Below are 55460 nucleotides of genomic sequence, written 5' to 3'. Positions count from 1 at the left end.
GAGAGCATGGCGCTGTACGACGTGCGCCACATCACCGACGAGATCCGGCGCCTGACCGAGATCAGCGTGCGGTGCTGTGAACACCTGCAATCGGCCATGGCGCTACTGGGCAAGGTGTCCCACGCCCCCACCGCCGAGGCCGTGCTCAAGATCTGCGCCGAGGTGGCCCAGCTCGAAGCCGACGCCAACCGCGTGCTGCGCGTGGCCATGGGCAACCTGTTCCGCGATGAACCCGATATGCGTGAGGTCATCAAGCTCAAGACCGTGTACCAGTTGCTCGAGACCATCAGCGACGAGTGCGAGGAGGTCGCCAACCTGATCGAGGGCGTGGTCCTCGAGAACGCCTGACACCGGAGCCCCCCCATGACAACGGTTCAAACGGCCCTGTGGGTCGTCATGCTGCTGGTGGCGCCGGCCCTGGTGTTCGACTTCATGAACGGCTTCCACGACGCGGCCAACTCGATTGCCACGGTCGTGTCCACCGGCGTGCTCAAGCCCGCCCAGGCGGTGGTGTTTGCGGCCTTCTTCAACTTCGTGGCCATCTTCATCTTCCACCTCAGCGTGGCGGCCACGGTGGGCAAGGGCATCGCCAGCCCGGGCGTGGTGGATGTGCACGTGGTGTTTGGCGCGCTCAGCGGCGCCATCACCTGGAACGTCATCACCTGGTACTACGGCATTCCCAGCAGCTCCTCGCACGCGCTGATTGGCGGCATTGTGGGCGCGGTGATTGCCAAGGCGGGCACCGGTGCGCTGGTGGCCACCGGCATCGTGCGCACGGTAGCGTTCATCTTTGTGTCGCCGCTGCTGGGCTTCATCTTCGGCTCGCTGATGATGGTGCTGGTGGCCTGGATCTGCCGCCGCACCACACCGGCGCGGGTGGACCGCTGGTTCCGCCGCCTGCAACTGGTGTCGGCCGGCGCCTACAGCCTGGGCCACGGCGGCAACGACGCGCAAAAGACCATCGGCATCATCTGGATGCTGCTGATCTCCACCGGCTACGCCTCCAGCACCGACGCCGCCCCCGCCACCTGGGTCATCGTGTCGTGCTACGTGGCCATAGGCGTGGGCACCATGTTCGGTGGCTGGCGCATTGTCAAGACCATGGGCCAGAAGATCACCAAGCTCAAGCCCGTGGGCGGCTTCTGTGCCGAGACCGGCGGCGCGCTGACGCTGTTCATCGCCACCGGGCTGGGCGTGCCGGTGTCCACCACCCACACCATCACCGGCGCGATTGTGGGCGTGGGTTCGGTGCAGCGCGCCAGCGCCGTGCGCTGGGGCGTAGCGGGCAACATCGTGTGGGCCTGGATCCTGACCATCCCGGCCTCGGCCTGCGTGGCCGCACTGGGCTACTGGCTCAGCCTGTCGCTGTTTTAGGCGGTTGGAGCGGGGCTGGCACTGCGCAGCCAGTGCTGGCGGTAGTGCGCGAGTTCGTCGATGGACTCGTGCACGTCGGCCAGCGCGGTGTGCAGCTGGTGCTTCTTGAAGGCGCTGTAGACCTCGGGCTGCCAGCGCCGCGCCAGCTCCTTCAAAGTGCTCACATCCAGGTTGCGGTAGTGGAAATATGCCGCCAGCTTGGGCATGTACTTGACCAGAAAGCGCCGGTCCTGCCCGATGCTGTTGCCGCACATCAGCGCCTTGCCCTTGGGCACGTATTGCCGGATGAAGTGCAGCAGCTGCTCCTGCGCCTGCTCCTCGGTCAGCGTGCTGGCCTTGACCTTGTCGATCAGGCCGCTGCGCTTGTGCGCGCCCCGGTTCCAGGCGTCCATCTGACCCAGCAGTTCGTCGCTCTGGTGGATGACGAGCACCGGGCCTTCAATGCGTGGCTCCAGGTGCGGGCCAGTCACCACCACTGCAATCTCCAGCAGGCGCTCCTTGTCGGGGTCAAGCCCGCTCATCTCACAGTCCAGCCACACCAGGTTGAGGTCGCTCTTGGGCAACACCGGCAGCGCGCTGGCGGCTGCCGCAGTGGGTCGGGTGTCAGGTGTGGCCACAGGGGCGATGGTAGTGGGGTCGGGCAGGGTCATACCCTGAGATTTTCCTTGATTTGCGCGCGGCCACCACGCCCAGGCCTCGGCTTTCGCTAGACTCACCCCCCATGATCCTTGCTTCGTCGTCGTGGGCTCCGGTGTGGAGCCTGGTGTTTTGTGGCGTGCTGCTGCTGTACACGCTGGGCCGCCACACCCTCAACCGTCGGCAGCTGCGCCACGTGGCACAACACCGCCACCAGGTGCCCGCCGCCTTTGCCGAACACATTCCCTTGGCCGCACACCAGAAGGCCGCCGACTACACCATCGCCAAGCTGCGGCTGGACGGGCTGGAGCTGCCCTGGCATGCGGCGCTGCTGGTGGTGTGGGCCTTGCTGGGCGGGCTGCACGCACTCAACCAGACGCTGCTGGTCTGGCTGGGCCCTGGCCTGGTGCAGCAAGTGGCGCTGCTGGGCGGCTTCTTTCTTGTCAGCACCGTGCTGGAACTGCCGTGGGCCTGGTACCGCACCTTCCGGCTGGAGGCACGCTTTGGCTTCAACCGCAGCAGCGTGGGCCTGTGGCTGGGCGACCAGGCCAAGGGCCTGCTGCTGGGCGCGGTGCTGGGCCTGCCGCTGGCGGCGGCACTGCTGTGGCTCATGGGCAGCGCCGGTACCACCTGGTGGCTGTGGGCCTGGGCGCTGTGGGCCGGGTTCAACCTGCTGTTGCTGGTGCTCTACCCCACCGTGATCGCGCCGCTGTTCAACCAATTCCAGCCCTTGCAGGACGACGCCCTGCGCACCCGCATCGAGGCCCTGCTGCAGCGCAGCGGCCTGCGCGCCCAAGGCATCTACGTCATGGACGGCAGCAAGCGCAGCAGCCACGCCAACGCCTACTTCACCGGGCTGGGCCCGGCCAAGCGGGTGGTGTTCTTCGATACCCTGCTGGCGCAGCTCACGCCCGCGCAAATCGACGCCGTGCTGGCCCACGAACTGGGCCACCTCAAACACCATCACATCGTGCAACGGGTGGGGATGATGCTGGTGGCCAGCGGGCTGGGCTTTGCCCTGCTGGGCTGGCTCATCGACCAGCCCTGGTTCTACCTCGGTCTGGGCGTGATCCCTAACCTCGACAGCGCCAACAGCGCGCTGGCCCTGTTGCTGCTGCTCCTGAGTGCGCCGCTGTTCACCTTCTTTGCCACGCCGCTGTTGAGCCAGCAGTCGCGCCAGCACGAATTTGAAGCCGATGCCTACGCCGCGCAGCACAGCAGTGCCGCCGACCTACGCGCCGCCCTGCTCCGGCTCTACCAAGACAATGCCAGCACCCTCACGCCCGACCCCTGGTACGCGCGCTTCTACTACTCCCACCCGCCCGCCCACGAACGGCTGGCCCGCCTGAACACCCTTGCATGACTTCTGCCTTGTTACAACCCGGCCTGGTGGTTGCCACCCACGGCCGCCACTGCCTGATCGAAACCCCCGACGGCGAACGCGTGCTGTGCCACCCGCGCGGCAAGAAAAGCCAGGCCGTGGTCGGCGACCAGGTGCTGTGGCTGCCCAGCACCGACGAAGGCACCATCGAGCGGCTGCAACCCCGGCGCAACCTGCTGTACCGGCAGGACGAAATCCGCACCAAGTCCTTCGCCGCCAACCTGGACCAAGTGCTGATCCTGCTGGCCGCCGAGCCCGAATTCTCCGAACACCAGCTCACGCGCGCCCTGGTGGCCGCCGCCGCCGAGCACATCCCCGCGCTGGTGGTGCTCAACAAAAGCGACCTGGGCCCGCTGTTTGAACGCGCCTGGCAGCGGCTGGTGCCCTACCGCGACATGGGCATCACCGTGCTGCCGCTGTGCCTGAGCCTGGACGACCACGACAGCATAGCCACGCTGCAGCAGCACCTGCACCAGCGCAGCACGCTGGTGCTCGGGCCGTCGGGTGTGGGCAAAAGCACGCTGGTCAACCGGCTGGTGCCGCACGCGCAGGCGCAGACCAACGGCATCTCGCGCGCTCTCAATTCCGGCAAGCACACCACCACCAGCACCACCTGGTACTGGACGGACGACGCACGCCACACCGCGCTGATCGATTCACCGGGCTTCCAGGAATTTGGCCTGCACCACATCGCCCCGACCGAGCTGGCGCGCCTGATGCCCGACTTTGCCCAGCACCTGGGCCAGTGCCGCTTCTACAACTGCACCCATTTGCACGAGCCCGGCTGCGCGGCACGCACGGCGGTGGGCCAAGACGGCCCAGCGGGCATCCACGAAACGCGCTACCGCATCTACGGCGAACTGTTCAGCGAGCTGTCGGCGCCCAAGTACTGATGTGGCGAGAGCTGCTCCGGCAACGGTTCAATGCACCACGCGGGCCAGCCACATCAGCGCCATTACCATCAGCCACAGCACCACGCTGCGCCACACCAGCCCCATCACGCTGGCCAGGTGCAGCAGCTGGGGCTCACGCCCGTCGTCGAACACCACGCCCGACTCGCCCAGACGCACATGGAGCGCGCCCGAGGTGGCGGCCAGCACCACGCCGTCATTGGCGTCGGTAAAGCGGTGCGCCTCCTGGCGCCAGCTGGCAATCGCTTCCTCGAAATTGCCCACCACCGCAAACGCCAGTGCGGTCGCGCGCGCGGGCAGGTAGTCGAGCCAGTGCCACGCCTGCGCCGCCACGCGCTGCAGCACATCGCTGGAGGTGCTGCCGGTGGCCGAAAAGTGCCATGCCCGGCGCACGTGCACCGCCATGTGGTAGGCCACCGCCCCCGCTGGCCCCAGGCCCAGCGCAGCAAACACCACAAAACACGCCAGCACGCCAAACACGTGCCGGTGCACGGCCAGCACCGCGTACTCCACCGTCTGGCGCAGCAGTTGCGGGCGCTGCACCTCGCTGATGTCAAGCTGCTGCCAGGCGGCCAGCGCGGCGTGGGCGCGCACCTCGTCGCCCGCCTCCAGCGCCTCGCGCACCACCATGAAACGCGCGCTGAACTGGCGCAGCCCGACCGTGAGGTACAGCACCACCACCAGCCACGCAAACGCCAGCAACAGGCTGAAGTACGACAGCACCCCGTACACCAGCGCCGGCGCGCCCACCGCCAGCGCCCAGGCCACCCAGGCGTGGGGCAATTGCCCGGCGTCCAGCCAGTGCTGCACACGGCGGATCCAAAGCCGCGTGTTGGCCTGCACCAGGCTGCCATCGCCCAGCGGACGGGCGTGCTCCAGCAGCAGGGCCGTGAAAATTGCAAAGAAGTTCATGGCCGCATGATAGCGGCGTACCGGCCATTTTTCAGGCCGACAGGCAACGGTACAGGTTGCGCAACATGCCGGCGGTGGCGCCCCAGATGTAGCGTTCGGCCTTGCCGTCGTGGTACGGCATGGCAAACCAGTGGCGCAGCCGGCCGTCCCACGCCAGCGTCTGCGACACGTGGTTGGCCGGATCCATCAGGAACGGCAGCGGCACCTCGAACACCTCGGCCACCTCGCCCGGATGCGGCCACCACGTGGCACCCACATCCACCAGCGCCACCACGGGCGTGACCACGTAGGCGGTGGCGGTGGTGTACGGCGGCAACAGCCCCAGCACCTCCACGTACGCGGCAGCCAGGGCAATCTCCTCCTGCGCCTCGCGCAAGGCCGTGGCCACCACATCGGCGTCGGTCGCATCAACCCGACCACCAGGAAAGGCAATCTGCCCGGCGTGGGCGTTCAGGTGAGCCGCGCGCTGGGTCAGCAATACGGTGGTGCCTTGGGAGTGCGCCAAGATGGGCACCAGCACCGCAGCAGCGGCCGGCACGCGTGCCGACAGCGCGGGCTCGGCACGGACTTCAGGCGTCCACACCGGCGGCTGGGCAAAGTGACGCCGCAACCCCGCTGGCGTCAACCGGTGCGGTGCCACGGGGGGCAGATGGGCACTGGCGCGCACTGCAGGCGCCTGACGCGGATCAAACATGGGAAGCAGGCTGTGCCGGAACCGCGTGCAGCGGGTGGTGCTCAGCAGGCGGTTGCCGCTGCCAGCACCTCAACGCCGGTGCGACGACAGGTAGCGGTACACAAAGCCGGGAAACGCCAGCGTCAAAAACAGCGACGCGGTGATGGCGTAGAACTCCCAGCCCTGCGGTGCGATCTGCCCGGCCGACTGCTCCAGCGCCAGGCCCAGGGCGCCCGTCAGCACATAGCACAGCACCAGCTCCAGCAAGCGCTGGAACAGGTTCTTGGCCCCTGCGCGGGCGCGGGGGCCACACGCCAGCCAACGTTCATTCAGGAACGGGAGGTTGGCCAGCAGCAAGGCCGCCGCAATCAGGACACCGATCGACAGATCGAGGTTCATGGTGTAACAACTCCGACTGCAGGCCTGTGGGCGGTAGCCGCGCTCAGGCGCGGGCCAGCATGGTCTGGATGGCCTGGCTGCACAGCGTCATCAGGCCGCCGGGCACGATGCCCAGCACCAGCACCAGGGCGCCGTTGACCGACAGCACCGCACGCACATCCAGCGGCGCGCGCACGGCAGCAGTCTGGGTCGGCACGTCAAAGTACATGACCTTGACCACGCGCAGGTAGTAGAACGCACCAATCAGCGACATCAGCACCGCAAACACCGACAGGCCAACGTAAATGCCACCACCGGCTTCCAGCAGCGCCTGCAGCACCGACAGCTTGGCGTAGAACCCCACCAACGGCGGCACGCCGGCCAGCGAGAACATGCAGGCCGCCATCACGCCGGCGTACAGCGGGCTGCGCTGGTTCAGGCCCGCCAAGTCGGCCAGCTCTTCGGATTCGAAGCCATCGCGCGCCAGCAGCAGGATCACGCCAAACGTGGCCAGCGTGGTCAGCACATAGGTGATGACGTAGAACATGCCCGCACTGTAGGCGTTGGCCATGTTGCCTTGGTCGGCACCCACCACCCCGGCCACAAAGGCCAGCAGCATGAAACCCATCTGCGCCACGGTCGAGAACGCCAGCATGCGCTTGAGGTTGGTCTGTGCCACCGCCGCCAGGTTGCCCACCAGCAGCGACACCACGGCCAGCACCATCAGCATCTGCTGCCAGTCGATCGCCAGCGGCAACATGCCTTCCACCAGCAGGCGCATCACGATCGCGAACGCGGCCAGCTTCGGGGCACCACCCACCATCAGCGTGATGGCCGTGGGCGCGCCGTGGTACACGTCCGGCACCCACATGTGGAACGGCACCACGCCCAGCTTGAACGCCAGACCCGCCACCACGAACACCAGGCCCAGCACCAGCACCTGCGACAGCGGCTGACCCTGGCCCACCTGATCGGCAATGGCTTGGGCCACCACCGGCACGTTGAGCGAACCGGTGGCACCGTACACCAGCGACAGGCCGTACAGCAGGAAGCCACTGGCCAGCGCGCCCAGCACAAAGTACTTCATCGCGGCTTCGCTGGCGCGCAGGTCGTCGCGGCGCAACGCCACCAGCGCGTAGCTCGACAGCGTCAGCAGTTCCAGGCCCATGTAAATCATCAGGAAGCTGTGGCCCGAGATCATCACGAACATGCCCAGCAACGCAAACATCGACAGCGTGAAGAACTCGCCACCGCGCAACATGTCGCGCGCCCCGGCGTAGGGCCGGCCATAGACCAGCGTGACCATCATCGCCAGCGAGGCAAAGCACTTGAGCCAGGCGCCCATCGGATCGCTGACCACCATGCCACCGAAGCCGTGCAGGATCTCGCCGCTGGTGGCCAGCATGGCCTCCAGCACCGCCACCACCCCCAGCGTCAGCAAGGTCAAACGGTAGGTGGAGCCGCGCAGCGGGGTCTTTACCACCAGGTCGAACAGGGCAATCACGCAGGCCATCCCGAGCAAAAGCAGCTCTGGGTACACCGTGGCCCAGTTGGGACTGTCAGTCATCGTTGTATTCTTTCGATTGGTTGGGGACAGCGTTTACTTCAGCTTGGAGACCGCCACGTGCTGGAGCAACTCCGTCACCGAGGGCGTCAACACATCCGTAAAGGGTTTGGGGTGAATACCCATGTACAGCACCATCACCGCCAGCACCGTCATCACCAGGAATTCGCGCGCGTTGATGTCGGTCAGTTCCTTGACGTGGTCGTTGCCAACCGGGCCCAGGTACACACGCTTGAACATCCACAACGAGTAGGAAGCCCCGAAAATCAGCGCCGACGCTGCGGCCACACCGACCCAGAAGTTGGCCTGCACCGCACCCAGAATCACCATCCATTCACCCACAAAGCCCGCAGTGCCCGGCAGGCCAGCGTTGGCCATGGTGAACAGCAACGCAAAGGCCGCAAACTTGGGCATGGTGTTGATGACACCGCCGTAGTCGGCGATCTCACGCGAGTGCATGCGGTCGTACAGCACGCCAATGCCCAGGAACATCGCCGCCGAGACAAAACCGTGCGCAATCATCTGCACGATCGCACCCGACACCGACAAGTCGTTGAACAGGAAGAAACCCAGCGAGACAAAGCCCATGTGCGCCACGGAAGAGTACGCCACCAGCTTCTTCATGTCCTGCTGCACCATCGCCACCAGGCCGACGTAGATCACGGCCACCAGCGACAGGCCGATCATCAGGCCCGCCCACTCGTGCGACGCATCGGGCGCGATCGGCAGCGAGAAGCGCAGGAAGCCGTAGGCACCCAGCTTGAGCATGATGGCCGCCAGCACGGCGGAGCCACCGGTGGGGGCTTCCACGTGCACGTCCGGCAGCCAGGTGTGCACCGGCCACATCGGCACCTTCACGGCAAAGGCGGCAAAGAAGGCAAAGAACAGCAGCGTCTGCGGGGTCGCACCCAGCGGCAGCTTGTGCCACGCGGCCAGGTCGAAACTGCCGCCCGAGACGTTGTACAGGTAGATCAGCGCCACCAGCATCAGCAGCGAGCCGAGCAAGGTGTAGAGGAAAAACTTAAACGCGGCGTAGATCTTGTTCGGGCCACCCCAGATGCCGATGATCAGGTACATCGGGATCAGCGTGGCTTCGAAGAAGACGTAGAACAGCATCGCATCGGCGGCGGTGAAGACACCGATCATCAGGCCCGACAGGATCAGGAACGCGCCCATGTACTGGTTCACGCGCTCGGTGATGACTTCCCAGCCCGCCACCACCACCACCACGGTGATGAAGGCGGTCAGCAGCACCAGCCACAGCGAGATGCCGTCCACCGCCAAGTGGTAATGGATGTTGAAGCGGTCGATCCAGACCGACTTTTCCACCATCTGCATGGCGGCGCTGCCAATTTCAAAGCCGGTGTAGATCGGCACCGTCACGGCCAGACCCAGCAGCGCGCCCAACAGGGCCAGCCAGCGCACCAGCCCGGCTTGCTTTTCACATCCCAACGTCAGCAGCAGCACACCGAAGACGATCGGCGTCCAGATTGCAAGGCTCAGCAAACCCATGTTGTTTTTCTCCTTATTTGGCGAGCCATACAAAGTAGGTCATGAAAGCCAGCACGCCGGCAATCATCACGAACGCGTAGTGGTACAGGTAACCGGTCTGGGCACGGCGCGCCAAGGCGGACACCAGACCCACGATCTTCCAGCTCATGTTGACCACGCCACCTTCGATGATGGCGCGGTCGCCACCCTTCCACAGCGCCACGCCCAGGCCACGGGCCGACTTGGCGATGATGTTCTCGTTGATCCAGTCCATGAAGTACTTGTTCTCCAGCACCACGATCAGCGGGCGCAGGACACGCGCGCAGAAGGCTGGCACGGCGGGATTGATCAGGTACATGTACCACGCGGTCACCGCACCGCCCAGCGCCAGGTACAGCGGCGGCGTGGACAAGGCGTGCGACGCCATCGCCAGCGGACCGTGGAAGACCTCAGCAAACCGGCTCATGGCCGGGTGCAACGCCGGGTTGACGGTGATGGCATCCTGCAGGAAGGCGCCAAACAGCATCGGCTCAATGGTGAAGTAGCCAATCAGCACCGACGGCACCGCCAGCAAGGCCAGCGGCAGCGTCACCACCCAGGGCGACTCGTGCGGCTTGCCGTCACCGTGGTGGCCATGATCGTCGTGGTGGTGGTCATCGTGGTGCGCGTCCGGGTTCTGGTCGTAACGCTCCTTGCCGTGGAACACCAGGAAGTAGACGCGGAACGAGTAGAACGAGGTCACGAACACACCAGCCAGCACCGCAAAGTGGGCAAAACCAGCGGCGGGCAGGTTGCTGAAATGCACCGCCTCGATGATGCTGTCCTTGGAGTAGAAACCCGAGAAGAACGGCGTACCGATCAGGGCCAGCGTGCCCAGCACGAAGGTGATCCAGGTGATGGGCATGTACTTGCGCACGCCGCCCATCCAGCGGATGTCCTGGTTGTGGTGCATGCCCATGATGACCGAGCCCGCGCCCAAGAACAGCAGCGCCTTGAAGAAGGCGTGCGTCATCAGGTGGAACACCGCCACCGAATAGGCCGATGCGCCCAGCGCCACCGTCATGTAGCCCAGCTGCGACAGCGTGGAGTACGCGATCACGCGCTTGATGTCGTTCTGGATGATACCCAGGAAACCCATGAACAGCGCGGTGATGGCACCGATCACCAGGATGAAATTCAGCGCAGTGTCGCTCAACTCATAGATCGGCGACATGCGCGCGACCATGAAGATACCGGCCGTCACCATGGTGGCAGCGTGGATCAGCGCCGAGATCGGGGTCGGGCCTTCCATTGAATCGGGCAGCCAGACGTGCAGCGGGAACTGGGCCGACTTGCCCATCGCACCAATGAACAGGCAGATGCCGATCACCGTCACCAACAAGGCCTCCTGGCCAAACATGTACCACGGGAAGGCAATGCCTGCCAGCTCCGGCGCCTTGGCAAAGATCTCGGTGTAGTTGAGCGAGCCGGTGTAGGCCGCCAGCAGGCCGATACCCAAGATGAAGCCGAAGTCACCGACACGGTTGACCAGGAAGGCCTTCATGTTGGCGAAGATCGCGCTGGGCTTGTTGAACCAGAAACCGATCAGCAGGTACGACACCAGACCCACCGCCTCCCAGCCGAAGAACAGCTGCAGCAGGTTGTTGCTCATCACCAGCATCAGCATCGAGAAGGTGAACAGCGAGATGTAGGAGAAGAAGCGGTTGTAGCCCGCGTCCTCTTCCATGTAGCCCATGGTGTAGATGTGCACCATCAGCGACACGAACGTCACCACGCACATCATCATCGCCGTCAGGCCATCGACCATGAAGCCGATTTCCATCTTCAGACCGCCCACCACCATCCACTGGTAGAGGGTCTCGTTGAAACGCGCACCGTCCAGCGCCACGCTCTTGAGCGTCAGCGCCGACAGCACGAAGGCGACAAACACGCCCAGGATGGTGAGGGAATGGGCCGCACGGCGCCCCAGGACGTTGCCACCAAGCTTGGTGCCCAGTATGCCGGCCAATGCCGAACCCACCAGGGGCGCCAACGGCACCGCCAGCAGTGTGCTTGCAGAAAGGCTTGTACTCATTGTTGTCACTTCAGCATAGAACCCGCGAGCGGTTAGCCCTTGAGCGTGTTGAGCTCATCCACGTTGATGGACGACTTGTTGCGGAACAGCAGCACCAGGATGGCCAGACCAATCGCCGACTCGGCCGCTGCCACGGTCAGAATAAAGAACACGAACACCTGACCTTGCATGTCGCCCAGGTAGTGCGAGAAAGCGACGAAGTTCATGTTGACCGCCAGCAGCATCAGTTCGATGGCCATCAGCAGCACGATGAGGTTCTTGCGGTTCAGAAAGATGCCCACCACCGAGAGCGCAAACAGGATCGCGCCCACTGTCAGGAAATGGCCCAGCGTCAGACTCATGATTTCACCTCTTCGGCCACGGTTTCGGTTGCTGCCGGACGGGTGGCCGGCAGTTGCACCACGCTCAGGCGGTCGGCCGCACGCACACGCACCTGGATGCCCGGGTCGATCGCCTTGCTGTCCTTGCGCGCACGCAGCGTCATAGCAATCGCGGCAAACATGGCCACCAGCAGCACGGTGGCGGCAATGTGGATGGGGAAGCGGTACTGGGTATAGAGCAGCTTGCCCAGCTCGCGGGTGTTGGAGTGGTCGGGCATGTGCATGGCCGAAGCGGCCGCCGTCTCGTTCAGGGTCAGGGTCGGGAAGCCCGTCCACAGCACCACCGCCAGCTCGGCCGTGACCAGGCCGCCCAACACCAGCGCAAGCGGGAAGTTCTTCCAGAAGCCCTCGCGCATGACATCAATGTTGATGTCCAGCATCATCACCACGAACAGGAACAGCACCATCACCGCACCCAGGTACACCAGCACCAGGGTAATGCCGAGGAACTCTGCCTTGAGCAGCAGCCACACCGCTGCCGCCTGCGAGAAAGCCAGCATCATGTACAACACCGCGTGCACGGGGTTGCGCGCCGTGACGACGCGGAAGGCCGCAAACAGCAGCACCGCTGAAAACAGGTAAAAAAAGCCAGTCTGGTAGTCCATAGGTATTCTCGGTTCTCAGCGGGCCGTCAACGGTACTTGGCATCAGCGGCCTTGGCGGCAGCGATATCTTGCTCGTAACGGTCACCCACCGCCAGCAGCATGTCCTTGGTGAAGTAGAGGTCGCCACGCTTCTCACCGTGGTACTCCAGGATCTGGGTCTCGACAATGGCATCGACCGGGCAGGCCTCCTCGCAGAAACCGCAGAAGATGCACTTGGTCAAGTCGATGTCGTAGCGGGTGGTGCGGCGGGTGCCGTCGTCGCGCTGCGCGGCTTCGATGGTGATGGCCATCGCCGGGCAGACGGCCTCGCACAGCTTGCAGGCGATGCAGCGCTCCTCGCCGTTCTCGTAGCGGCGCTGGGCGTGCAAGCCACGGAAACGGGGCGACAACGGTGTCTTTTCTTCAGGGAACTGCACCGTGACCTTGCGGCGCAGGGCGTAGCGGCCCGTCAGGGCCATGCCCTTGAACAGCTCGACCAGCAAGAAGCTCTTGAAGAAATCGCGCAGAGAAAAGGGTGCAACAGCGGTAGCGGACATGAATGTGGCTCCTCCTCTTACTTATTTCCAGATGTTCCAGGAGGTCTGCATCAGGCCAGCGACCAGCAGCAACCAGACGATCGTGACCGGGATGAAGATCTTCCAGCCCAGACGCATGATCTGGTCGTAGCGGAAGCGCGGGAACGTGGCGCGGATCCAGATGAACATAGACACCACCACAAAGGTCTTGAGACCCAGCCAGATCCAGCCCGGAATGAAGGACAGGAACTCGACCGGCGGCAGCCAGCCCCCGAGGAACATCAGCACCGCGAGGATGGACACCAGCCACATGCTGGCGTATTCGGCCAGGAAGAAGATGGCAAAGCCCATGCCCGAGTATTCGACCATATGGCCGGCCACGATTTCGGCCTCGCCTTCCACCACGTCGAACGGGTGGCGGTTGGTCTCGGCCACGCCGGAAATCAGGTACACCATGAAGATGGGCAGCAGCGGCAGCCAGTTCCAGGACAGGAAACCCAGGCCCATGTTGGCGGCCATGCCGCGCGATTGCGACGCCACGATGTCGGACAGGTTCAGGCTGCCAGCGGTCATCACCACCACCAGGAAGCAGAAGCCGATCGCGATTTCGTAGCTCACCATCTGCGCCGAGGCACGCAGCGCGCCCAGGAAAGCGTACTTGGAGTTGGAGGCCCAGCCCGCGATGATGACGCCGTAGACTTCGATCGACGTGATAGCCAAGATCACCAGCAAACCAGCGTTGACATTGGCCAGCACGGCTTCGGGGCCGAACGGAATCGCCACCCAAGCCGCCAGAGCGGGCATGATGGCCATGATGGGGCCCAGGCGGAACAAGCCGTTGCTGGCGGCGCTGGGGTTGATCAGCTCCTTGGTCAGCAACTTGACCGCGTCGGCGATGGGCTGCAGCAGACCGGCGGGGCCCACGCGGTTGGGGCCGTAGCGCACCTGCATGAAGCCCAGCAGCTTGCGTTCCCACAGCGTGAGGTAGGCCACCGCACCCATCAGGGGCGCCAGCACGGCCACGATCTTGAGCAGGATCCACAGCACCGGCCAAGCGGCGGTGGTCCACCACGTGGCAGCCACCAGGTTCAGGCCACCGTTGTACAGAGCGTCAATCATGCACACACTCCCTCAGATGCAGCGCGTGCGTCGGCGGTTGCCTGCAGCGACGGAGCCCGACGCACCAGGGCGTCCAGCTGGTAAATGGAGGCCACACAGGGCACGGTGGTGGCCGGGGCCAGCACAATGCCGACCTGGGTGCTGTTGGACAGTTGCGAACGCGCCACCAGGGTGCCGTTCTCGACGCCTGGCAACGCGCTGGCCAGCACCGCTTGCGAGGATTCCTGCTCAAAGCCGCGCAGGCCCAGCAAGTTGCCCAGCACGCGCAGCACTTTCCAGGCCGGACGGGTCTCGCCCAGCGGCTTGACCACGGCGTTGAAAGTCTGCAGCCGACCTTCGGCGTTGACGAAGGAACCGGAGGTTTCGCTGAACGGTGCGATCGGCAGCAACACGTCGCTGATGTCCAGGTTGGTCTTGAACGGGCTCAGGGTCACCACCATTTCGGCGGTTTCCAGACCTTGCGCACCGATGGCGGTGTCCAGACCCGGCTCCACGTTCAGCAGCAGCGCCGCCTTGAGGCCACCCGACAGCATCTGGGCCGCGTTCTGGCCGTCCTTGCCCGGCAGGGCGTGCACCAGCTGCGCACCCACGGTGTTGGCGGCTTCGGTCAGGTAGCCAACGCTGGCACTGGTGTGTTGTGCAATCCACTGTGCCAAGGCCAGCAGGCTGGAAGCTTGCGGATGGTGCGCAGCGGCGTTGCCCAGCAGGATGGCCTTGCGCTCACCCGAAAGCAGCGACTTGGCGATGGCACCGGCGTTGTCGCAGGCGGTGGCCTGCACAGGAGCGGCCACGCCCAGCTGGGCAGCCACAGCTGCGGCCACACCGGCCAGAGCTTGCACCCAGTCGGTGGCGGCGGCTTGCAGCGTGTACGCCACCGGCAGGGCCCAGTCTTCAGGCTGCGACACCAGCGCGCTGACCACGGCGCCCTTGCGGGCGGCCTGGCGAATGCGCTGGGCAAACAACGGGTGATCCTTGCGCAGGCTGGAGCCCACCACGAACACGCGCTGCAGCAGCGACAACTCGGCGATGGGCAAGCCGAGCCAGCGGGCCTGACCGACCGGCGCGGCGTTGCCGAAGTCGGCGGCGCGCAGGCGGCTGTCGATGTTCTCACTGCCCAGGCCGCGCACCAGTGCGCCCACCAGGGCAAGTTCTTCGACCGTGCTGTGCGGACTGACCAAGGCACCGATGGCCTTGGCACCGTGGTTAGCCTGAATCTGCTTGAGGCCGTTGGCCACGTATTCCAATGCGGTTTGCCAGTCCACGGTGTTCCAGACGCCGCCCTGCTTGAGCATGGGCTGCGTCAGGCGATCCTCGCCATTGAGGGCCTCGTAGGAGAAACGGTCGCGGTCGGCGATCCAACACTCGTTGACGGCGTCGTTCTCGAACGGCACCACGCGCATGACCTTGTGGTTCTTGACCTGGACAATCAGGTTGGCACCGGTGGAATCGTGCGGACTGACGCTCTTGCGGCGCGACAGCTCCCAAGTGCGGGCGCTGTAGCGGAAGGGCTTGCTGGTCAGGGCACCCACGGGGCAGATGTCGATCATGTTGCCCGAGAGCTCGGAATCAACCGACTGGCCGACAAAGGTCTCGATCTCGGCATGCTCGCCACGGTGCGACATGCCCAGTTCCATCACACCGGCGATTTCCTGGCCGAAGCGCACGCAGCGGGTGCAGTGGATGCAGCGGCTCATCTCTTCCATCGAGATCAGCGGGCCGACATCCTTGTGGAACACCACGCGCTTTTCTTCCTCGTAGCGGGAAGCGCCACCGCCGTAGCCCACGGCCAGATCCTGCAACTGGCATTCGCCACCCTGGTCGCAGATCGGGCAGTCCAGCGGGTGGTTGATGAGCAGGAACTCCATCACCGACTGCTGCGCCTTGATGGCCTTGTCGGATTTGGTGCGCACGATCATGCCCTGCGTCACCGGCGTGGCGCAGGCGGGCATGGGCTTGGGCGCCTTTTCCACTTCCACCAGGCACATGCGGCAGCTGGCGGCAATGGACAGCTTCTTGTGGTAACAGAAATGCGGAATGTAGGTATTGGCTTTCTCGGCCGCGTGCATGATCATGCTGCCGGGCGCCACTTCTACCTTTTTGCCGTCGAGTTCGATTTCAACCATATACCAAAGACCTCAGACGTAAGCTGGAACCATGCAGGTTTTGTGTTCGATGTGGTGCTCGAACTCGTGCCGGAAATGTTTGATCATGCCCCGCACCGGCATGGCCGCCGCGTCACCCAGCGCGCAAATGGTGCGCCCCATGATGTTCTCGGCCACATTGTCGAGCAGTTGCATGTCGCTGGGCTTACCGTGGCCCGTTTCGATGCGATCCACCATGCGCCACAGCCAGCCGGTGCCTTCGCGGCACGGCGTGCACTGGCCGCAGGACTCGTGCATGTAGAAGTAGCTCAGGCGCTGCAGCGACTTGACCATGCAACGGCTGTCGTCCAGCACGATCACGGCACCGGAGCCGAGCATGGAGCCGGCCTTAGCAATGGAGTCGTAGTCCATGGTGCAGTCCATGATGATGGACGCGGGCAGCACCGGCGAGGACGAACCGCCCGGAATCACGGCCTTGAGCTTGCGGCCCGTGCGCACGCCACCGGCGAGCTCGAGCAGCTTGCTGAACGGAGTGCCCAGCGGGATCTCGTAGTTGCCCGGACGCTCCACGTCACCGCTGACCGAGAAGATCTTGGTGCCACCGTTGTTGGGCTTGCCACATTCGAGGTAGGCCTGGCCGCCGTTGCGGATGATCCAGGGCACGGCCGCAAAGGTCTCGGTGTTGTTGATGGTGGTGGGCTTGCCGTACAGGCCAAAGCTGGCCGGAAACGGTGGCTTGAAGCGCGGCTGGCCCTTCTTGCCTTCCAGCGACTCGAGCAGCGCGGTTTCCTCGCCACAGATGTAGGCGCCAAAACCATGGTGGGCGTGCAGCTGGAAGCTGAACGCGCTGCCCATGATGTGGTTGCCCAAGTAACCAGCGGCACGCGCCTCTTCCAGCGCAGCTTCGAAGCGTTCGTAGACCTGGAAGATCTCGCCGTGGATGTAGTTGTAACCCACCGAGATGCCCATCGCGTAAGCAGCAATGATCATGCCCTCGATCACGATGTGCGGGTTGTACATCAGGATGTCGCGGTCCTTGCAGGTACCGGGCTCGCCCTCGTCCGAGTTGCAGACCAGGTGCTTCTGGCCTGGGAACTGGCGCGGCATGAAGCTCCACTTCAGGCCGGTCGGAAAGCCTGCACCGCCGCGGCCGCGCAAGGCAGATTCCTTGACCGTGGCAATCACCTGATCCTGCGTCAGGCCTTCGCCGCCATCCTGGCCCAGGATCTTGCGCAGCGCAGCGTAACCGCCGCGCGCCTCATAGTCCTTGAGCGACCAGTTGCGACCATTGAGGCCCGCGTAGATCTGCGGGTTGATGTGGCGGTCGTGGAAGCAGGTTTCAACGCCTGCGGCCTGGAACTGTTGCAACACTTGGTCGGCGTTCATGCCTTGCCCTCCGCAGCGCGCAGACCGTCAATCAGCTGGTCCAGCTTGTCGTTGCTCATGAAACTGCACATGTGGCGGTCGTTGACCAGCATCACCGGCGAATCGGCGCAAGCACCCAGGCATTCGCTTTGCTGCAAGGTGAACAGGCCGTCGGCCGTGGTCTCGCCCATCTGGATGCCCAGCTTGCGTTCCAGGTGCTGCAGCGCCTTGACGCCATCGCGCAGCACGCACGGCAGGTTGGTGCACACGTTGAGCTTGAACTTGCCCACCGCGTGCTGGTTGTACATGTTGTAGAAGGTCGTGACCTCGTGCACCGCCATCGGGGGCATGCCCAGGTAGTCGGCGATGCCTTTCTCGGCCTCGGCGCTGCAGTGGCCCTGCTCCTGCTGCACGATGGACAAACAGGCCATAACGGCCGACTGCTTCTGCTCGGGAGGGTACTTGGCCACCTCCTTGTCGAAACGTGCCAGCGTGGCAGCGGAGAACGCTTGCGCTTGCACGGTGGTTTTCTGTGCGCTCATCGGTCAATTTCTCCAAACACGATGTCCATGGTGCCGATGATCGCGACCGCATCGGCCAGCATGTGGCCCTTGGCCATCTCATCCAGCGTAGCCAGGTGGGCAAAGCCGGGGGCACGGATCTTGAGGCGGTACGGCTTGTTGGCACCATCGCTGACAAGGTAGATGCCGAATTCGCCCTTGGGGTGCTCCACCGCCGCGTAGGCCTGGCCCTCGGGCACGTGGAAGCCTTCAGTGAATAGCTTGAAGTGGTGGATCAGCTCTTCCATGCTGGACTTCATGGATTCGCGCGACGGCGGGGCCACCTTGTGGTTGTCGGTGATGACCGGGCCGGGATTGGCGCGCAGCCAGTCCACGCACTGCTTGATGATGCGGTTGGACTGCTTGAGCTCCTCCATGCGCACCAAGTAGCGGTCGTAGGTGTCGCCGGTCTTGCCGACCGGGATGTCGAAATCGACACGGTCGTACACGTCGTAGGGCTGCTTCTTGCGCAGATCCCAGGCGATGCCAGAGCCGCGCAGCATGGGGCCGGTCATGCCCAGGTTCAGGGCACGCTCGGGCGGCACCACGCCGATACCCACGGTACGCTGCTTCCAGATCCGGTTGTCGGTCAGCAGCGTGTGGTACTCGGCCAGGTAGGTCGGGAAACGCTGGGTGAAGTCGTCGATGAAATCCAGCAGCGAACCCTGGCGGTTCTGGTTCAGCTCATCGATGGCACGGCCGTTGCGGATTTTGTTGGCCTTGTACTGCGGCATCGTGTCCGGCAGGTCGCGGTACACGCCACCCGGACGGAAGTAGGCCGCGTGCATGCGCGCCCCCGACACCGCCTCGTACATGTCGAACAGGTCTTCGCGCTCGCGGAAGGCGTAAATCAGGATGGTGGAGCTGCCGCAGTCGTTGCCGTGCGAACCCAGCCACATCAGGTGGTTGAGCATGCGAGTGATTTCGCTGAACATCACGCGGATGTACTGGGCGCGGATGGGCACCTCGATGCCCAGCAGCTTCTCGATCGCCAGGCAGTAGGCGTGCTCGTTGCACATCATCGACACGTAGTCCAGCCGGTCCATGTAGGGCAGCGACTGGATGAAGGTCTTATGCTCGGCCAGCTTTTCGGTTGCGCGGTGCAGCAGCCCGATGTGCGGGTCGGCGCGCTGCACGACTTCGCCGTCGAGTTCGAGCACCAGACGCAACACACCGTGCGCAGCCGGGTGCTGCGGACCAAAGTTGAGGGTGTAGTTCTTGATTTCAGCCATAACGGGTTTGCTCTGAGGGGGTCAGTCCCTCAATGCAGGCCTCCGTAGTTGTCTTCGCGAATGATGCGCGGGGTGATCTCGCGCGGCTCGATGGTGACAGGCTCGTAGATGACGCGGCGACGTTCGGTGTCGTAACGCATTTCGACGTGGCCCGACAACGGGAAATCCTTGCGGAACGGGTGGCCGATGAAGCCGTAGTCGGTCAGGATGCGGCGCAGGTCGTTGTGGCCCTCGAACACGATGCCGTACAGGTCGAACGCCTCGCGCTCGTACCAGTTGGCCGACGACCACAAGCTGTTGACGGACGCCACCACGGGAAAGTCATCGTCGGCACAGAACACCTGCACGCGCACGCGCTGGTTCAGGCTGACGGACAGCAGGTGCACCACCACGCCAAAACGCTGGCCTTCCCACAGACCGTCGCGGTAGGTGGAGTAGTCCATGCCGCACAGGTCGATCAGCTGCTCGAAACGGCAACCGGCGGCATCACGCAACTGTTGCATGGCCGCCAGGTAATGGGCAGGAGACACGGTCAGGGTGACTTCACCCAACTTGACTTCAGCCGACAGCAAATGGTCGCCCAGGCAGGCGACCAGGTGTTGCTTGAGCGCCTCGGGCGCAATGGAGGTTTCAACCGTCATCTGAAAGACTCCCTGCCGCTCAAACGCGGGCAATGGTGTTGGTGCGGCGGATCTTCTGCTGCAGCTGCATGATGCCGTAGATCAGCGCCTCGGCCGTGGGCGGACAACCCGGCACATAGACGTCCACCGGCACGATGCGGTCGCAGCCGCGCACCACGGAATAGCTGTAGTGGTAGTAGCCGCCGCCATTGGCACATGAGCCCATCGACAGCACCCAGCGCGGCTCGGCCATCTGGTCGTACACCTTGCGCAGGGCCGGGGCCATCTTGTTGCACAGCGTGCCGGCCACGATCATCAGGTCGGACTGACGCGGGCTGGCGCGGAACACCTCGGCACCGAAGCGGCCGATGTCGTAGCGCGCGGCGGCCGCGTGCATCATCTCGACCGCGCAGCAGGCCAGACCGAAGGTCATGGGCCACAGGGAACCGGTCTTGGCCCAATTCACCACCGAGTCGTAGCTGGTGGTGACAAAGCCTTCCTTGAAAACGCCTTCAATCATGTGTGGCTCCGATGTTTTTGCACAAGGTCATTCCCAGTCCAGGGCACCGAGCTTCCAGGCACAGACGAAGCCCACGAGCAAGTCGATCAGGAAGATGGTTCCGGTCCAGAAACCGGGCAGGCCAATGTCGGTCAAGGCCACCGCCCACGGGATCAGGAACGCGATTTCCAGATCGAACAGGATGAACAAGATGGCCACGAGGTAGTAGCGCACGTCAAACTTGATGCGCGCATCTTCAAACGCCTCGAAACCACATTCGTAAGGGGAATTCTTTTCAGCATCGGGGCGATTGGGTCCGAGCACCCAGCCCAGCAGCTGGGGCAGGACACCCACTGCCACACCCACCAAGACAAACAACAGGACAGGAAGGTATTGCTGAAGGTTCATGGAGCAGGTCCTACTGACAACCCGTTGGGTTGCTGTGCTTGATTTGGTGCCGACGGCGAGACTCGAACTCGCACAGCTTTCGCCACTACCCCCTCAAGATAGCGTGTCTACCAATTTCACCACGTCGGCATTGAGTGTTGGAACTTTTGACAGCCCAGGCATCTAACGATTTTTTGGGCTGGTTTTTTTCAACTCGCGAATTCTAACCTGAAAACGCCCGCTTTTTGAGGCACAGCGGGCGTTGGTGGCAAAGTCGCGGTTTTTTTACTGCGCCGGGATCTGGGCAGCGCCGGTGGCTGCGGGTGCGGGCGTGGCCGGGGACGCCGGTGCGCTGACGGGCAGGTTTTCCAGCACGCTGCCGCTGCTGGCGGGGCGCAGGTTGCCAAAGTAGGCCAGGCCCAGCGTGGTGGCCAAGAAGATGGTGGCCAGCACCGCGGTGCTGCGCGACATCAGGTTGGCGCCACCGCTGGCGCCAAACAGGCTGGCCGAACCGGCACCGCCACCAAAGGCGGCCCCGGCGTCGGCGCCCTTGCCGTGCTGCATCAGGATCAGGCCGATCATGGCGATGGCCGACAGCATCTGCGACACCAGCAGGATGGTTTTCAGAACATTCATGTGGACTCCCAGCGCATCAGGCCACGGCGGGGCAGGATGCGATCAGTTTCAGAAATTCGGCGGCTTGCAACGACGCGCTGCCCACCAGGCCACCGTCCACGTCGGGCTGGGCCAGCAGATCGGCGGCGTTGGCGGCGTTCATGCTGCCGCCGTACAGGATGCGGTTGCGCTCACCGTGGGCGGTGGCGGCGTGCAACTGGGCACGCAGCACCGCATGGACGGCCTGCGCCTGCTCGGGCGTGGCGGTGCGGCCGGTGCCGATGGCCCACACGGGCTCGTAAGCGACCACGATTTCGCCGCTGCAGTGGCCCAAGGTGTGGATGACGGCGGCCAGCTGGCGCTTAACCACGGCCTCGGTCTGCCCGGCTTCGCGCTGGGCCAGGGTCTCGCCCACACACACGATGGGCGTGATGCCCGCACCCAGCGCGCGCTGGGCCTTGGCGGCGACCAGCTCGTCGGTTTCAGCGTGGTACTGGCGGCGCTCGGAATGGCCCACGATGGCGTAGCGGCAAGCAAAGTCGCGCAGCATGGCGGCACTGGTTTCGCCGGTGTAGGCGCCCTGCCCGTGGGCCGACACGTCCTGCGCGCCCCAGGCCAGCGGGCTGCCCTGCAACAGAGTCTGCAGCTGGGCCAGGTACGGCGCGCTGGCGCACAGGGCCACGTCCGTCGACAGCGGCTGAGGCAGGCCCACCAGCAGCTCGGTCAGCAAGGCCTGGTTGCTGGCCAGGCTGCCGTGCATTTTCCAGTTACCGACAATTAGTTTTTTCATATCCATCCCAGGAAACAACAGAAAGGGCGACCACCCTGCGCGTGCCATGGCGCGCGGACGCCAGCCGCCCGGGCCGCTGTTATTGCGGCTGCACCGGCTGCTCGTCGGCGCGGTCGATCAGCGCCTTCATCGACAGCTTGATGCGGCCCTTTTCGTCGGTTTCCATGACCTTGACCTTGACGATCTGGCCTTCCTTGAGGAAGTCGGTGACCTTCTCGACGCGCTGGTGGGCGATCTGGCTGATGTGCAGCAGACCGTCCTTGCCCGGCAGCAGGTTGATGAGAGCACCGAAGTCCAGGATCTTGGTGACCGGGCCTTCGTAGATCTTGCCGATTTCGACCTCGGCCGTGATGGCTTCGATGCGGCGCTTGGCTTCTTCGGCCTTGGCACCGTCGGTGCAAGCGATGGTGATGGTGCCGTCTTCACCGATGTCGATCTGGGTGCCGGTTTCCTCGGTCAGCGCGCGGATGGTGGCGCCACCCTTGCCGATCACGTCGCGGATCTTGTCCGGGTTGATCTTCATGGTGTACAGGCGGGGGGCGAAATCGGAAATTTCGGTCTTGGCTTCGCCCATGGCTTCTTGCATCTTGCCCAAGATGTGCAAGCGCGCTTCTTTGGCCTGGGCCAGCGCCACTTGCATGATTTCTTTGGTAATACCTTGGATTTTGATGTCCATTTGCAGGGCGGTAATACCGTCGGTGGTGCCAGCCACCTTGAAATCCATGTCGCCGAGGTGGTCTTCGTCGCCCAGAATGTCGGTCAGCACGGCAAAACGGTTGCCGTCCTTGATCAGGCCCATGGCGATGCCGGCCACGTGGGCTTTCATGGGCACGCCAGCGTCCATCAGCGCCAAACAGCCACCGCACACAGAGGCCATGGACGAGGAGCCGTTGGATTCGGTGATTTCGGACACCACGCGCATGGTGTAGGGGAATTCTTCCTTGGTCGGCAAGGCGGCCACCAGGGCGCGCTTGGCCAGACGGCCATGGCCGATTTCACGGCGCTTGGGGCTGCCGACGCGGCCCGTTTCGCCGGTGGCGAAGGGGGGCATATTGTAGTGCAGCATGAAGCGGTCTTCGAATTCGCCAGCCAGCGCGTCGATGCGCTGCGCGTCGCGGTCGGTGCCCAGCGTGGCCACCACCAGCGCCTGGGTTTCGCCACGGGTGAACAGGGCCGAGCCGTGGGTGCGCGGCAGCACGCTGTTGCGGATTTCAATGGCGCGCACGGTACGGGTGTCACGACCGTCGATGCGCGGTTCACCGGCCAGGATCTGGCCACGCACGATGCGGGCTTCGATGTCGAACAGCAGGCCTTCGACCTTGACGGTATCGAATTCCACGCCGTCGGCTTTCAAACCCGCCATCACAGCAGCGTAGGCTTCGCGGCAGGCCTGGGTGCGGGCTTGCTTGTTACGGATTTGGTAAGCGGCGACCAGTTTGTCGGCGCCCAAGGCTTCGACCTTGGCGATCAGCTCTTCGTCGCGCGCCGGGGCCTGCCACGTCCATTCGGCCTTGCCGGCTTCACGCACCAGTTCGTTGATGGCGGCGATGGCGATGTTGCCTTGCTCGTGGCCAAACACCACGGCGCCGAGCATGATTTCCTCGCTCAGACGTTGCGCTTCGGATTCCACCATCAGCACAGCGGCTTCGGTACCGGCAACGACCAGATCCATTTGGCTGTTTTTGCGGGTGGTCTGGCCGGGGTTGAGCACGTATTCCCCGTTGACGTAGCCCACGCGGGCGGCACCAATCGGGCCGTTGAACGGGATGCCGGACACGGCCAGCGCGGCCGAGGTGGCGATCATGGCGGCGATGTCGGCATCGACTTCGGGGTTGAGCGACAGGGTGTGGATGACCACCTGCACTTCGTTGAAGAAGCCTTCGGGGAACAGCGGGCGGATCGGACGGTCGATCAGGCGGCTGGTCAGGGTTTCCAACTCGCTGGGGCGGCCTTCACGCTTGAAGAAGCTGCCCGGGATCTTGCCGGCGGCGTAGGTCTTCTCGATGTAGTCCACGGTCAGCGGGAAGAAGTCCTGCCCGGCTTTGGCTTCTTGCTTGGCCACGACGGTGGCGAGCACGACGGTGCCTTCCATGTCGAGCAGCACAGCGCCGCTGGCTTGGCGGGCGATTTCGCCGGTTTCCATGCGGACCGTGTGCTGGCCCCAGGTGAAGGTTTTGGTGACTTTGTTGAACATGGTCATGTTCGGCTCCTTGGGTGTGCGCCCGGTGGGGGCGGCGGGGACAAGGGAATCACGCCTTCAGAACACGATGCCATTCCAGCACCACCCAACTGATGTGGACGGTATTGGAATGACACAGCTTCGCTCTGAACGACAAAATTCCCGACAAAAAAGCGCAAAACGCCTGAGCCAGCGAACCAACTCAGACGTTTTTTAGGCAAACAGCGGGACGGGCAAAATTACTTGCGCAGACCCAGCTTTTGAATCAGGGCAACGTAACGGTCGGCATCGCGGGACTTGAGGTAGTCCAGCAGCTTGCGGCGACGGCTCACCAGACGCAGCAGACCGCGACGGCCGTGGTGGTCTTTGTGGTGGGTTTTGAAGTGGGGGGTCAGTTCGTTGATGCGAGCGGTCATGATGGCCACTTGCACTTCTGGGCTGCCAGTGTCGTTGGCGCCACGCGCGTTGGCGGCGATGACTTCGGCTTTGACGTTGGATGCGATCATGAGGATTCCTTGGGAAAACGTGCGGTTCCGCGCAGCTGGCCGGGCTCAGAGCCGGGTGCCGCAACGGACGTGAAAATTTGCCCCACCAAAAGGCGGGCAACTTTGGATTATACCCAGCGCAGGCTGCAACGGTCACCACTGGCTTGGCGTTCCACCATCACGGCGCACAACTGCGGCAGCACGGGTTCAAGCTGGTCGCGCAGGTAGGCACACAGGTTTTCGAGCGTGGCCGGGCCCAAATCGGGCACTTCGTCGAGGAAGCGGTGGTCGAGCTGGTCGCGCACACGGGCGATTTCGGCGCGCACGTAGGCCAGATCCACCAGCATGCCGCTGGCCGGGTCGGGCGTGCCCAGCAACGTGATTTCGGCGTGGTAAGTGTGGCCGTGGATGCGGCGGCTGCCTTCGGCGTCGATGCTGCGCTCCAGCGTGTGGGCGGCCTCGAAGAAGAAACGCTGCGACAGCTCGCAGACGGCGGCCCGGCGCACCGGGGCGGAGGAGATGGCGGAAGCGGTCATCAGCGGATGTGGAGGATCTTGTGGGTCTGCACCGACAAGCGCCATTGGGGGTGCGCTTGGCAATAGGCGATGGCGGCGCGGGTGTGGTCGGCCTGGGCGGGGCCGTCCATCGGTTGCAGCAGGAAGTGGCTGAAATGCAGCCCGGCCAGCGCGGGCGGCAGCAGCTCGGGCTGGGGGTAGACCAGCTTGAGCTCATCACCCCGGGTTTGCAGCAAGGGCGCGCCCGCCTTGGGGCTGACGCACAGCCAGTCGATGCCCGCTGGGGCTTGGACGGTGCCGTTGGTCTCGACCGCAATTTCAAACCCCGCCGCGTGCAGGGCGTCGATCAGGGCGGTATCAACCTGCAACAACGGTTCACCGCCAGTCAGAACGACATAGCGGTGTTGCTGGCCGGCGGGCCACAAGGCGGCAATTTGGGCCACCAGGGCTTGGGCGGCGGGGTATTTGCCGCCCAGCGTGCCATCGGTGCCCACGAAGTCGGTGTCGCAGAAGCGGCACACGGCGCTGGCGCGGTCAACTTCGCGCCCGCTCCAGAGATTGCAACCGGCAAAGCGGCAGAACACCGCTGGCCGACCGGCGCGCAGGCCCTCGCCTTGCAGGGTGTAAAAGATTTCTTTGACGCTGTAGGTCATGGCACAGCGAACCACCGCAGGGGCTGCGGCAGCGAGGTTTTGGACATGGTGTTCCTCTACATGGCCCCGGTGTGGATGCTTTCGGCCCGCCGGGGCGGCGGAATCGAAGGCCAGGATTGTACCGTTGGCACACAATCCCGGATAATCGAGCGCATGCCCCAAATTATTTTGACCCCTGCCCAGCGCAAAGCGCACCGCTCCGACGCCCACCACTTGAATCCGGTGGTGCTGGTGGGTGGCGACGGCCTAACCGATGCCGTAAAAAAAGAGGTGGATGCGGCGCTCAAGGCGCATGGCCTGATCAAGGTGCGCGTGTTCAGCGACGACCGCGCCCAGCGCGAGGCCTTCCTGGCCACGCTGGCCGACGAACTGGACGCCGCGCCGATCCAGCACATTGGCAAGCTGCTGGTGCTGTGGCGCCCGCTGCCGGAAAAGGAAAAAACGGTCGATGAAGACCGCATGCCTGGCCCGCGCGACATCAAGGTGCTCAAATACAGCAAGAAGGGCGGCCAGCGCCCCGAGGTCAAGCAGGTGCGCGTGCTGGGCAACGAGCGCCTGACGTTTGGCGGCCTGGTCAAGCGTGCCAAAAAGACCGGCCCGCGCAGCGTCAAGAAGAGCTCGCAAAAGTAAGCCCACCCGCTTGTTGCCTCATCCCCACCGCACTACGCCATGAACGCCACCACCCCTGCCGAAGCCGCCCAACTGGCCGCCAGCGTGACCCGCGCCCTGCTGGACTTTACCGACCTGCCGCGTTTTGACGCCATCCGGCCCGAGGACGTGGGCCCGGCGGTGGACGAGCTGCTGCAGGCGGCGCAGCAGGCGCTGGAGACCGTGACCGCGCCAAACTTTCCGGCCGAATGGGTGGCGATGGCGCGTGTGCTGGACGTGGCCACCGAGCACCTGGGGCGCTGCTGGGGCGCCATCAGCCACCTCAACAGCGTGGCCGACACGCCCGAGTTGCGCGCCGCCTACAACGCCGCGCTGCCGCGCGTGACCGAGTTCTGGACCCGCCTGGGCGCCGACGAGCGGCTGTACGCCAAGTACAAGGCGATGGACCAGGCCCGCCTGACCCCGGCGCAGGCACAGGCGCACAGCAACGCCATGCGCGGCTTTGTGCTGGGTGGTGCCGAGCTGCAAGGCGCGACCAAGGAACGCTTTGCCGCCGTGCAGGAGCGCCAGGCCGAGCTGTCGCAAAAGTTCAGCGAGAACACGCTGGACGCCACCGACGCCTACGCCTACTACGCCAGCGCCGAGGAGCTGGCCGGGGTGCCCGCCGACACCGTGCAAGCCGCGCGCCACGCCGCCGAGGCCGAAGGCAAGGCCGGGCACAAGATCACGCTGAAACTGCCCATCTACCTGCCGGTGATGCAGTTTGGCACCGACCGCGCGCTGCGCGAGCGGCTGTACCGCGCCTACGTCACGCGCGCCAGCGAGCAGGCCAACTGCCCCGAAGTGCCCGATGGCGCCAAGTTCGACAACACCGCGCTGATCCAGGAGCTGCTGGCGCTGCGCCAGGAAGAAGCCACGCTGCTGGGCTACCCGCACTTTGCGGCGGTGTCGCTGGTGCCCAAGATGGCCAGCTCGACCGAGCAGGTCGTCACCTTTTTGCGCGACCTGGCCCGCCAGGCCCGCCCCTACGCCGAGCGCGATGTGGCCGACATGCGCCAGTTTGCCGCAGAACAGTTGCAGCTGGACAACCCGCAGGCCTGGGACTGGCCCTACATTGGCGAGCAGCTGCGCCAGGCGCGCTATGCCTACAGCGAGCAGGACGTGAAGCCCTACTTCCCGGCGCCCAAGGTGCTGGAAGGGCTGTTCCACATCATCCAGACGCTGTTTGAAGTCTCGATCCAGCCCGACACGGCGGCGGTGTGGCACCCGGGCGTGCAGTTCTTCCGGCTGGAGCGCACCGCACCCGACGGCAGCACCACGCTGGTGGGTCAGTTCTACCTGGACTTGAGCGCACGCAACGGCAAGCGCGGCGGGGCGTGGATGGACGACGTGCGCGCGCGCTGGCTGCGCCCCGACACCGGCACCCTGCAAACGCCGGTGGCACACTTGGTATGCAACTTTGCCGACGGCGTGGACGGCAAGCCGCCGCTGCTGACGCACGACGACGTCATCACACTGTTCCACGAATTTGGCCACGGCCTGCACCACCTGCTGACGCAAGTGACAGAGCGCGACGTAAGCGGCATCAGCGGGGTGGAATGGGACGCGGTGGAGCTGCCCAGCCAGTTCATGGAAAACTTCTGCTGGGAATGGGACGCGTTGCAGCGCATGACGGCACACGTGGACACCGGCGAGCCGCTGCCGCGCACGCTGTTTGACAAGATGCTGGCGGCCAAGAACTTCCAGAGCGGCCTGCAGACGCTGCGCCAGATCGAGTTCTCGCTGTACGACATGCTGTTGCACAGCGGTGCCGCGCCGGGTGGCGACTTCATGGCGCTGCTGCAACAAGTGCGCGACGAGGTGGCCGTGCTGCAACCGCCCGCCTACAGCCGCACGCCGCACACCTTCAGCCACATCTTTGCCGGGGGTTACGCCGCCGGTTACTACAGCTACAAGTGGGCAGAGGTGCTGAGTGCCGACGCCTACGCTGCGTTCGAGGAAGCGGCCCAGACCGCCGGCACCACGCTGGACGTGGCCACCGGACGGCGCTTCCGGCAAGAGGTGCTGGAAGCGGGCGGTGCGCGCCCGGCGATGGCGTCGTTCGTGGCGTTCCGGGGCCGCGAGCCCAGCATCGACGCCCTGCTGCGCCACCAAGGCATGGCAGGCTGAGGCATTGAAAACCCCGCTGCGGTTTACGCCTTGTGGTGACTCAGGGCGTTGCCGACCAGCTTGGCGGTGATGTCCACGATCTGGATCATGCGGTCGTAGGCCATGCGCTGCGGGCCGATCACGCCCAGCGTGCCCACCACCTGGCCATCGATCTCGTAGGGCGCGCTGACCACCGACAGCTCCTCGAACGGCACCAGCTGGCTTTCGCCGCCGATGAAGATGCGCACGCCTTCGGCCTGGCTGGAGCCTTCGAGCAAGCGCATCAGTTGGGTTTTTTGCTCGAACAGGTCGAACATTTTGCGCAGGTGGCCCATGTCGTGCGTGAATTCGTTGACCGAGAGCAGGTTGCGCTCGCCCGAGACCACCACCTCGCCCTGCTCGGGTGGCTGGTCGGGGCTGGGTTCGACCGCCTTGAGCATGAGGGCGGCGATCTCGTCGCGCAGGGCATCGACCTCGGTCTTGAGGCGCTCGCGCACCTGCTCCATGGTCAGCCCCGCGTAGTTGGCGTTGAGGAAGTTGGCCGCCTGTTGCAGCTGCGCCTGGCTGTGTTCCACCGCCGTGTGGATGATGCGGTTGTGCACGTCGCCCTCGGGCGAGACCAGGATCACCAGCACGCGCCGCTCGGACAGGCTCAAAAATTCGATGTGGCGGAACACCGACGACGGGCGCGGCGCCATCACCACCCCCACAAAGTGCGACAGGCTCGACAGCATCTGCGCGGCCTGGTTGATGACCTGGCGTGGCCGCTCGCCCGCCAGCGGTGCGGGCGGCACGCCGTTGAAGGTGGCCAGTTCGTCGCGGCGCACGGTAAGCATGGTGTCCACGAACAGGCGGTAGCCGCGCGCGGTGGGCACGCGGCCCGCCGAGGTGTGCGGGCTGGCGATGAGGCCCATGTCCTCCAGGTCACTCATCACGTTGCGGATGGTGGCGGGCGACAGATCCAGCCCCGCCGCCTTGGATAGGGTGCGTGAGCCCACGGGCTGGCCGTCGGCAATGTAGCGGTCGACCAGGGTTTTGAGCAGCAGTTGGGCGCGGTCGTCTAACATCACGGGGTTTCCACAAGTTTCTGTTCTACCTCAAGCATGAATTTGCCTCTTGATTCGAACCGGGTTCAGCGCCTGGCCGGGCCCACGTTGCGGTTCCGGCACGTGGCGCTGGTCGGAAAATACCACGCCGTGGGTTCGCGCGACGCGCTGGAGAACATTGCGCATTTTCTGCACGCGCAGGGCTGCGAGGTATCGCTGGAGCGCGACACGGCGCTCAACACCGGTTTGACGCATTACCAGGCGCTGGACGTGGCGGGCATCGGCGCGCAGTGCGACCTGGCGCTGGTGATGGGCGGCGACGGCACCATGCTGGGCATTGCGCGCCAGCTGGCACGCTACCAGGTGCCGGTGGTGGGCATCAACCAGGGGCGGCTGGGGTTCATCACCGACATTCCGCTGGGCGATTACGAGGCCTGCCTGCGCCCGATGCTGCGCGGCGAGTACCAGGAGGACGCCCGCGCGCTGATGAAGGCCAGCGTCTGGCGCGACGGGCATTGCATCTTCGAGACCATCGCCATGAACGACGTGGTGGTGAACCGGGGTGGCGCGGGCAGCATGATCGAGCTGCGGGTGGAGGTGGATGGCCGCTTTGTAGCCAACCAGCGCGCCGACGGGCTGATCATCTCGTCGCCCACGGGCTCCACGGCCTACGCGCTGTCGGCGGGCGGGCCGCTGATGCACCCGGCGATTGCGGGCTGGATTGTGGCCCCGATTGCGCCGCACACGCTGTCAAACCGGCCCATTGTGCTGCCATCGACCGGCGAGGTGGCGGTGGAGGTGGTGAGCGGGCGCGACGCCAGCGCCAACTTTGACATGCAGACCTTCACCAGCCTGCTGCACGGCGACCGCATCACGGTGCAACGCTCGGAACACACGCTGCGGCTGTTGCACCCGGTGGGCTGGAGCTACTTTGACACCCTGCGCAAAAAACTGCACTGGAACGAGGGGGTGGTGTCGTGAGCCTGCACCGCATGGTGTTGCGCGATTTCGTCATCGTGCAGGAACTGGAGCTGGACTGGAACGGCGGCTTTACCGTGCTGACGGGCGAGACCGGCGCGGGCAAGTCCATCCTGATTGACGCGCTGCAGCTGGTGCTGGGCGCGCGCGCCGACAGCACCCTGGTGCGCGAAAGCGCGGCGCGCTGCGACGTGGCGGTGGAGTTTGACACCCCCGCCAGCGTGCAGGCGTGGCTGGAAGAACACGGTTTGGCCCAGGACGACCCGGCAGAGCCGCTGCTGCTGCGCCGCAGTGTCGATGGCCAAGGGCGCAGCCGGGCCTGGATCAACGGCCACAGCGCCACCGTGGCCCAACTCAAGGCGCTGGGCGAGCAGCTGGTGGACATCCACGGCCAGCACGCCTGGCAGGGCCTGACGCGCCCACACAGCGTGCGCGAGCTGCTGGACGGCTATGGCCGCATCGACACCAGCGCGCTGCGCGAGCACTGGCAACGCTGGCGCGAACGCTGCCGCGAGCTGGACGCGGCCACGCAACAGCAAGCGACCCAGCAACAGGAACGCGAACGGCTGCAATGGCAGATTGGCGAGCTCGACAAGCTCAACCCCCAGCCGGGCGAATGGGACGAGCTCAACCTGCAACACGGGCGGCTGGCCCACGCCCAAAGCCTGACGGAAACCGCCCAGCGCGCGCTGCAACTGCTGGACGAGGACGAAGCCGGCGCCTGCGCGCTGATCTACCGCGCGGTGCAGGCGCTGCAGGACCAGCAGCACATCGAACCACGCTTCGAGGCGCTGGCGCAGGTGCTGGACGGTGCGCTGTCGCAGCTGCAAGACACCTGCCACGACCTGCAACAGCACGCCCACCGCACCGAAACCGACCCCGCCACGCTGGCGGCGCTGGACGAGCGCCTGGCCAACTGGCTGCACCTGGCGCGGCGCTACCGCTGCGCGCCCGAAGCCCTGCCGCAGCGGCTGCAGGACTGGCGCGACGCGCTGGCGGCGCTGGAGCGCCAGGCCGACATTGCCACCCTGCAGCAGGAAGAACGCCAGGCCTACCACGCGCTGCGCGCGCTGGCCGACACCACCAGCGCAGCACGGGCGCGGGCGGCGCAGCAGCTGTCCGCCGCCATCACCGGGGCGATGCAAGAGCTGGGCATGGCGGGCGGGCGCTTCACGGTCCACATCACGCCGCTGGCCGAGCCGCAGGCGCACGGACTGGACCAGGTGGAGTTTCTGGTGGCGGGCCACGCGGGCAGCACGCCGCGCGCCATTGGCAAGGTGGCGTCGGGCGGCGAACTGTCGCGCATTGCGCTGGCAATTGCCGTCACCACCAGCCAGCTGGGCAGCGCCCCCACGCTGGTGTTTGACGAGGTGGACAGCGGCATTGGCGGCACGGTGGCGCACACCGTGGGCCGGCTGATGCGCCAGCTCGGGCACGACCGGCAGGTGTTGGCGGTGACGCACCTGCCGCAAGTGGCCGCCTGTGCGCACCACCATTTGCAGGTGCGCAAGCACTACGACGCCAGCCACCACACCACCCTCAGCGACGTGCAGCCGCTGGATACCACCGCGCGGGTGCAGGAACTGGCCCGCATGCTGGGGGGTGGCCAGCTGTCCGCCACTTCATTGGCCCACGCACAGGAGATGTTGCACCCATGAGCCAGATGGAATTGATCGTCATCACCGGCATGTCGGGTTCGGGCAAGTCGGTGGCGCTGCACGCGCTGGAGGACGCCGGCTTCTACTGCGTGGACAACCTACCGCCGGAGCTGCTGGAGCGCTTCATCGCCCTGGAGCGCGAACAGGCGGCGTGCAAGGTGGCGGTGGCGATGGACGTGCGCAGCGCGCATTCCCTGCCCGGGCTGGCCCGGCAGCTGCAGACGCTGCGCCAGCAAGGCCAGACGCTGACGGCGCTGTTCCTGGACGCCACCACCGACACGCTGGTGCGGCGTTTCTCCGAAACGCGGCGGCTGCACCCGCTGTCGATCCCGCACCACGACGCCCAGCTGGATCAGCGCCGGGCGCTCACCGACGCCATCGAGCTGGAACGCGAGCTGCTGGGCGAGTTGCGCGAGCAGGCGCTGGTGCTCGACACCAGCTTGCTCAAGGCGTCGCAGCTGCGCAGCCACGTCAAGCAATTGCTGCACCGCACGCCGCACAGCCTGACGCTGGTGTTCGAGTCGTTTGCCTTCAAGCGCGGCGTGCCCATGGACGCCGATTTCGTGTTCGATGTGCGCATGCTGCCCAACCCGCACTACGAGCCCGAACTCAAGCCGCTGACCGGCATGGACGCGCCCGTGGCCGCCTTCTTGCGCGCCGAACCCGAGGTGCAGGCGATGCAGGAGCACATCACCGCCTTCCTGCAGCGCTGGCTGCCGCCGCTGGTAGATGACCACCGCAGCTACGTCACGGTGGCGGTGGGTTGCACCGGGGGCCAGCACCGCTCGGTGTACCTGGTGGAACAGCTGGCGCGCGCGTTTGCGGGCGACGCACACTGGACGGTGCAGCGCCGCCACCGCGAGCAGGATGGCCTGGCCGTCCACGTGGAGCCTGCACCGCCCGGCGCACCCGGCGCGTAGCTTTTCAATCTGGCAGTTGCGCCTGCAGCCACTGCCGCACGGGGGCGGGCAGGCCAATGTCGAGTTCGCTGCAGCGCGCCACCCAGCGCCCGGTATCAGCCCCCAGCGGCAGGGGGGCGCTGTGGTGCCACGGCAGCAGCACCGGCTGCAACACCAGCTCGCGGTGCGTGAGCTGGTGCCGGAAGGCGGGCTGCAGCTGCGGTGCGCCCAGCGCATCGGTGTGCGGGGCCAATGCATTGAGGCCGTCGGCCAGCGTATCGAACACCGGCAAGCAGTACAGGCCGGCCCAGATGCCGCTGTGGGGCCGCTGCTGCAGCCAGATGGCGCCGTCGGTGCGCTGCAGCGCCAGCAAGCACCAGGGTACGGTGCGCCGTTGCAACTTGCGCGTCTTGACCGGAAAGTCGGTGGCGCGTTGCTGCTGGTGGGCCTGGCACAGGGCCGCCACCGGGCACAGCAGGCACTGGGGGCGGGTACGCGCACACAGGCCCGCGCCCAAGTCCATCAGGCCCTGGGTGTAGGCCACCATCTCGTCGGCGCTGGGCTGCGGCGGCAGCAAGGCCTGGGCGTGTTGCCACAGCTGGCGCTCCTGGCGCGCGTCGGCCAGATCGCCCGCGAACGCCAGCGCGCGGCCCAGCACGCGCTTGACGTTGCCGTCCAGGATGGAGATGCGCTCGCCAAAGCAGAACGCGGCGATGGCGGCGGCGGTGGACGGGCCAATGCCCGGCAGGGTTTGCAGGGCCTGGGCGGTACCGGGGAAGTGTCCGCCCCAATCCTGCACCACGGCCTGCGCGCAGCGGTGTAGGTTGCGCGCGCGGGTGTAGTAGCCCAGCCCGCTCCACAGCGCCAGCACGTCGTCCAGCGGCGCGGCGGCCAGTGCCTGCACATCCGGGAATCGGGCCAGGAAGCGCGGGTAGTACGCCAGCACGGTGCCGACCTGGGTCTGCTGCAGCATGATTTCGGACAGCCAGACGCGGTACGGATCGCGCGTACCCTGCCACGGCAAGCCGCTGCGCCCATGCACGCGCTGCCATTGCACCAGGGTGGTAAAGAATTCAGACATGGGTTGGCAGACTGGAATGGGAATCGGGCAGGGACGCGGAAGTGGCGGCAACAGGGACAACGGGGGCAGCCGGGTCGGGCAGATCACCGCACAGCGCGGGCCAGGTCTGCCGGGCGGCGTCCAGCGCGGCGCGTTGCCGCTGCAAATCCTGCAGGCGCTCGTCCAGGCCACCAGCGGCTTGCTGGATGCGCTGCACCGCCTGCAGCCGCAGGCCCAGGCTCTGGCGGCGCTCGCGCAGCTGGGTGTCGAGCTGCGCTGTCACGGCCTGGCTCCAGGCCTCGACTTCGGTGGTGGCCGCTTCAAACACCGACTTCAGGCGCGACAGCACGGCCTGCGCCAGCCGGTCGGTGAAGGTGGGCTGCGCCAGGCGCCACACGTTGCTCAGGCCCAAATACTGCAGGTGGTTGTGTTCGATCAGGTCCAGCTCCTGCGCCAGCTGCAGCAAATCGGGGGACGGCGGCAGTTGCAGCGACAGGCCGAACTCGCCATTCAGGGCCCGGAAGTGGTGGCCCAGCAGGTCTTGAGCTTCGGTGACCAGGCCGTGCGCGCGCATCAGGTCGTGGTGCAGGCGGGTCAGGGTGTCGGTGTAGACTTTTTTCACGCCCCACTTGACACCGGGCTGGCGCAAGGCGGCGGCAAACTGCGCCACTTCGGCCTTGAGGTGGCTGGGGCTGAGCAAGGCAAACAAGTCCTGCAGCAGCTTGAAATGCACCGAACGCACCGCCTGCAGGCGCGCGCCGCTGGCGTCAAAGGCGGCCTGTTCCTGCTCGATGCGGGCGCGCATTTGCGCCAGCACGGTGGCGTTCTGGCCGCGCAGGCCCGCCAGCTCCTGCTCCTGCGCCAGCAGTTCGCGCATGCGGGTGTCGAGTTGCTGCTCCACCTCGGCGCGCAACAGCGCCAGCTTGTGCGCCACGGTGGCTTCCAGGATCTGGCGCCGCTGCACCAGCACGTGGTGCGCCAGCGCGTGTTCCAGGTCGGGCAAGCGGCTCTGGCGCAGCAGCAGCGGGTCGTTGCGCACCTTGGCCAGCAGACCTTTCTGCGCCGACACCGCCAGCACCTTCTCGGGCGGCAGGCCCAGCACGCTGGCCGACTGTGCGCGCTGGCGCTGCAGCTGCTGCTCGATCTGCGCGGGCGAACTCAGGTCGTCCCACAGCGTATCAATCTTGTTGAGCACCACCAGCCGAGTATCCACCCGTTGCGCCGACGGCGCCAGATGCTCGCGCCAGATGGCCAAATCAGACTTGCTCACGCCCGCATCAGCGGCCAGCATGAACACCACCGCATGCGCCTGCGGCAACAAGCCCACCGTGAGTTCGGGCTCGGCGCCAATGGCGTTGAGGCCAGGCGTGTCCAGAATCACCAGCCCCTGCTTGAGCAAAGGGTGCGCCATGTTGATGAGGGCGTGGCGCCACTGCGGCACCTCCACCAGACCGTCGGGGCCAGGCAAGGGGTTGTCCTCGGGGGCAGCGTCGTGCCAGAAGCCCAGCGCGCGCGCGTCCTCGGGGCTGACGCGGCGCACCTCGGCCACTTTTTCCAGCGCCTGCGCCAGCTGTTGCGGGTCGTTCACGTCCAGGTCGATGCGCGTCCATTTTTCGGGGGCGCTGCGCCACTCCAGCAGGGACTGCGGCTGCAGGCGGGTGTCGATCGGCAGCAACCGCAGGCACGGTGGCAGCGCGGCGTCGTAACCGAGCTCGGTCGGGCACATGGTGGTGCGCCCGGCACTGGCGGGCATGATGCGCCGCCCATAGGTGGCAAAGAACACCGCGTTGATGAGCTCGGACTTGCCGCGCGAGAACTCGGCCACAAAGGCCACCATCACCTTGTCGCTCTTGAGCTGGGCCCGCAGCTGCTGCAAGCGCTCTTGCGCGCTGGGGCTGAGCAACTGGTGCTGCGCCAGCCAGTCCGCCAGCGCGTCCAGCTGTGCCAGCCCGCGCTGACGCCAGGCGTGGTGGGCGTCAAATTCCTGCACAAACGACATGGTCGATCCTTCGGTTGGGCTGCATCAGGCCGCCTGGCACTGCGGGCAAAAGAAGGTGGAACGCTGCCCCTGCACGATACCTTGAATCGGACTGGCGCAGACGGTACAGGGCTGGCCCTTGCGCCCGTACACCTGGGCACTGAGCTGGAAGTGGCCGTCCTCGCCGTAGGCGTTCTGGAAGTCGCGCAAGGTGCTGCCGCCCAGCGCCACGGCCTCGCCCAGCACGTCGATGATCGCCCGGTGCAGCGCCTGCGCTTGCGCCAGCGTCAACTGGTGGGCGGACAAGGTGGGCGCAATGCGGGCGCGGAACAGTGCCTCGGAAGCGTAGATGTTGCCCACACCCACCACCACATCGCCCGCCAGCAGCACCTGCTTGACGCTGCTGCGCCGCCGCTGCAGGGCCTGCCAGAAGGGCTGCACCTCAAAGGCGTCGCCATGCAAGGGCTCCACTCCCAGGCGGCCCAGCAATTTTTGCGCGATCGGCGCGTCCTCACCCTCCTCGGCCCAGACCACGGCGCCAAAGCGGCGCGGATCGTGCAGGCGCAGGGTGCCGTGCGTGGTCACCAGATCGGCGTGGTCGTGCGGCCCGGGCGCGGGCAAGTCCGGCGCAAACTGCACCCGGCCCGACATGCCCAGATGCAGCAACAACAGCCCCGCCGGGGCCAAGTCCAGCAGCAAATACTTGCCACGCCGGCGCACCCGCTGCACCGTCAGGCCACGCACACGCTGCGGCGCCACACCCAGCGGCCAGCGCAAGGGCTTGCCCAGACGCAGCTCCAGCACGGTGGCCCCGGCAATGCGGTCGGCAAAACTCAGGCGGGTGACTTCAACTTCGGGCAATTCCGGCATGGTGCAAGACAGGCGTGGACAAGGGGCATCTATTATCATGGCCGCCATGAATTGGGACGTTGCCACACCACACACCGCTGCCACCACCCGCCCGCCGCTGCCACCGGGATTGCCGTCGGCGTTGCCGCAGACTGCAGAATCCGCTCCCCACCAGGGCTCCTGGCGCATGCCCGGCGGCCGGAGCCAGGCCTGTGTGGGCGCAGCGGCATTGGCCAGCGCGCTGCTGGCACTGCCTGCCGTGGCGCAGGAGCCAGCGGCAGCGGATGCCACAGCGGCGGCGTCCAGCCCCCACGTGTCGGCACTGGACGGGCGGCTGTTCTACCAGCTGCTGGTCAGCGAGATGCACCAGCGTGGCCAGCAGCCCGGCCCCGCCTACGCGCTGATGCTGGACGCGGCGCGCAAGACACGCGACCCGCTGCTGTTCAGGCGCGCGATTGAAATGGCGCTGCAGGCCCGTGCGGGCGAATCGGCACTGGCCGCCGCACGCGCCTGGAGCACCGCCCTGCCCCAGACGGCCGAGCCGCTGCGCTACACATTGCAGATCCTGCTGGCACTCAACCGCCCGGCCGATGCCGTGCCGGTGCTGCAGCGCCTGCTGCAACACACTCCGGTGGTGCAGCGGCCCGACCTCATCAGCGCCCTGCCCGCCATGGTTGGGCGCAACAGCCACCCCGGTGCCACGCTGCGCGCCATCGAGAAAGCCCTGCACAGCGCCACCCAGCAGCCCTACACCGCCCCGGCCGCCCACACCACCATCGGCCGCCTGCAACTGGCCGACCAGCAACCGGCGCAGGCGCTGGCCTCGGCACGGCAAGCCCTGCACATCGATCCCGGCCACCTCAACGCCGCGCTGCTGGCGCTGGAGCTCATGCCCCAACTGCCTGACGAAGCAGGCGCCCTGGTGCAGCGCCACCTGCAGCACAGCGGCGCACACGCCCACACCGGCCTGTGGCAAGGCTATATCCGCGCGCTGATGGAACAGCGCCAGCACGCCAGCGCCCAGGCCCAGCTGCAGCAACTGCTGCAAGCCCACCCCAACCTGGCCAGCGCCTGGCTGCTGCAAGGCCAGCTGCACTGGCAGACCCAGCAGCGTGCCGCCGCCCGGCAGGCGCTGGAACGCTACCTGCAACTCAGCACCGAAGCGGCCGACCACTACCCGGTGTACCTGCTGCTGTCGCAAATGGCCGAAGAAGACAACGACCTGGCCGGCGCCAGCGCGTGGCTGGAGCGCGTGGAAACCGAAAAACTGGAAGACCCCGTGCCCGTGGTGCTGCGCCATGCCAACCTGCTGGCGCGGCTGGGCCATCAGGCGCAAGGCCAGGCCCTGCTCGACGCACTGCCCGACACCCCCGCCAGCGCCGAACGCCGCAAATGGCTGGCCCAGGCCCAGTGGCTGCGCGACCAAGCAGAGTACAGCACCGCGCTGGCCGTGTTCGAGCGTGCCAGCGAACGCTTCCCCGACGACATGGACCTGCGCTACGAGCACGCCATGACCGCCGAAAAGGCCGGCCAGCTCGACAAGATGGAACAACTGCTGCGCGCCATCATGGCCCAGCAGCCCGACTACCACCACGCCTACAACGCCCTGGGCTACACCCTGGCCGACCGCAACGAACGCCTGCCCGAGGCCAAGGCCCTGATCCAGCAAGCCCTGGCGCTGGCGCCCGACGACGGCTACATCCTCGACAGCCTGGGCTGGGTCGAATTCCGGCTGGGCAACCTGCCCGAGGCGGCGCGCCTGCTGCAACAAGCCTACGCCCAGCACCCCGACGCCGAAATCGCCGCCCACCTGGGCGAAGTGCTGTGGAGCCTGAACCAGCGCGACGCCGCGCGCGAGACCTGGCGCGCCGGGCTGCGTCTCAAGCCCGACAACCCCACCCTGCGTGCCACGCTACAACGCCTGCAGGTGGAACTCGCGCCATGACGACACGCTCCCCCCATCGGCCGCCGCACCGCGCGGCGCGCCGAGCCTGGGTTCTCGCGTCAGGCCTGGCCCTGCTGCTGGCCGGCTGCGCCAGCGCTCCCACCGCCGCGCCCCCCAGCACATCCGCCAGCGCCGAAGCCAGCACGGCACTGCAAGCCACCCCCACGCCCCAGCCCGAGCGCCGCCACTGGGCGGGCAAACTCAGCGTGCGCATCGACCGCGAACCGGTGCAATACTTCAGCGCCGGGTTTGAACTGCAAGGCGACAGCGAGGCCGGCGAGATGCAACTGTTCTCGCCCCTGGGCAGCACCGTGGCCACCCTGCGCTGGCAAGCCGATGGCGGCGCCCAATGGCAGCGCGGCGAACAGCTGCGCCACTACCCCGACATGGCCGAACTCAGCGCCGACCTCACCGGCACCGCCCTGCCGCTGGCCTCCCTGTTCGACTGGCTGCAGGGCCGCGCCACGGCGGTGGACGGCTGGCAAGTGGACTTGAGCCAGCACGCCAGCGGCAAACTGCAGGCCCAGCGCCTGCAACCCACCCCCAGCGCCCAGTTGCGCCTGGTGTTTGAACCCTGATTCCTTTGTTGCCTGCCCCCGCCGTGTCCTCAACGTCCTCCTGGGCGCCATCGCCCCCCTGCCCCCCCCGCGCGCTGTACGACGTGCCCGCTCCGGCCAAGCTCAACCTGTTCCTGCACATCACCGGGCGGCGGCCCGACGGCTACCACCTGCTGCAATCGGTGTTCATGCTTATCGACTGGGCCGACACCCTGCACCTGCAACGCCGACCCGGCGGCCACATCAGCCGCGAGGACCTCAACGGCGACGCCCCCGCACTGCCCGAGCACGACCTGGTGGTGCGCGCCGCACAAGCCCTGCAACAGGCCACCGGCTGCACCTGGGGCGCGCACATCGCACTGGACAAACGCATCCCGCAAGAAGCGGGCATGGGCGGGGGCTCCAGCGACGCCGCCAGCTGCCTGCTCGCACTCAACCGGCTGTGGGGCCTGCGCCTGCCCTTGCCGCAGCTGATGACCATCGGCCTGCAGCTGGGCGCCGATGTGCCCTTCTTTCTGGGCGGGCACCACGCTTGGGTCGAAGGCATCGGCGAGCAACTGCAGCCCGTGCCATTGCCCCCGGCGCGTTTTCTGGTGCTCAAGCCGCCCAGCGGCGTGGCCACGCCCGACATCTTCCGCCACCCGGCGCTGCAGCGCGACTGCACCTTGGCGGACAGGCACGACTTTCTGGCACTGGATGCGCAAGCGCTGTACCAGTACGGCCACAACAGCTTGCAAGCGGTGGCGCAACAACTGTGCCCGGACATCGGTTGGGGCTTGCACTGGCTGCAACAACAGGGCTTGCCAGGGCGCATGACCGGCTCCGGCAGCGCACTGTTTGCCCCCCTAGCCAACGAGACCGACATCGACCTGGGCACACTGCCGCCCGGCTGGCAGGCAAAAATCTGCAGAAATTTGTCAGCACACCCGCTACAGGCCTGAAAACCGGTATACAATTCGCTTCGTTGTTCAGCACAGCGCCAAACAACAGACTGCATATCGGTAGTTTGCTCAGGCAAATCACCAGTGTAGGGGAGTCGCCAAGTTGGTTAAGGCACCGGATTTTGATTCCGGCATTCGAGGGTTCGAGTCCTTCCTCCCCTGCCAAATCTCTTTTTTGAAAAGCGCAAGTTGTACGGCCCCTAGTGGGCCGTTTTTCTATTCAGGCTGTTTTCCAACCACCTCAGCGCCCGGGGCCCCACCATGAACACCTCCACACCAGTGCAAACACCGGATTTCATGCTTTTCACCGGCAACGCCAACCCCGTGCTGGCCGCTGAAATCGCCCAGCACCTGGGCACCACCCTGGGCCAAGCCAACGTCGGGCGCTTCTCCGACAGCGAAGTGACGGTCGAGATCACGCAAAACGTGCGCGCGCGCCACGTGTACGTCATCCAGTCCACCTGCGCCCCGACCAACGACAACCTGATGGAACTGCTGATCATGGTTGATGCGCTGCGCCGCGCTTCCGCCGAACGCATCAGCGTGGTCATCCCCTACTTTGGTTACGCGCGCCAGGACCGCCGCCCGCGCTCCACCCGCGTGCCCATCACCGCCAAGGTGGTGGCCAACATGCTGCAAGCCGTGGGCGTGGACCGCGTGCTGACGATGGACTTGCACGCCGACCAGATCCAAGGCTTCTTCGACATTCCGGTGGACAACATCTACGCCTCGCCGGTGCTGCTGGGCGACCTGCGCGCCAAGAACTACCCCGATCTGCTGGTGGTATCGCCCGACGTGGGTGGCGTGGTGCGGGCCCGCGCGCTGGCCAAGCAGTTGGGCTGCGACATGGCCATCATCGACAAGCGCCGTCCCAAGGCCAACGTGTCGGAGGTGATGCACGTGATCGGTGACATCGAAGGCCGCAACTGCGTCATCATGGACGACATGATCGACACCGCTGGCACACTGGTCAAGGCCGCCGAGGTGCTCAAGCAACGCGGTGCCAAGAGCGTGTACGCCTACTGCACGCACGCCATCTTCTCGGGCCCGGCCATCGACCGCATCTCCAAGGGCGACGCGCTTGACGAGGTGGTCGTCACCAACACCATTCCCCTGAGCCAAGCCGCGCAGGCCTGTGCCAAGATCCGCCAGCTGTCGGTGGCACCGCTGATGGGTGAAACCATCCAGCGCATTGCCAACGGCGAGTCGGTCATGAGTTTGTTCGCGGAATAAACCCCGCATCACTGGGGTGCTTTCAACACCGAAAGCGCCTTTTTTTAACAGGGACAGTCTGGTCGCGGGCGTCCCTACATTGGAGTAAAACCATGCAATTCACCGCTTTTGAGCGCGCCAAGCAGGGCACGGGTGCGAGCCGCCGCCTGCGCAATTCCGGCCGTACCCCTGGCATCGTGTTTGGTGGCGGCACCGAGCCGGCCACCATCGAAATCGACCACAACCCGCTGTGGTTTGCCCTGCAGAAGGAAGCCTTCCACGCTTCGCTGCTGGACATGGAACTGGGCGGCAAGACCGAGAAAGTCATCCTGCGCAACGTGCAATACCACCCGTTCAAGCCGCTGGTGCTGCACGTGGACTTCCAGCGCGTGGACGACAAGACCCGCCTGCACAAGAAGGTGCCGCTGCACTTCGTCAACGCCGAGACTTCGGACGCCGTCAAGAACGACAAGTGCGTGGTCAACCACGTGATGACCGAAATTGAAATCGAGTGCCTGGCCATCCAGCTGCCCGAGTTCATCACCGTGGATCTGGGCAACGCTGTCAGCGGCCAAAGCATCCACGCCAACGACCTGGTGCTGCCCGCTGGCGTCAAGATCGTCACCCACGGCAAGCCGAACCCGACCGTGGCCACCATCGTGGCGCCGGTGGAAGAAGTGATTGCCGCACCGGTGGCCTCCGCCGCTACCGACAAGAAGGGCAAGAAGAAGAAGTAATTCTTCGGCTTGTGCCTCGCTTCAAGGCCCGCTTGTGCGGGCCTTTTTGTTGACACCAACCGCACGACAACACCATGATCAAACTGCTGGTGGGCCTGGGCAACCCGGGCCCGGAATACGAGGACACGCGCCACAACGCCGGTTTCTGGTGGCTGGAGGCGGTGGCGCGCGAACTGAAAGTGACGCTGCAACCCGAGCGCAGCTATTTTGGCGTGATGGCCCGCACCACCTGGGAAGGCCGCCCGCTGTGGCTGCTGGAGCCCATGACCTACATGAACCGCTCCGGCCAGGCGGTCGGTGCGCTGGCGCGCTTCTTCAAGATTGCGCCCGAGGAAATTCTGGTCGCACACGACGAGCTGGATCTGCCCCCCGGCGAGCTCAAGCTGAAGAAAGGCGGCGGTCACGCCGGACACAACGGCCTGCGCGACATCCATGCCCAGTTGGGCAACAGCGATTACTGGCGCTTGCGCATCGGCATTGGCCACCCCGGCGACAAGTCCGAAGTGGCGAATTGGGTGCTGAAGAAGCCCGCCCCCGACCAGCGCGAGGCGCTGCACGCCAGCATAGACCGCGCCGTACGCGCCCTGCCCGACCTGCTGCACGGCCGCATGGACAAGGCCACGGCCCACATCCACACCAGCAAGCCACCCCGGCCCAAACCGCCACGGCCTGCACCGCCCGCAGCGGCCACCATCCCGCCCGACGCTACCAACCGCACCTGAACCGGCACAGCGGCCATCGGCGGTAGCACAAAAAAGGGGCCAAGGCCACCGCACCCAGCCACAAGTTTGTACCATGCGTGGCACGCCCTGTTGAAAGCTGCCATGCCGACCCATTCCATGTCCCAGACCCTTACCGCCGACCCAGCGGCGCGTTTTCGCGTCATTGTGGCGGGCGTGTGCGCCTTGATTTTGACGATAGGCTTGGCACGCTTTGCGTACACGCCACTGTTGCCCATCATGCGGGAGCAAGCCGGCCTGTCGCACGTGGCCGGGGGGTGGCTGGCCACTATCAATTACGCGGGTTACATGTCGGGGGCGCTGCTGGCGGCTTCGGTGGGGGACATGCAGCGCAAGTTCACGCTCTACCGCTGGGGCTTGGTGGTGGCCATCTTGAGCACGCTGGGCATGGGTCTGACGCAGAACGTGTGGTGGTGGGCGGTATGGCGTTTTGCCGGTGGGCTGGCGGGCAGCGCAGGCATGTTGCTGGCATCGGGCCTGGTGCTGAACTGGCTGGTACGCCACCAGTTTCGGCCCGAACTGGGCTTGCACTTCATGGGTGTGGGGCTGGGGATTGTGGTGTCCGGGCTGGGTGTGGGCCTGATGGTGGACTGGCTCACGTGGCAGCAGCAGTGGCTGGGGTTGGGCTGGCTGGGGCTGTTGTTTGGGGTACCCGCGTGGTGCTGGTTGCCCGCACCGGCCATTCTGGCGGGCACCGCTCAGGGCAGTGCAACGGCTCCTGCCCCGCCGAGCCCGCGCTGGATGGGCTTGATGACGGCAGCGTATTTTTGTGCGGGCTTTGGTTTTGCCATCAGCGCCACGTTCACGGTCGCCATTCTGGCCAAGTTGCCGCTGCTGGCGGGCCAAGCGCATTGGGTCTGGGTGCTGGTCGGGTTGGCCACGGCCCCCGCCTGCTTCGGATGGGACAAGGTGGCGCACCGCATCGGGCACATGGCGGCCATCATGTGGGCGTTTGCGTTGCAAACCGTATCGCTGGTGTTGCCGATGGTCAGCCAGAACCCGACGCTCAACGTGGTGGGTGCGGTGCTGTTTGGGGCCACGTTCATCGGCATTGTCAGCCTGACGCTCACGGTGGTGGGGCGGCGTTTTCCGGCCAATCCGGCCAAGGCGATGGCGCGCATGACCCTGAGCTACGGCGTGGCCCAGATTACCGCCCCGGCCATGACGGGCTACATCGCCGATGCCACCGGCAGTTACCAAGGGGCGCTGCTGGTCACGGTCGTCGTCATGACCGCCGGGGTGGTGTTGCTGGGCTTGCTGCGGCGGGAGGAGCGGCTGCACACCTCACCGCTGCAAGCCGCGCCGGTCAAAGTATCACACGCCCCCTGAGCGGCGCAGCAACGCCGGGCCTCAGGTGGCGGCTTGCAGACGCTGGTATTTCAGCAGCAGCGCCTCGCGGCTTTCCACATGCTCAGGGTGGATGGGAATGCACTCCACCGGGCACACCTGCACGCATTGCGGCTCGTCAAAGTGGCCCACGCATTCGGTGCAGCGGTTGGGGTCGATCTGGTAGTAGTCCGGGCCCATCGAAATCGCATCGTTGGGGCATTCCGGCTCGCAAACGTCGCAGTTGATGCATTCGTCGGTGATCATCAAGGCCATGCTGGGGGGCTCCGTTCAACGCTCGACCGGGCCGGTGGCCACGCGCAGCTGCGCCGCCACGCCGGGGCTGACCATTTGGGATACATCACCGCCGAGTTTGGCGATCTCGCGCACCAGCGTGCTGGAGATGCACTGCAACTGCGCCTGCGGCAGCAGGAACACAGTTTCCACACTCGGCAGCAACTTGCGGTTCATGGCCGCCATCTGGGCCTCGTAGTCAAAGTCGGCCACGTTACGGATGCCGCGCACCACGGCACAGGCACCGTGCTCGCGGCAGAAGTCCATCATCAGGCCCTCGAACGGCAACACGCGCACCTGGGGCAACGCGCGCATGCTTTCGGCCACCATGGCGATGCGCTGCTCCAGCGTGAAGCGGGTTTTCTTGTGGTGGGCCACGGCCACGGCCACGATCAGCTCGTCAAACAGGCCAGCGGCGCGCTGGATCACATCTTCGTGGCCCAGCGTGATGGGGTCGAACGTGCCGCTGTAGACGGCAATGCGGCGCGCTGGGGCGGGGGCGGCAGCGGAGGAATCGGCAAAGGCATTCATGGGGCCAGATTATGCGGTGGCGGGCGTGCCCCGCTCCAGCACGTGGTAATGCACCAGACCGGCCTTGCCGTGGCGGTGGACGCGCAGGCCGTAGGCGGCCAGCTCGTCGTCGGCCCACACACGGGGCGCTTCCAGGTAGATGAAGCCGTCGGGCTTGAGCAAGGGCAGCGCAGCCTGCAAGGCCTGGGCAAACAGGGCATCGTTGTGGCCATCGCCAAACGGGGGGTCGAGGAACACCACGTTCCACACCCCAGGTGTGAGGGCGCGCAGGCTGGCCAGGGCATCGCCGGGCTGGATGTGCAGCGTGGTGGCCTGCAGGCGTTGTGCGTTGCGCTGCAAACCGGCCACCAAGGCGCGGTCGCGCTCAAACACGCGCACCTCGGCGGCACCGCGCGAGGCGGCCTCAAAGCCCAACGCGCCACTGCCCGCAAAGGCATCGACACAGCGCCAGCCGCTCAGGTCTTGCCCCAGCCAATTGAACAGGGTTTCACGCACACGGTCGGGCGTGGGGCGCAGGCCGGGCACGGGCGGCACCGGCAATTTGCTGCGTTTCCACTGGCCGCCGATGATGCGGACTTCGCCCACCGGGGCGGCGGTGCGGGACGGGGGTTTGGGGGGTGTTTTGGTTTTCATTTTCGTGTTCAAGGCGTGCCTCCGACCACCACCGTGACCATGCGGTCGGGTTGCAGCACGCGCTGGAAAGCCCGGCGCACTTGCTCTCGCGTCAAACGGGCGATGTGTTGCGGCCAGGTGTCCAGGTAATTGGCGGGCAAATCGTGCCAAGCCATGTTGGCCACGTTGTCGAGCAGTTTGCGGTTGCTGTCCAGCCGCAGCGCAAAGCCGTTGATGAGGGCCGCCTGGGCGGCCTTGAGTTCGGCCTCGGTCGGGCCGTCTTGCACAAAACGCTGCAACTCTTGCCGGATCAGGGCCACGGCCTGCGCAGCTTGGTCGGGCCGGGTCTGCATACCGACTTCAAACGCACCCGCGTGACGGTAAGGCGTGAAGTGACTGCTGACACCATAGGTCAGGCCACGGCGTTCGCGGATTTCCTTCATCAAACGCGAGGTAAAGCCCCCCCCACCCAGAATGTGGTTGCCCACCAACAACGCAAAGTAGTCTGGGTCGGAGCGGGCCACGCCCGGCTGGCCCACGTACACGTGGGCTTGGGCCGAGGCAAACGGCAGGCGGATGTCTTGCACTGCGGTCAAGGCCGCTACCTCGGGCACCCCCGGCAAGCTGGGACAACCGTGCGGCTGCCACCCGGCCAGCAGCTGCGCCACCAGCGCATCGGCACGGGGGCGATCTACCGCCCCCACCAATGTGACGCGGGCATCGCACAGGCGCGCGTGCTGGCGGTAGAAAGCGTGCAAGTCGGCGCTGTGGATGGCGTTCCAAGTCTCGGGGCGGGGATCGTAGCCATAGGGGTGGCTGCCGTACACCGCTGCTGTAAAACGCCGCTGGGCGTGGGTTTCGGGCCGGGTCTGGGCCTCTTGCCAAGCGGCGGTCAGGCGTTCACGCTCACGCGCCCAAGTGGCCGGGTCAAAGGCAGGCGCGGCCAGCTGGCGCGCGGCCAGTGCCACGGCACGTTGCAGCAGGTCAGGCTGCGTCAGGGTGCGCAGGCGCACGGTAAAGCGGTCGGGGCTGGTGCTGGCGGCAAACTGGGCACCGAGGTCGGCCCAGGCCTCGGCGGTGGCGTTTTCGTCCAGCGCAGGATGTTCGGGTGTGGCTTGGGTACCTTTGTCCAACAACCAAGCGGTGGCGCTGGCCAACCCAGCTTGCGCGGCAGGGTCGCGCCGGTCGCCGCCGTCCACGTCGATCTGGATGTCCAGCATGGGCAAGTTGGGCGCGGCCACATGGGCGATTTTGGCCCCGTTGGCGTGTGTCCAGCGTTCGATGCTGGGGCTGGCGTGGACCAGCAGGCCGCAGCTGGCCAGCACACCACAGGCCACACGGGCCAGGGTGCGGCGCCACAGGCCATGCGGTGGCCCGCTGCTGCGCGAGCGAAGGGGCGGGTAAGGGTGCGAGACGTTCATGGCGTGGCGGTACCGGTGGTGTTGGCGGTGGTGTCGGCTTCGGGCAGCAGCCAACCGGCGGTGAGCTGGCGTTCGTCAAAGTAGCGGGCAGCCACGGCCTGCACCTGCTCGGGCGTGACGGTGCGCAGGCGGCGCAGCAGGGTGTCGGTCGCATCCAGCGGCCAGTCCAGCACCCAGTGCTGCCCCAGCTCGCGCGCCTGGGCAAACAGGGAATCGCGCTGGAACACCTGGCCCGCACTCCACTGGTTCTTGACACGCTCCAGTTCAGCCGCACTCACGCCTTCTTGCGCGATGCGGCGCACCTCGGCTTGCAAGGCCGCTTCCAACGTGGCGGGGGCGACCCCTTCAGCAGGGGCGGCCATCAGGGTAAACAGCTGCGGGCCACGCCCCATCAGGCCGAAGGAGGCGTGTACGCTGTCGGCGAGCTTGTGTTCACGCACCAGCGCCCGCGACAGGCGCGCGCCGTTGTGGCCATCCAACACCCCAGCCAGCAACACCAGCGCCAGCGCGTCTTGGTCGCTGGCGGCGGTGGCCTTGGGATGCTGCAAGCGCGGCGCTGGGTAGCCCAACACCAGCAGCGGTTGTTTGACGGTGGCACGGTATTCCATGCGGCGCGGCCCGGCTTGTGGCAGTTCTTGCGGTACCTTGCGTGCGGGCACCGCACGGGCCGGGATGCGGCCATAGTGACGTTCGGCCCAACGGCGCACTTGGGCCACATCCACATCGCCCACCACCACCACAGCGGCGTTGGCGGGCACGTACCAGCGGCGGTAAAAATCGCGCACATCGTCCGGGGTCATGGCGTGCAGATCGCTCATCCAGCCGATGATAGGACGGCGGTACGGATGCACCTGGTAAGCGGCGGCCTCAAACGCCTCGAACATGCGCGCCTGGGGCGACTCTTCCACGCGCTGACGGCGTTCTTCTTTAATCACCTCGATCTCGCGTCGGAACGCATCGTCGGGCCAGCGGTTGTGGACAAAGCGGTCGGCCTCCAAGCGCATCACGGCTTCGAGCCGGTCGGCGGGCACTTGCTGGTGGTAAGCGGTCACGTCGTTGCTGGTAAAGGCGTTGTCGCGCCCACCCAGTTCGGCCACCCGGCGCGAGAACTCACCCTCCGGCACGCTGGGCGTGCCTTTGAACATCATGTGCTCCAGCACGTGTGCCACGCCCGAGGTGCCGTCCACCTCGTCCATCGCCCCCACGCGCACCCACAGCATGTGGACGGCGGTGGCGGCACGCCGGTCAAGCTGCACCACCAGCGTCATGCCATTGGCCAGGCGGAAGGTGTGTACGCCCGCAGCGGGGGCAGCGGCCTGCGCCGACACCGCGGGCACCGCCCCGGCAGCGGGCACGGACGGCCCCGGCGGCAACGGCGTCTGGGCCAGCGCCACGGCAGGCAGTGCCCACGCGGCACCACGTAAGACAAAAGACAGCATGGGGAACGAGGGTTTCATAGAATCCTCTGATTCTAGAAACACGCCCTATGTTCAGCTTCCTCAAGAAAAAATTCTTTTCCAGCGCCCCCGCGCCCGATGCCACCCCGTCCACCGCAGACACCCCACCCACCCCCGCGCCCGTCGCCGCACCGGCTGTCACCGCTGCACCGGCACCGGCGCCCCAGGCACCTGCGGTCAGCGATGCCAGCTCCGCCAGCCTGGCGGTGGTGCAGCCCGCCGACAAGCCCGAAGCCCCGGCGCGCGCAGGCTGGCTCAACCGCCTCAAGCAGGGCCTGAAAAAAACCGGCTCCACCTTGGCGGTAGTGTTCACCGGCACCAAGATCGACGACGCGCTGTACGAGGAGCTCGAAACCGCGCTGCTGCTGGCCGACACCGGCACCCAGGCCACGCAATTCCTGCTCGACGACCTCAAACGCCGCGTCAAGGCCGCCAAGGCCACCGACCCGGCCCAGGTCAAGACCCTGTTGGCCGAGGCCATCACCGACCTGCTGCGCCCGCTGGAGCAAGCCCTGGCCATCGGCGGCCAGCCCGACGGCCCCACGGTGATGATGGTGGCTGGGGTCAACGGTGCGGGCAAGACCACCACCATCGGCAAACTCACCTGCCACCTTTCCAACGCCGGGGCCAGCGTGCTGCTGGCCGCCGCCGACACCTTCCGCGCCGCCGCACGTGAGCAACTGCACGTCTGGGCCGACCGCAACACGGTGGACATCATCAGCCAAGAAGGTGGCGACCCTGCCGCCGTCAGCTACGACGCCGTGTGCGCAGGCCGTGCCCGTGGCCGCGATGTGGTGATCGTGGACACCGCAGGCCGCCTGCCCACCCAGTTGCACTTGATGGAAGAGCTGAAAAAGGTCAAACGCGTGGTGCAGAAAGCCGATGCCACGGCGCCGCACGAAGTGCTGCTTGTCATCGACGGCAACACCGGCCAGAATGCGCTGGCCCAAGTCAAGGCGTTTGACGAAGCCCTGGGCCTGACCGGGCTGATCGTGACCAAGCTGGACGGCACCGCCAAGGGCGGCGTGCTGGCCGCGATTGCGATGTGGGCGCAACAAGCGGGGCGCAGCGTACCGGTGTACTTCATCGGCGTGGGCGAGAAACTGGAAGACCTGCAAACCTTCAGTGCCAGCGAATTTGCGCAAGCCCTGCTGAACTGAAGCCCGCCCTGTGCGCCGACCACCCACGGAGGAAACCCCATGCCGCGTTCATTCCTGAAGCCCTCTCTGCCCCACCGGCCAGCGACGCGCCGGCGCCCTTGGCTGGCGGTAGGCCTGCTGCTGGCGGGCGCTGTGGCGGGCCACGCCAGCGCACAGACCGGCCACGACAGCGCCCCGGCGCGCGCCCAGCGCATCGCCACCCAGGTCTGCGCGGCGTGCCACGGCACCCAGGGCCAAAATGCGGATCTGACCTTCCCGCGCCTGGCCGGGCAGAACGCCGAATACCTGGCCAAGCAGCTGGGGGCGTTCCAGCACGACCGGCGCGTCAGCAGCGCCATGGCGCACAGCACCACCCCGCTGACACCGGACGAGATGCTGGCTCTGGGCCAGTTCTACCAGCGCCAGCCCACCGGGCGCACGCCCGCCACACAGTTGCACCTGGCGGCGCGCGGGCAATACCTCTACCACGTGGGCAACCCGGCCACGGGCGTGCCTGCCTGCGCCTCGTGCCACGGCCCGCAAGCACTGGGGCAAGCAAATCTGCCACGACTGGCAGGCCAGTCACCGGCTTACCTGCGCGAGCAGCTGCGCCAGTTCGCCCAAGGCGGTCGCACCAACGACCAAGGCCAGATGCACGCCACCACCCGCGCCATGACCGACGACGAAATGGCCGCCGTGGCAGAGTACCTCGGCAGCCGTTGATGCGGATGGGCTGGTGTGGCGCCGCTGCGGCAGCGCCCCGGCCTCAGGCGGCGGGCGCTTCCAGCGCCTCCCACGCTGCAATCGCCTCCGAGGCGTACATCAGGGCCGGGCCGCCACCCATGTACACACACACCGCCAGCGTCTCTTCCAGCTCGGCGCGGGTGGCGCCCAGCTTGTGCAGCGCCTTGGTGTGAAAGCCGATGCAGCCCGAGCAACGCTGCGTGACGCCAATCGCCAGCGCCATCAGCTCCTTGTGCTTGGCGCTCACCGCCCCTTCAGCCATCGACGCCTGCGCCAGCTGCGCAAAGCCGCGCATGGTCTCGGACTGCGACTTGCGGAAAGTGCCCAGTGCCTGGTTGATGTCCTTGGTCAGGCTGGCGTGGTCGAACGTGCTCATGTGGCAACTCCTGTATCGAAAAAATAGGGATAGGGGTATCTTAGCACCCATAATCCGTTCATGGCCACTTACCTGATTGGCGACGTGCAAGGCTGCGACCAGCCGCTGCAACGTCTGCTCGATGCGATCGACTTTTCCGCCAGCCGCGACACGCTGTACCTGCTGGGCGACCTGGTGAACCGGGGGCCGGATTCGCTGGCGGTGCTGCGCCGCCTGGTGGCGCTGGGCACCTCGGCGCACTGCCTGCTGGGCAACCACGACCTGCACCTGCTGGCGGTGGCGGCCGGGGCGCGCCCGCTGCACCGCAGCGACACGCTGGACGCCATCCTGCACGCCCCCGACCGCGACGCGCTGCTGCACTGGCTGCACCAGCGCCCGCTGGCCCTGCAAACGCAGGGTTGGCTGCTGGTGCATGCGGGCGTGTTGCCGCAATGGAGTGCCGCGCAAACCGTGGCGCTGGCCGATGAAGTATCGGTCATGCTGCGCAGCAGCGACGGCCCGCACTGGCTGCGCCACATGTACGGCAACCAGCCCGACCACTGGCATGACGGCTGGCAGGGCCATGACCGCTGGCGCGTGGTGGTGAATGCCCTGACGCGCTTGCGTTTTTGCAGCGCCAATGGCGTGATGGAATTCGACACCAAAGACAGCGCCGGGGCCGCGCCCGGCGGCTTCATGCCGTGGTTTGATGTGCCCAACCGGCGCAGTGCCGACACCCCCATCGCGTTTGGCCACTGGTCCACGCTGGGGCTGTTGCAACGCCCCAATCTGCTGGCGCTCGATACCGGCTGCGTCTGGGGCGGTTGCCTGACGGCGGCGTGCCTGTCTGGCACCGCCAGCCCGGGCACGCCCGGCGCAGTCAGCCTGATCCAGGTGCCCTGCCCGCAGGCGCAGCGGCCTGGGATCAACAACAAGCGTTAGGCGTCGGCCTGCTCCGCCACGGGCAGGCTCTTGAACAGCGCCGCCACCTTGCGCCGCGACTTGATGTACGGCGACACGCCGCGCGCCGTGGTGGGCTGGCTGGCGGCCTCCCAGGCGGGCTTGGCCTCGGCGGCGCTGGGCGCGGGCTCATATGGCTTGTCAAAAAACGGATCGACCGGAGCGCGGCTGGGGCGGCTGCTGTAGCGCGGGGCGCGCTCGGCGGGGGCCGGGCGTTCGCTGCGGTTGCGCTCGTCGTGCCACAGGCGCTGGCCGTCGTTGATGCGGCCGGTGGGGCGGCGGTCGCGCGCCAGCTCCAGGGCTTCCACCTCGACCTTCTTGCCGATCAGCTTGCCAATGTCGGCCAGTGCCTTGGCGTCGCGCGCGGTGACGAACGACACCGCCAGCCCAGAGGCCCCGGCACGGCCGGTGCGGCCTATGCGGTGGACGTAGTCCTCGGCGTTGAACGGGATGTCGAAGTTGAACACGCCCGGCACGTCCTTGATGTCGAGACCGCGCGCGGCCACATCGGTACACACCAGCAGCTCCACCTCGCCCGCCTTGAAGGCTTCCAGCGCCTTGGTGCGCTCGTCCTGGCTCTTGTCGCCGTGCAGGGCGGCGGTCTTGAGGCCCTCGCGCTCCAGGCTGCGCGCCAGCCGGGCACAGCCCAGCTTGCTGTTGACGAACACGAACGCTTGGCGGATGGCCTTCTCGCGCATCAGCTGGGCGATGGCGGCGCGCTTGTCGTCGTCATCGACCTGGAAGAAACGTTGCTCCACCGTGGAAGCGGTGGCGTTGGAGCGCGACACCTCGACCGTGACCGGGTCTTGCAGGTAGCTGCTGGCCAGACGCTTGATCTCGGGCGAGAACGTGGCCGAGAACAGCAGCGTGGTGCGCTGCTTGGGCAGGTAGCTCAGGATGCGTTCCAGCGCAGGCAGAAAGCCGATGTCAAGCATGCGGTCGGCCTCATCCAGCACCACGTATTCCACCTGGTGCAGGGCGCAGTTCTTGGATTCGATGTGATCCAGCAGGCGGCCTGGCGTGGCCACCAGCACTTCCACCCCTTGGCGCAGCGTCAGGGCCTGGGGCTTGATGTCGGTGCCACCAAACACCACCGCCGTGCGCAGCGGCGTGTGCTGGGCGTACTGCTGCAGCTGCTGCGCCACCTGGTCGGCCAACTCGCGCGTGGGCAGCAGCACCAAGGCCCGCACCGGATGCCGTGCAGGCGAGGTGGAGGTGCTGGCGTGCTTGAGCAGGCGTTGCAGCAGGGGCAGCGAGAACGCGGCGGTCTTGCCGGTGCCGGTCTGGGCAGCGCCCATGACGTCGCGGCCCTGCAACACCACCGGGATGGCCTGCGCCTGGATCGGGGTCATGGCGGTGTAGCCCATGTCGGCCACCGCACGTGCCAGCGGCTCGGCCAGCATCAATTCAGAAAAGGATTTTTGGGTCATGTAAGCTCGTATTGTCGCACCTTGGGGCACAACGTGCGCGCATTGCCGCAACGGAAATGGGGGCCCGTGGCCCCCGTTGCAGCTGGCGTGGCGTCGGGCTTATGCCGAGGCCGGGACGCTGGTGGCCTGGCCCTGGAAGTCGGTCCAGCAGCGGCGCGTGAAGTCGTACAGCTTGCACTTGCGTGCGGTGTCAAAGTACCAGCGCCAGCTGAAACGCTGGACGATGATGCGCTCGGGCAGCGCGTCTTCCAGCACTTTTTGCGCTTCCTTGAGCTGGTACAGCGGCACGCTCATGTCCACGTGGTGCGCGGTGTGCTCCATGATGTGGTGCATCAGGCCGCCCCAGCGCCACGGAAACGTCAAATGTACGGTGGTGGACACGAACGGTGCGGCCTTGGCCCAGGCGGCCTTTTCATCGTGCCATTGCACGCTGGTGTGGGTGTGGTGCACGTACACCACAAAACCGATCATGGCATTCCAGAACAGGAACGGCACCACAAAACCCATCAGCAGCTGCAGCAGCACCGACTGGCCCGTCCACCAGGCGGCGGCGGCCATGCCCGCAATCCACAACACGCCCACGGCGCTCACCAGCACGTTGTCCCACAGAAATTCGGGGCGGCGCGTGCCCATGTAGGTCTTGCGCGGAAAGTACATGCGCAGCCACCACATCTCGATCAGGTAGTAGAACGCCGGGCCCCAGCCGCTGCGGTACAGGCGCTCCAGCGCGCGGCGGCGTGGTGGCAAGGCCTCGAATTCTTGTTTGGTCCACGGCGCCCAGACAAAGTCCACCCCCTTGAGGTTGGTGTAGCCGTGGTGCACCACGTTGTGGCCGACCTCCCACAGGCTGTAGGGCGTGAGCGACGGCATGAAGGCGATGCGGCCGAGCCAGCGGTTGAGGCCCCGGTGCGGGGTGTAGCTCTGGTGGCAGGCGTCGTGGCCGATGATGAACAGGCGCCCGATCCAGAAGCCGGCCACCACGCCGCACAGCAGCTTGGCCCACCAGGCGCTCAACACCACCGTGCCCACCAGCAGCGCAGCGTAGATGGCCAGATCCAGCAACAGCAGCGCCACCCCCAGGCCGGTGCGGCGCTCGGCCAGCGGCGTGAGCCAGCTGCGGATGATCTTGCGGTGCGGCATGGGCGCCCCCGGCGCAATCGGCTCGGGCGCGGCGTAGGAAGAGGCGGAGGTATCGGACGACATCATGGACGGCGATACTAGTGCCAGTGTGCAGCGCGGGTGTTGACCTACATCAAACGCTGGCCGCAGTGGCGGTCAGCGTTTATAATGCGCGGTTTGCTGGCAACATCCACAAACCCTCAAGGAATTTAAATCATGGCAACCAAGCCGAAGAAAAAGAACCCCCGTCTGGCCTCTGGCCGCAAGCGCGCCCGCCAAGACGTCAAGCTGAACGCCGCCAACAGCTCGCTGCGTTCCAAGTACCGCACCGCCGTCAAGAACGTCGAGAAGGCCGTGCTGGCCGGCGACAAGACCAAGGCGACCGAACTGTTCTCCAAGATGCAAGCCGTGGTGGACATCATTGCCGACAAGGGCATCTTCCACAAGAACAAGGCTGCCCGCGACAAGAGCCGCCTGTCGGCCAAGGTCAAGGCACTGGCGCTGGCCGCTGCCTGATACCCGGCACCTAACCCACATATATCTCAAGCCCGGGCTGACACTTTAGCCCGCTGTTTGTACCGGGTGCGCTGCCAGCAAAGCCCGCACAATTGACATCCTCCCCGCCTTAAAGGACGGGGATTCCTGCTGCCAGACGGCGATGCCCCGCCGCGAGAATGTTTTTGGCCGCGTTCACGTCCCG

General features: G+C 66.0%; 56 protein-coding genes and 2 tRNA genes (1 of these 58 running past the window's edge). 21 read left to right on the top strand and 37 right to left on the bottom strand.

Going from position 1 to position 55460, the window contains the following annotated elements:
- Positions 1–348 carry the 3' portion of a DUF47 domain-containing protein gene (locus CON76_RS04995; RefSeq protein ID WP_101102255.1) on the top strand. It extends 300 nt beyond the left edge of the window, so 348 of the gene's 648 nt are visible here — the last part of the coding sequence; the start codon falls outside the window, past its left edge; its stop codon occupies positions 346–348.
- A gap of 15 nt (positions 349–363) precedes the next feature.
- Positions 364–1374: an inorganic phosphate transporter gene (locus tag CON76_RS04990; RefSeq protein WP_101102253.1), complete on the top strand. Its 1011-nt coding sequence runs from the start codon at positions 364–366 to the stop codon at positions 1372–1374.
- Here CON76_RS04990 and orn read toward each other — a convergent pair.
- On the bottom strand, positions 1371–2024 hold the full coding sequence (gene orn / locus CON76_RS04985) for an oligoribonuclease (protein ID WP_101102251.1): 654 nt from the start codon (positions 2022–2024) through the stop codon (positions 1371–1373). The genes CON76_RS04990 and orn overlap by 4 nt on opposite strands.
- 71 nt (positions 2025–2095) lie before the next feature.
- Here orn and CON76_RS04980 point away from each other — a divergent pair, with 71 nt between their 5' ends.
- Positions 2096–3373, top strand: coding sequence for a M48 family metallopeptidase (locus tag CON76_RS04980; RefSeq protein ID WP_101102249.1), 1278 nt, complete (start codon positions 2096–2098; stop codon positions 3371–3373).
- A complete protein-coding gene (gene rsgA, locus CON76_RS04975; RefSeq protein WP_101102247.1) occupies positions 3370–4284 on the top strand; it encodes a ribosome small subunit-dependent GTPase A in 915 nt (304 codons plus the stop codon). The genes CON76_RS04980 and rsgA overlap by 4 nt, the downstream gene beginning before the upstream one ends.
- 27 nt (positions 4285–4311) lie before the next feature.
- On the opposite strand, the gene ampE is transcribed toward rsgA, so the two are convergent.
- The 24 genes from ampE to queE all read right to left on the bottom strand — a co-directional run bounded on the left by ampE (position 4312) and on the right by queE (position 26015).
- Positions 4312–5214 (bottom strand): regulatory signaling modulator protein AmpE, encoded by a 903-nt coding sequence (gene ampE, locus CON76_RS04970; RefSeq protein ID WP_101102245.1) that lies wholly within the window; start codon positions 5212–5214, stop codon positions 4312–4314.
- Between the two features lie 31 nt (positions 5215–5245).
- Positions 5246–5908: a CoA pyrophosphatase gene (locus tag CON76_RS04965; RefSeq protein WP_101102243.1), complete on the bottom strand. Its 663-nt coding sequence runs from the start codon at positions 5906–5908 to the stop codon at positions 5246–5248.
- Between the two features lie 69 nt (positions 5909–5977).
- A complete protein-coding gene (locus CON76_RS04960; RefSeq protein ID WP_101102241.1) occupies positions 5978–6286 on the bottom strand; it encodes a DUF2818 family protein in 309 nt (102 codons plus the stop codon).
- Between the two features lie 43 nt (positions 6287–6329).
- On the bottom strand, positions 6330–7832 hold the full coding sequence (nuoN, locus tag CON76_RS04955; protein WP_101102240.1) for an NADH-quinone oxidoreductase subunit NuoN: 1503 nt from the start codon (positions 7830–7832) through the stop codon (positions 6330–6332).
- A gap of 33 nt (positions 7833–7865) precedes the next feature.
- On the bottom strand, positions 7866–9341 hold the full coding sequence (locus tag CON76_RS04950; protein WP_101102239.1) for an NADH-quinone oxidoreductase subunit M: 1476 nt from the start codon (positions 9339–9341) through the stop codon (positions 7866–7868).
- A gap of 13 nt (positions 9342–9354) precedes the next feature.
- The gene (gene nuoL / locus CON76_RS04945) at positions 9355–11394 is read right to left on the bottom strand and encodes an NADH-quinone oxidoreductase subunit L (RefSeq protein WP_101102238.1); all 2040 of its coding nucleotides are present in this window, start codon (positions 11392–11394) and stop codon (positions 9355–9357) included.
- Positions 11395–11426: 32 nt separating this feature from the next.
- The gene (nuoK, locus tag CON76_RS04940) at positions 11427–11735 is read right to left on the bottom strand and encodes an NADH-quinone oxidoreductase subunit NuoK (RefSeq protein ID WP_101102237.1); all 309 of its coding nucleotides are present in this window, start codon (positions 11733–11735) and stop codon (positions 11427–11429) included.
- Complete coding sequence (locus CON76_RS04935; RefSeq protein ID WP_101102236.1) at positions 11732–12379, bottom strand: NADH-quinone oxidoreductase subunit J; 648 nt, start codon at positions 12377–12379, stop codon at positions 11732–11734. Before CON76_RS04935 ends, nuoK begins: the two co-directional genes overlap by 4 nt.
- 26 nt (positions 12380–12405) lie before the next feature.
- Positions 12406–12915 carry an NADH-quinone oxidoreductase subunit NuoI gene (nuoI, locus tag CON76_RS04930; RefSeq protein ID WP_101102235.1) on the bottom strand — a complete coding sequence of 170 codons (510 nt, stop codon included), beginning with the start codon at positions 12913–12915 and terminating at the stop codon, positions 12406–12408.
- A 21-nt stretch (positions 12916–12936) separates the two neighbouring features.
- Positions 12937–14013: an NADH-quinone oxidoreductase subunit NuoH gene (gene nuoH / locus CON76_RS04925; protein WP_101102234.1), complete on the bottom strand. Its 1077-nt coding sequence runs from the start codon at positions 14011–14013 to the stop codon at positions 12937–12939.
- Positions 14010–16136 (bottom strand): NADH-quinone oxidoreductase subunit NuoG, encoded by a 2127-nt coding sequence (nuoG, locus tag CON76_RS04920; protein WP_101102233.1) that lies wholly within the window; start codon positions 16134–16136, stop codon positions 14010–14012. The genes nuoH and nuoG overlap by 4 nt, the downstream gene beginning before the upstream one ends.
- Before the next feature lie 12 nt (positions 16137–16148).
- Positions 16149–17501, bottom strand: coding sequence for an NADH-quinone oxidoreductase subunit NuoF (gene nuoF / locus CON76_RS04915; protein ID WP_101102232.1), 1353 nt, complete (start codon positions 17499–17501; stop codon positions 16149–16151).
- Complete coding sequence (gene nuoE / locus CON76_RS04910) at positions 17498–18022, bottom strand: NADH-quinone oxidoreductase subunit NuoE (protein WP_101102231.1); 525 nt, start codon at positions 18020–18022, stop codon at positions 17498–17500. Before nuoE ends, nuoF begins: the two co-directional genes overlap by 4 nt.
- A complete protein-coding gene (locus CON76_RS04905) occupies positions 18019–19272 on the bottom strand; it encodes an NADH-quinone oxidoreductase subunit D (RefSeq protein ID WP_101102230.1) in 1254 nt (417 codons plus the stop codon). The genes nuoE and CON76_RS04905 overlap by 4 nt, the downstream gene beginning before the upstream one ends.
- A 29-nt stretch (positions 19273–19301) precedes the next feature.
- The gene (locus tag CON76_RS04900; RefSeq protein ID WP_101102229.1) at positions 19302–19913 is read right to left on the bottom strand and encodes an NADH-quinone oxidoreductase subunit C; all 612 of its coding nucleotides are present in this window, start codon (positions 19911–19913) and stop codon (positions 19302–19304) included.
- 19 nt (positions 19914–19932) lie between these two features.
- The gene (locus tag CON76_RS04895; RefSeq protein ID WP_101102228.1) at positions 19933–20412 is read right to left on the bottom strand and encodes a NuoB/complex I 20 kDa subunit family protein; all 480 of its coding nucleotides are present in this window, start codon (positions 20410–20412) and stop codon (positions 19933–19935) included.
- A gap of 27 nt (positions 20413–20439) precedes the next feature.
- Entirely contained in the window at positions 20440–20799 is a 360-nt protein-coding gene (locus CON76_RS04890; RefSeq protein WP_101102227.1) for an NADH-quinone oxidoreductase subunit A, read from the bottom strand.
- Positions 20800–20843: 44 nt separating this feature from the next.
- Positions 20844–20928, bottom strand: a tRNA-Leu gene (locus CON76_RS04885).
- 135 nt (positions 20929–21063) lie between these two features.
- Positions 21064–21414 carry a preprotein translocase subunit SecG gene (secG, locus tag CON76_RS04880; protein ID WP_101102226.1) on the bottom strand — a complete coding sequence of 117 codons (351 nt, stop codon included), beginning with the start codon at positions 21412–21414 and terminating at the stop codon, positions 21064–21066.
- Positions 21415–21430: 16 nt separating this feature from the next.
- Positions 21431–22189, bottom strand: a complete 759-nt coding sequence (gene tpiA, locus CON76_RS04875) for a triose-phosphate isomerase (protein ID WP_101102225.1) — start codon at positions 22187–22189, stop codon at positions 21431–21433.
- A 73-nt stretch (positions 22190–22262) separates the two neighbouring features.
- Positions 22263–24383 carry a polyribonucleotide nucleotidyltransferase gene (gene pnp, locus CON76_RS04870; RefSeq protein WP_101102224.1) on the bottom strand — a complete coding sequence of 707 codons (2121 nt, stop codon included), beginning with the start codon at positions 24381–24383 and terminating at the stop codon, positions 22263–22265.
- 218 nt (positions 24384–24601) lie between these two features.
- Positions 24602–24868 carry a 30S ribosomal protein S15 gene (rpsO, locus tag CON76_RS04865; protein ID WP_101102223.1) on the bottom strand — a complete coding sequence of 89 codons (267 nt, stop codon included), beginning with the start codon at positions 24866–24868 and terminating at the stop codon, positions 24602–24604.
- 107 nt (positions 24869–24975) lie between these two features.
- Positions 24976–25383 carry a 6-carboxytetrahydropterin synthase gene (locus CON76_RS04860; RefSeq protein ID WP_101102222.1) on the bottom strand — a complete coding sequence of 136 codons (408 nt, stop codon included), beginning with the start codon at positions 25381–25383 and terminating at the stop codon, positions 24976–24978.
- Positions 25383–26015 (bottom strand): 7-carboxy-7-deazaguanine synthase, encoded by a 633-nt coding sequence (gene queE / locus CON76_RS04855; RefSeq protein ID WP_101102221.1) that lies wholly within the window; start codon positions 26013–26015, stop codon positions 25383–25385. Before queE ends, CON76_RS04860 begins: the two co-directional genes overlap by 1 nt.
- Before the next feature lie 153 nt (positions 26016–26168).
- Between queE and CON76_RS04850 the strand changes: the two genes are divergently transcribed.
- Complete coding sequence (locus tag CON76_RS04850; protein WP_101102220.1) at positions 26169–26645, top strand: YhbY family RNA-binding protein; 477 nt, start codon at positions 26169–26171, stop codon at positions 26643–26645.
- A gap of 84 nt (positions 26646–26729) precedes the next feature.
- The gene (locus tag CON76_RS04845) at positions 26730–28793 is read left to right on the top strand and encodes a M3 family metallopeptidase (RefSeq protein ID WP_101102275.1); all 2064 of its coding nucleotides are present in this window, start codon (positions 26730–26732) and stop codon (positions 28791–28793) included.
- A gap of 23 nt (positions 28794–28816) precedes the next feature.
- Here the strand turns inward: CON76_RS04845 and hrcA are convergent, their stop codons facing one another.
- A complete protein-coding gene (hrcA, locus tag CON76_RS04840) occupies positions 28817–29839 on the bottom strand; it encodes a heat-inducible transcriptional repressor HrcA (protein WP_101102219.1) in 1023 nt (340 codons plus the stop codon).
- Positions 29840–29875: 36 nt separating this feature from the next.
- Between hrcA and CON76_RS04835 the strand changes: the two genes are divergently transcribed.
- From CON76_RS04835 to rapZ, 3 genes are read left to right on the top strand one after another with little or no spacing between them, the layout of a single operon-like run.
- A complete protein-coding gene (locus CON76_RS04835) occupies positions 29876–30799 on the top strand; it encodes an NAD kinase (protein ID WP_101102218.1) in 924 nt (307 codons plus the stop codon).
- Positions 30796–32454, top strand: a complete 1659-nt coding sequence (gene recN, locus CON76_RS04830; protein WP_101102217.1) for a DNA repair protein RecN — start codon at positions 30796–30798, stop codon at positions 32452–32454. The genes CON76_RS04835 and recN overlap by 4 nt, the downstream gene beginning before the upstream one ends.
- 5 nt (positions 32455–32459) lie before the next feature.
- Complete coding sequence (gene rapZ, locus CON76_RS04825) at positions 32460–33374, top strand: RNase adapter RapZ (RefSeq protein ID WP_101102273.1); 915 nt, start codon at positions 32460–32462, stop codon at positions 33372–33374.
- Between the two features lie 4 nt (positions 33375–33378).
- Here rapZ and mutY read toward each other — a convergent pair whose 3' ends face one another.
- Genes mutY through mutM form a run of 3 tightly spaced genes read right to left on the bottom strand, consistent with a single transcriptional unit; the run spans position 33379 to position 37261 of the window.
- On the bottom strand, positions 33379–34434 hold the full coding sequence (mutY, locus tag CON76_RS04820; protein ID WP_101102216.1) for an A/G-specific adenine glycosylase: 1056 nt from the start codon (positions 34432–34434) through the stop codon (positions 33379–33381).
- Complete coding sequence (locus tag CON76_RS04815; RefSeq protein ID WP_101102215.1) at positions 34427–36412, bottom strand: dynamin family protein; 1986 nt, start codon at positions 36410–36412, stop codon at positions 34427–34429. Before CON76_RS04815 ends, mutY begins: the two co-directional genes overlap by 8 nt.
- A gap of 24 nt (positions 36413–36436) precedes the next feature.
- Complete coding sequence (mutM, locus tag CON76_RS04810) at positions 36437–37261, bottom strand: bifunctional DNA-formamidopyrimidine glycosylase/DNA-(apurinic or apyrimidinic site) lyase (RefSeq protein WP_101102271.1); 825 nt, start codon at positions 37259–37261, stop codon at positions 36437–36439.
- Positions 37262–37307: 46 nt separating this feature from the next.
- Between mutM and CON76_RS04805 the strand changes: the two genes are divergently transcribed.
- The 8 genes from CON76_RS04805 to CON76_RS04770 all read left to right on the top strand — a co-directional run bounded on the left by CON76_RS04805 (position 37308) and on the right by CON76_RS04770 (position 44701).
- Positions 37308–39185, top strand: coding sequence for a tetratricopeptide repeat protein (locus CON76_RS04805; protein ID WP_169928984.1), 1878 nt, complete (start codon positions 37308–37310; stop codon positions 39183–39185).
- On the top strand, positions 39182–39763 hold the full coding sequence (locus tag CON76_RS04800; RefSeq protein ID WP_101102213.1) for a lipoprotein insertase outer membrane protein LolB: 582 nt from the start codon (positions 39182–39184) through the stop codon (positions 39761–39763). The genes CON76_RS04805 and CON76_RS04800 overlap by 4 nt, the downstream gene beginning before the upstream one ends.
- A 23-nt stretch (positions 39764–39786) precedes the next feature.
- On the top strand, positions 39787–40683 hold the full coding sequence (ispE, locus tag CON76_RS04795; RefSeq protein WP_101102270.1) for a 4-(cytidine 5'-diphospho)-2-C-methyl-D-erythritol kinase: 897 nt from the start codon (positions 39787–39789) through the stop codon (positions 40681–40683).
- An 88-nt stretch (positions 40684–40771) separates the two neighbouring features.
- Positions 40772–40848 (top strand) — tRNA-Gln (locus CON76_RS04790).
- 96 nt (positions 40849–40944) lie between these two features.
- Positions 40945–41916, top strand: a complete 972-nt coding sequence (locus CON76_RS04785) for a ribose-phosphate pyrophosphokinase (RefSeq protein ID WP_205758180.1) — start codon at positions 40945–40947, stop codon at positions 41914–41916.
- 92 nt (positions 41917–42008) lie between these two features.
- Entirely contained in the window at positions 42009–42632 is a 624-nt protein-coding gene (locus CON76_RS04780; RefSeq protein ID WP_101102212.1) for a 50S ribosomal protein L25/general stress protein Ctc, read from the top strand.
- Positions 42633–42706: 74 nt separating this feature from the next.
- Complete coding sequence (gene pth / locus CON76_RS04775; RefSeq protein WP_101102211.1) at positions 42707–43354, top strand: aminoacyl-tRNA hydrolase; 648 nt, start codon at positions 42707–42709, stop codon at positions 43352–43354.
- A gap of 117 nt (positions 43355–43471) precedes the next feature.
- Positions 43472–44701, top strand: coding sequence for a YbfB/YjiJ family MFS transporter (locus tag CON76_RS04770; RefSeq protein ID WP_101102267.1), 1230 nt, complete (start codon positions 43472–43474; stop codon positions 44699–44701).
- A 21-nt stretch (positions 44702–44722) separates the two neighbouring features.
- On the opposite strand, the gene CON76_RS04765 is transcribed toward CON76_RS04770, so the two are convergent.
- The 5 genes from CON76_RS04765 to CON76_RS04745 are packed head-to-tail and all read right to left on the bottom strand — an operon-like array spanning position 44723 to position 49013.
- A complete protein-coding gene (locus CON76_RS04765) occupies positions 44723–44974 on the bottom strand; it encodes a YfhL family 4Fe-4S dicluster ferredoxin (protein ID WP_101102210.1) in 252 nt (83 codons plus the stop codon).
- A gap of 15 nt (positions 44975–44989) precedes the next feature.
- Positions 44990–45523 (bottom strand): pantetheine-phosphate adenylyltransferase, encoded by a 534-nt coding sequence (gene coaD, locus CON76_RS04760; RefSeq protein ID WP_101102209.1) that lies wholly within the window; start codon positions 45521–45523, stop codon positions 44990–44992.
- 9 nt (positions 45524–45532) lie between these two features.
- Positions 45533–46156, bottom strand: coding sequence for a 16S rRNA (guanine(966)-N(2))-methyltransferase RsmD (gene rsmD / locus CON76_RS04755; RefSeq protein ID WP_101102208.1), 624 nt, complete (start codon positions 46154–46156; stop codon positions 45533–45535).
- A gap of 8 nt (positions 46157–46164) precedes the next feature.
- Positions 46165–47556: a M16 family metallopeptidase gene (locus CON76_RS04750; RefSeq protein WP_101102207.1), complete on the bottom strand. Its 1392-nt coding sequence runs from the start codon at positions 47554–47556 to the stop codon at positions 46165–46167.
- On the bottom strand, positions 47553–49013 hold the full coding sequence (locus tag CON76_RS04745) for a M16 family metallopeptidase (protein ID WP_240592770.1): 1461 nt from the start codon (positions 49011–49013) through the stop codon (positions 47553–47555). The genes CON76_RS04750 and CON76_RS04745 overlap by 4 nt, the downstream gene beginning before the upstream one ends.
- A gap of 29 nt (positions 49014–49042) precedes the next feature.
- Between CON76_RS04745 and ftsY the strand changes: the two genes are divergently transcribed.
- Positions 49043–50173: a signal recognition particle-docking protein FtsY gene (ftsY, locus tag CON76_RS04740; protein WP_101102206.1), complete on the top strand. Its 1131-nt coding sequence runs from the start codon at positions 49043–49045 to the stop codon at positions 50171–50173.
- 39 nt (positions 50174–50212) lie between these two features.
- Entirely contained in the window at positions 50213–50875 is a 663-nt protein-coding gene (locus CON76_RS04735) for a c-type cytochrome (RefSeq protein ID WP_101102205.1), read from the top strand.
- 43 nt (positions 50876–50918) lie between these two features.
- Here CON76_RS04735 and CON76_RS04730 read toward each other — a convergent pair whose 3' ends face one another.
- The gene (locus CON76_RS04730; protein WP_101102204.1) at positions 50919–51272 is read right to left on the bottom strand and encodes a carboxymuconolactone decarboxylase family protein; all 354 of its coding nucleotides are present in this window, start codon (positions 51270–51272) and stop codon (positions 50919–50921) included.
- Positions 51273–51332: 60 nt separating this feature from the next.
- Here CON76_RS04730 and CON76_RS04725 point away from each other — a divergent pair, with 60 nt between their 5' ends.
- On the top strand, positions 51333–52193 hold the full coding sequence (locus tag CON76_RS04725) for a symmetrical bis(5'-nucleosyl)-tetraphosphatase (RefSeq protein ID WP_101102203.1): 861 nt from the start codon (positions 51333–51335) through the stop codon (positions 52191–52193).
- On the opposite strand, the gene CON76_RS04720 is transcribed toward CON76_RS04725, so the two are convergent.
- Positions 52190–53641, bottom strand: a complete 1452-nt coding sequence (locus CON76_RS04720) for a DEAD/DEAH box helicase (protein WP_101102202.1) — start codon at positions 53639–53641, stop codon at positions 52190–52192. The genes CON76_RS04725 and CON76_RS04720 overlap by 4 nt on opposite strands.
- Before the next feature lie 99 nt (positions 53642–53740).
- Positions 53741–54847: a fatty acid desaturase gene (locus CON76_RS04715; protein ID WP_205758179.1), complete on the bottom strand. Its 1107-nt coding sequence runs from the start codon at positions 54845–54847 to the stop codon at positions 53741–53743.
- 129 nt (positions 54848–54976) lie between these two features.
- Between CON76_RS04715 and rpsT the strand changes: the two genes are divergently transcribed.
- The gene (gene rpsT, locus CON76_RS04710) at positions 54977–55276 is read left to right on the top strand and encodes a 30S ribosomal protein S20 (protein ID WP_205758178.1); all 300 of its coding nucleotides are present in this window, start codon (positions 54977–54979) and stop codon (positions 55274–55276) included.
- Positions 55277–55460 lie beyond the last annotated feature (184 nt).

Source organism: Macromonas bipunctata, from assembly GCF_002837135.1.
Lineage (GTDB): Bacteria > Pseudomonadota > Gammaproteobacteria > Burkholderiales > Burkholderiaceae_C > Macromonas_A > Macromonas_A bipunctata.
Note: the sequence above shows the minus strand (reverse complement) of the source record. Positions and strands in the feature narration are given on the sequence as shown.

Excerpts from the sequence above, each read along its gene's own strand:
- CON76_RS04715 (WP_205758179.1), bottom strand. The coding sequence starts at position 54,847 with ATGATGTCGTCCGATACCTCCGCCTCTTCCTACGCCGCGCCCGAGCCG.
- nuoN (WP_101102240.1), bottom strand. The coding sequence starts at position 7,832 with ATGACTGACAGTCCCAACTGGGCCACGGTGTACCCAGAGCTGCTTTTG.
- CON76_RS04815 (WP_101102215.1), bottom strand. The coding sequence starts at position 36,412 with ATGTCGTTTGTGCAGGAATTTGACGCCCACCACGCCTGGCGTCAGCGC.
- CON76_RS04785 (WP_205758180.1), top strand. The coding sequence starts at position 40,945 with ATGAACACCTCCACACCAGTGCAAACACCGGATTTCATGCTTTTCACC.
- CON76_RS04770 (WP_101102267.1), top strand. The coding sequence starts at position 43,472 with ATGTCCCAGACCCTTACCGCCGACCCAGCGGCGCGTTTTCGCGTCATT.
- rpsO (WP_101102223.1), bottom strand. The coding sequence starts at position 24,868 with ATGATCGCATCCAACGTCAAAGCCGAAGTCATCGCCGCCAACGCGCGT.
- CON76_RS04960 (WP_101102241.1), bottom strand. The coding sequence starts at position 6,286 with ATGAACCTCGATCTGTCGATCGGTGTCCTGATTGCGGCGGCCTTGCTG.
- CON76_RS04745 (WP_240592770.1), bottom strand. The coding sequence starts at position 49,013 with ATGAAACCCTCGTTCCCCATGCTGTCTTTTGTCTTACGTGGTGCCGCG.
- mutM (WP_101102271.1), bottom strand. The coding sequence starts at position 37,261 with ATGCCGGAATTGCCCGAAGTTGAAGTCACCCGCCTGAGTTTTGCCGAC.
- CON76_RS04895 (WP_101102228.1), bottom strand. The coding sequence starts at position 20,412 with ATGATTGAAGGCGTTTTCAAGGAAGGCTTTGTCACCACCAGCTACGAC.
- CON76_RS04730 (WP_101102204.1), bottom strand. The coding sequence starts at position 51,272 with ATGAGCACGTTCGACCACGCCAGCCTGACCAAGGACATCAACCAGGCA.
- nuoE (WP_101102231.1), bottom strand. The coding sequence starts at position 18,022 with ATGAGCGCACAGAAAACCACCGTGCAAGCGCAAGCGTTCTCCGCTGCC.
- queE (WP_101102221.1), bottom strand. The coding sequence starts at position 26,015 with ATGACCTACAGCGTCAAAGAAATCTTTTACACCCTGCAAGGCGAGGGC.
- ftsY (WP_101102206.1), top strand. The coding sequence starts at position 49,043 with ATGTTCAGCTTCCTCAAGAAAAAATTCTTTTCCAGCGCCCCCGCGCCC.
- CON76_RS04735 (WP_101102205.1), top strand. The coding sequence starts at position 50,213 with ATGCCGCGTTCATTCCTGAAGCCCTCTCTGCCCCACCGGCCAGCGACG.
- CON76_RS04905 (WP_101102230.1), bottom strand. The coding sequence starts at position 19,272 with ATGGCTGAAATCAAGAACTACACCCTCAACTTTGGTCCGCAGCACCCG.
- nuoL (WP_101102238.1), bottom strand. The coding sequence starts at position 11,394 with ATGAGTACAAGCCTTTCTGCAAGCACACTGCTGGCGGTGCCGTTGGCG.
- rsmD (WP_101102208.1), bottom strand. The coding sequence starts at position 46,156 with ATGAAAACCAAAACACCCCCCAAACCCCCGTCCCGCACCGCCGCCCCG.
- orn (WP_101102251.1), bottom strand. The coding sequence starts at position 2,024 with ATGACCCTGCCCGACCCCACTACCATCGCCCCTGTGGCCACACCTGAC.
- CON76_RS04980 (WP_101102249.1), top strand. The coding sequence starts at position 2,096 with ATGATCCTTGCTTCGTCGTCGTGGGCTCCGGTGTGGAGCCTGGTGTTT.
- nuoK (WP_101102237.1), bottom strand. The coding sequence starts at position 11,735 with ATGAGTCTGACGCTGGGCCATTTCCTGACAGTGGGCGCGATCCTGTTT.
- pnp (WP_101102224.1), bottom strand. The coding sequence starts at position 24,383 with ATGACCATGTTCAACAAAGTCACCAAAACCTTCACCTGGGGCCAGCAC.
- tpiA (WP_101102225.1), bottom strand. The coding sequence starts at position 22,189 with ATGGATATGAAAAAACTAATTGTCGGTAACTGGAAAATGCACGGCAGC.
- CON76_RS04765 (WP_101102210.1), bottom strand. The coding sequence starts at position 44,974 with ATGGCCTTGATGATCACCGACGAATGCATCAACTGCGACGTTTGCGAG.
- nuoG (WP_101102233.1), bottom strand. The coding sequence starts at position 16,136 with ATGGTTGAAATCGAACTCGACGGCAAAAAGGTAGAAGTGGCGCCCGGC.
- nuoH (WP_101102234.1), bottom strand. The coding sequence starts at position 14,013 with ATGATTGACGCTCTGTACAACGGTGGCCTGAACCTGGTGGCTGCCACG.
- CON76_RS04720 (WP_101102202.1), bottom strand. The coding sequence starts at position 53,641 with ATGACCCAAAAATCCTTTTCTGAATTGATGCTGGCCGAGCCGCTGGCA.
- CON76_RS04860 (WP_101102222.1), bottom strand. The coding sequence starts at position 25,383 with ATGACCGCTTCCGCCATCTCCTCCGCCCCGGTGCGCCGGGCCGCCGTC.
- pth (WP_101102211.1), top strand. The coding sequence starts at position 42,707 with ATGATCAAACTGCTGGTGGGCCTGGGCAACCCGGGCCCGGAATACGAG.
- hrcA (WP_101102219.1), bottom strand. The coding sequence starts at position 29,839 with ATGTTAGACGACCGCGCCCAACTGCTGCTCAAAACCCTGGTCGACCGC.
- CON76_RS04800 (WP_101102213.1), top strand. The coding sequence starts at position 39,182 with ATGACGACACGCTCCCCCCATCGGCCGCCGCACCGCGCGGCGCGCCGA.
- CON76_RS04990 (WP_101102253.1), top strand. The coding sequence starts at position 364 with ATGACAACGGTTCAAACGGCCCTGTGGGTCGTCATGCTGCTGGTGGCG.
- nuoF (WP_101102232.1), bottom strand. The coding sequence starts at position 17,501 with ATGAACGCCGACCAAGTGTTGCAACAGTTCCAGGCCGCAGGCGTTGAA.
- rpsT (WP_205758178.1), top strand. The coding sequence starts at position 54,977 with ATGGCAACCAAGCCGAAGAAAAAGAACCCCCGTCTGGCCTCTGGCCGC.
- rsgA (WP_101102247.1), top strand. The coding sequence starts at position 3,370 with ATGACTTCTGCCTTGTTACAACCCGGCCTGGTGGTTGCCACCCACGGC.
- CON76_RS04725 (WP_101102203.1), top strand. The coding sequence starts at position 51,333 with ATGGCCACTTACCTGATTGGCGACGTGCAAGGCTGCGACCAGCCGCTG.
- CON76_RS04805 (WP_169928984.1), top strand. The coding sequence starts at position 37,308 with ATGAATTGGGACGTTGCCACACCACACACCGCTGCCACCACCCGCCCG.
- CON76_RS04890 (WP_101102227.1), bottom strand. The coding sequence starts at position 20,799 with ATGAACCTTCAGCAATACCTTCCTGTCCTGTTGTTTGTCTTGGTGGGT.
- CON76_RS04750 (WP_101102207.1), bottom strand. The coding sequence starts at position 47,556 with ATGAACGTCTCGCACCCTTACCCGCCCCTTCGCTCGCGCAGCAGCGGG.
- CON76_RS04900 (WP_101102229.1), bottom strand. The coding sequence starts at position 19,913 with ATGACGGTTGAAACCTCCATTGCGCCCGAGGCGCTCAAGCAACACCTG.
- CON76_RS04835 (WP_101102218.1), top strand. The coding sequence starts at position 29,876 with ATGAATTTGCCTCTTGATTCGAACCGGGTTCAGCGCCTGGCCGGGCCC.
- CON76_RS04935 (WP_101102236.1), bottom strand. The coding sequence starts at position 12,379 with ATGGACTACCAGACTGGCTTTTTTTACCTGTTTTCAGCGGTGCTGCTG.
- CON76_RS04780 (WP_101102212.1), top strand. The coding sequence starts at position 42,009 with ATGCAATTCACCGCTTTTGAGCGCGCCAAGCAGGGCACGGGTGCGAGC.
- coaD (WP_101102209.1), bottom strand. The coding sequence starts at position 45,523 with ATGAATGCCTTTGCCGATTCCTCCGCTGCCGCCCCCGCCCCAGCGCGC.
- secG (WP_101102226.1), bottom strand. The coding sequence starts at position 21,414 with ATGAATGTTCTGAAAACCATCCTGCTGGTGTCGCAGATGCTGTCGGCC.
- CON76_RS04850 (WP_101102220.1), top strand. The coding sequence starts at position 26,169 with ATGCCCCAAATTATTTTGACCCCTGCCCAGCGCAAAGCGCACCGCTCC.
- rapZ (WP_101102273.1), top strand. The coding sequence starts at position 32,460 with ATGGAATTGATCGTCATCACCGGCATGTCGGGTTCGGGCAAGTCGGTG.
- nuoI (WP_101102235.1), bottom strand. The coding sequence starts at position 12,915 with ATGTCCGCTACCGCTGTTGCACCCTTTTCTCTGCGCGATTTCTTCAAG.
- CON76_RS04950 (WP_101102239.1), bottom strand. The coding sequence starts at position 9,341 with ATGGGTTTGCTGAGCCTTGCAATCTGGACGCCGATCGTCTTCGGTGTG.
- mutY (WP_101102216.1), bottom strand. The coding sequence starts at position 34,434 with ATGTCTGAATTCTTTACCACCCTGGTGCAATGGCAGCGCGTGCATGGG.
- ampE (WP_101102245.1), bottom strand. The coding sequence starts at position 5,214 with ATGAACTTCTTTGCAATTTTCACGGCCCTGCTGCTGGAGCACGCCCGT.
- CON76_RS04965 (WP_101102243.1), bottom strand. The coding sequence starts at position 5,908 with ATGTTTGATCCGCGTCAGGCGCCTGCAGTGCGCGCCAGTGCCCATCTG.